General features: G+C 62.4%; 50 protein-coding genes (1 of these 50 running past the window's edge). 26 read left to right on the top strand and 24 right to left on the bottom strand.

From position 1 onward, the window contains the following. The 4 genes from VGL22_RS00350 to VGL22_RS00335 form a co-directional block, all read left to right on the top strand. On the top strand, positions 1-369 hold the 3' end of the coding sequence (locus tag VGL22_RS00350) for a hypothetical protein (protein ID WP_465264881.1). It extends 639 nt beyond the left edge of the window; the window shows 369 of its 1,008 coding nt (coding positions 640-1,008); its start codon lies off the left edge, out of view; the stop codon is at positions 367-369. A gap of 472 nt (positions 370-841) precedes the next feature. Further along, on the top strand, positions 842-1,723 hold the full coding sequence (locus tag VGL22_RS00345; RefSeq protein ID WP_465264880.1) for a purine-nucleoside phosphorylase: 882 nt from the start codon (positions 842-844) through the stop codon (positions 1,721-1,723). After that, positions 1,720-2,394, top strand: coding sequence for a uridine kinase (gene udk, locus VGL22_RS00340; RefSeq protein ID WP_465264879.1), 675 nt, complete (start codon positions 1,720-1,722; stop codon positions 2,392-2,394). The genes VGL22_RS00345 and udk overlap by 4 nt, the downstream gene beginning before the upstream one ends. A gap of 261 nt (positions 2,395-2,655) precedes the next feature. After that, positions 2,656-3,165, top strand: a complete 510-nt coding sequence (locus VGL22_RS00335; protein WP_465264878.1) for a DUF2062 domain-containing protein — start codon at positions 2,656-2,658, stop codon at positions 3,163-3,165. Positions 3,166-3,262: 97 nt separating this feature from the next. On the opposite strand, the gene VGL22_RS00330 is transcribed toward VGL22_RS00335, so the two are convergent. Beyond that, positions 3,263-4,165, bottom strand: coding sequence for a S1/P1 nuclease (locus tag VGL22_RS00330; RefSeq protein ID WP_465264908.1), 903 nt, complete (start codon positions 4,163-4,165; stop codon positions 3,263-3,265). Between the two features lie 387 nt (positions 4,166-4,552). Between VGL22_RS00330 and VGL22_RS00325 the strand changes: the two genes are divergently transcribed. Beyond that, entirely contained in the window at positions 4,553-5,365 is an 813-nt protein-coding gene (locus tag VGL22_RS00325; protein ID WP_465264877.1) for a GvpL/GvpF family gas vesicle protein, read from the top strand. A 199-nt stretch (positions 5,366-5,564) separates the two neighbouring features. After that, complete coding sequence (locus tag VGL22_RS00320) at positions 5,565-6,392, top strand: hypothetical protein (protein ID WP_465264876.1); 828 nt, start codon at positions 5,565-5,567, stop codon at positions 6,390-6,392. Positions 6,393-6,404: 12 nt separating this feature from the next. Here the strand turns inward: VGL22_RS00320 and pgsA are convergent, their stop codons facing one another. Beyond that, positions 6,405-7,052 (bottom strand): CDP-diacylglycerol--glycerol-3-phosphate 3-phosphatidyltransferase, encoded by a 648-nt coding sequence (gene pgsA, locus VGL22_RS00315; protein ID WP_465264875.1) that lies wholly within the window; start codon positions 7,050-7,052, stop codon positions 6,405-6,407. 290 nt (positions 7,053-7,342) lie between these two features. Between pgsA and VGL22_RS00310 the strand changes: the two genes are divergently transcribed. Further along, complete coding sequence (locus VGL22_RS00310) at positions 7,343-8,983, top strand: serine hydrolase domain-containing protein (RefSeq protein ID WP_465264874.1); 1,641 nt, start codon at positions 7,343-7,345, stop codon at positions 8,981-8,983. Positions 8,984-9,165: 182 nt separating this feature from the next. Here the strand turns inward: VGL22_RS00310 and VGL22_RS00305 are convergent, their stop codons facing one another. Then, complete coding sequence (locus VGL22_RS00305; RefSeq protein ID WP_465264873.1) at positions 9,166-10,443, bottom strand: Glu/Leu/Phe/Val family dehydrogenase; 1,278 nt, start codon at positions 10,441-10,443, stop codon at positions 9,166-9,168. A 481-nt stretch (positions 10,444-10,924) separates the two neighbouring features. On the opposite strand from VGL22_RS00305, the gene VGL22_RS00300 reads away from it, so the two are divergent. Both VGL22_RS00300 and trpE read left to right on the top strand, forming a co-directional pair. Further along, complete coding sequence (locus VGL22_RS00300) at positions 10,925-12,952, top strand: serine hydrolase domain-containing protein (protein ID WP_465264872.1); 2,028 nt, start codon at positions 10,925-10,927, stop codon at positions 12,950-12,952. Positions 12,953-13,090: 138 nt separating this feature from the next. Continuing rightward, positions 13,091-14,632 (top strand): anthranilate synthase component I, encoded by a 1,542-nt coding sequence (trpE, locus tag VGL22_RS00295; protein WP_465264871.1) that lies wholly within the window; start codon positions 13,091-13,093, stop codon positions 14,630-14,632. A gap of 66 nt (positions 14,633-14,698) precedes the next feature. On the opposite strand, the gene VGL22_RS00290 is transcribed toward trpE, so the two are convergent. The 3 genes from VGL22_RS00290 to VGL22_RS00280 form a co-directional block, all read right to left on the bottom strand. Continuing rightward, the gene (locus tag VGL22_RS00290) at positions 14,699-16,702 is read right to left on the bottom strand and encodes a M1 family aminopeptidase (RefSeq protein ID WP_465264870.1); all 2,004 of its coding nucleotides are present in this window, start codon (positions 16,700-16,702) and stop codon (positions 14,699-14,701) included. A gap of 100 nt (positions 16,703-16,802) precedes the next feature. Next, positions 16,803-18,038, bottom strand: a complete 1,236-nt coding sequence (gene lpxB / locus VGL22_RS00285; protein WP_465264869.1) for a lipid-A-disaccharide synthase — start codon at positions 18,036-18,038, stop codon at positions 16,803-16,805. A 30-nt stretch (positions 18,039-18,068) separates the two neighbouring features. Next, positions 18,069-18,269: a hypothetical protein gene (locus VGL22_RS00280; protein WP_465264868.1), complete on the bottom strand. Its 201-nt coding sequence runs from the start codon at positions 18,267-18,269 to the stop codon at positions 18,069-18,071. Between the two features lie 131 nt (positions 18,270-18,400). Here VGL22_RS00280 and VGL22_RS00275 point away from each other — a divergent pair, with 131 nt between their 5' ends. Beyond that, positions 18,401-18,877, top strand: a complete 477-nt coding sequence (locus VGL22_RS00275; protein ID WP_465264867.1) for a helix-turn-helix transcriptional regulator — start codon at positions 18,401-18,403, stop codon at positions 18,875-18,877. Between the two features lie 180 nt (positions 18,878-19,057). Continuing rightward, entirely contained in the window at positions 19,058-19,606 is a 549-nt protein-coding gene (locus VGL22_RS00270) for a DUF4199 domain-containing protein (protein ID WP_465264866.1), read from the top strand. A 20-nt stretch (positions 19,607-19,626) separates the two neighbouring features. Here the strand turns inward: VGL22_RS00270 and VGL22_RS00265 are convergent, their stop codons facing one another. Beyond that, positions 19,627-20,415, bottom strand: a complete 789-nt coding sequence (locus tag VGL22_RS00265) for a biopolymer transporter Tol (RefSeq protein ID WP_465264865.1) — start codon at positions 20,413-20,415, stop codon at positions 19,627-19,629. Positions 20,416-20,496: 81 nt separating this feature from the next. Then, positions 20,497-21,555: a 3-deoxy-7-phosphoheptulonate synthase gene (locus VGL22_RS00260; RefSeq protein ID WP_465264864.1), complete on the bottom strand. Its 1,059-nt coding sequence runs from the start codon at positions 21,553-21,555 to the stop codon at positions 20,497-20,499. 173 nt (positions 21,556-21,728) lie between these two features. Here VGL22_RS00260 and VGL22_RS00255 point away from each other — a divergent pair, with 173 nt between their 5' ends. From VGL22_RS00255 to VGL22_RS00220, 8 genes are all read left to right on the top strand, one after another. Further along, on the top strand, positions 21,729-22,913 hold the full coding sequence (locus tag VGL22_RS00255) for a lysostaphin resistance A-like protein (RefSeq protein WP_465264863.1): 1,185 nt from the start codon (positions 21,729-21,731) through the stop codon (positions 22,911-22,913). A gap of 9 nt (positions 22,914-22,922) precedes the next feature. Then, positions 22,923-23,837 carry a GntR family transcriptional regulator gene (locus VGL22_RS00250; RefSeq protein ID WP_465264862.1) on the top strand — a complete coding sequence of 305 codons (915 nt, stop codon included), beginning with the start codon at positions 22,923-22,925 and terminating at the stop codon, positions 23,835-23,837. 109 nt (positions 23,838-23,946) lie between these two features. Next, a complete protein-coding gene (locus tag VGL22_RS00245; protein WP_465264861.1) occupies positions 23,947-24,573 on the top strand; it encodes a hypothetical protein in 627 nt (208 codons plus the stop codon). A 13-nt stretch (positions 24,574-24,586) separates the two neighbouring features. Next, a complete protein-coding gene (locus VGL22_RS00240) occupies positions 24,587-25,219 on the top strand; it encodes a hypothetical protein (protein ID WP_465264860.1) in 633 nt (210 codons plus the stop codon). A gap of 28 nt (positions 25,220-25,247) precedes the next feature. Beyond that, on the top strand, positions 25,248-27,803 hold the full coding sequence (locus VGL22_RS00235; protein ID WP_465264859.1) for a penicillin acylase family protein: 2,556 nt from the start codon (positions 25,248-25,250) through the stop codon (positions 27,801-27,803). Continuing rightward, the gene (locus VGL22_RS00230; RefSeq protein ID WP_465264858.1) at positions 27,800-29,599 is read left to right on the top strand and encodes a 6-pyruvoyl-tetrahydropterin synthase-related protein; all 1,800 of its coding nucleotides are present in this window, start codon (positions 27,800-27,802) and stop codon (positions 29,597-29,599) included. Before VGL22_RS00235 ends, VGL22_RS00230 begins: the two co-directional genes overlap by 4 nt. Before the next feature lie 5 nt (positions 29,600-29,604). Beyond that, positions 29,605-30,495, top strand: coding sequence for a polyprenyl synthetase family protein (locus VGL22_RS00225; RefSeq protein ID WP_465264857.1), 891 nt, complete (start codon positions 29,605-29,607; stop codon positions 30,493-30,495). 6 nt (positions 30,496-30,501) lie between these two features. Further along, the gene (locus VGL22_RS00220; RefSeq protein WP_465264856.1) at positions 30,502-30,828 is read left to right on the top strand and encodes a metal-sulfur cluster assembly factor; all 327 of its coding nucleotides are present in this window, start codon (positions 30,502-30,504) and stop codon (positions 30,826-30,828) included. A 9-nt stretch (positions 30,829-30,837) separates the two neighbouring features. On the opposite strand, the gene VGL22_RS00215 is transcribed toward VGL22_RS00220, so the two are convergent. Both VGL22_RS00215 and VGL22_RS00210 read right to left on the bottom strand, forming a co-directional pair. After that, positions 30,838-31,119 (bottom strand): hypothetical protein, encoded by a 282-nt coding sequence (locus VGL22_RS00215; RefSeq protein WP_465264855.1) that lies wholly within the window; start codon positions 31,117-31,119, stop codon positions 30,838-30,840. A gap of 415 nt (positions 31,120-31,534) precedes the next feature. After that, the gene (locus VGL22_RS00210; RefSeq protein WP_465264854.1) at positions 31,535-31,867 is read right to left on the bottom strand and encodes a hypothetical protein; all 333 of its coding nucleotides are present in this window, start codon (positions 31,865-31,867) and stop codon (positions 31,535-31,537) included. Between the two features lie 146 nt (positions 31,868-32,013). Here VGL22_RS00210 and VGL22_RS00205 point away from each other — a divergent pair, with 146 nt between their 5' ends. Then, the gene (locus VGL22_RS00205) at positions 32,014-32,469 is read left to right on the top strand and encodes a hypothetical protein (protein WP_465264853.1); all 456 of its coding nucleotides are present in this window, start codon (positions 32,014-32,016) and stop codon (positions 32,467-32,469) included. A 77-nt stretch (positions 32,470-32,546) separates the two neighbouring features. Here the strand turns inward: VGL22_RS00205 and atpC are convergent, their stop codons facing one another. The 8 genes from atpC to metG all read right to left on the bottom strand — a co-directional run bounded on the left by atpC (position 32,547) and on the right by metG (position 42,135). Further along, complete coding sequence (gene atpC, locus VGL22_RS00200) at positions 32,547-32,978, bottom strand: ATP synthase F1 subunit epsilon (protein WP_465264852.1); 432 nt, start codon at positions 32,976-32,978, stop codon at positions 32,547-32,549. 84 nt (positions 32,979-33,062) lie between these two features. Beyond that, positions 33,063-34,505 carry a F0F1 ATP synthase subunit beta gene (gene atpD / locus VGL22_RS00195; RefSeq protein ID WP_465264851.1) on the bottom strand — a complete coding sequence of 481 codons (1,443 nt, stop codon included), beginning with the start codon at positions 34,503-34,505 and terminating at the stop codon, positions 33,063-33,065. A gap of 173 nt (positions 34,506-34,678) precedes the next feature. Then, positions 34,679-35,752 (bottom strand): F0F1 ATP synthase subunit gamma, encoded by a 1,074-nt coding sequence (locus VGL22_RS00190; protein ID WP_465264850.1) that lies wholly within the window; start codon positions 35,750-35,752, stop codon positions 34,679-34,681. Between the two features lie 104 nt (positions 35,753-35,856). Then, entirely contained in the window at positions 35,857-37,392 is a 1,536-nt protein-coding gene (gene atpA, locus VGL22_RS00185) for a F0F1 ATP synthase subunit alpha (protein ID WP_465264849.1), read from the bottom strand. 148 nt (positions 37,393-37,540) lie between these two features. After that, positions 37,541-38,080 carry an ATP synthase F1 subunit delta gene (gene atpH, locus VGL22_RS00180; RefSeq protein WP_465264848.1) on the bottom strand — a complete coding sequence of 180 codons (540 nt, stop codon included), beginning with the start codon at positions 38,078-38,080 and terminating at the stop codon, positions 37,541-37,543. Continuing rightward, entirely contained in the window at positions 38,081-38,845 is a 765-nt protein-coding gene (locus tag VGL22_RS00175) for a F0F1 ATP synthase subunit B family protein (RefSeq protein WP_465264847.1), read from the bottom strand. 41 nt (positions 38,846-38,886) lie between these two features. Next, positions 38,887-39,345, bottom strand: a complete 459-nt coding sequence (locus tag VGL22_RS00170; RefSeq protein WP_465264846.1) for an ATP synthase F0 subunit B — start codon at positions 39,343-39,345, stop codon at positions 38,887-38,889. A gap of 456 nt (positions 39,346-39,801) precedes the next feature. After that, the gene (metG, locus tag VGL22_RS00165) at positions 39,802-42,135 is read right to left on the bottom strand and encodes a methionine--tRNA ligase (RefSeq protein ID WP_465264845.1); all 2,334 of its coding nucleotides are present in this window, start codon (positions 42,133-42,135) and stop codon (positions 39,802-39,804) included. 529 nt (positions 42,136-42,664) lie between these two features. Between metG and VGL22_RS00160 the strand changes: the two genes are divergently transcribed. Next, positions 42,665-44,683: an arginine--tRNA ligase gene (locus VGL22_RS00160; protein WP_465264844.1), complete on the top strand. Its 2,019-nt coding sequence runs from the start codon at positions 42,665-42,667 to the stop codon at positions 44,681-44,683. A 70-nt stretch (positions 44,684-44,753) separates the two neighbouring features. Here the strand turns inward: VGL22_RS00160 and VGL22_RS00155 are convergent, their stop codons facing one another. Continuing rightward, the gene (locus tag VGL22_RS00155; RefSeq protein WP_465264843.1) at positions 44,754-46,283 is read right to left on the bottom strand and encodes a leucyl aminopeptidase; all 1,530 of its coding nucleotides are present in this window, start codon (positions 46,281-46,283) and stop codon (positions 44,754-44,756) included. A gap of 78 nt (positions 46,284-46,361) precedes the next feature. Next, positions 46,362-46,916 (bottom strand): SsrA-binding protein SmpB, encoded by a 555-nt coding sequence (gene smpB, locus VGL22_RS00150; protein ID WP_465264842.1) that lies wholly within the window; start codon positions 46,914-46,916, stop codon positions 46,362-46,364. 202 nt (positions 46,917-47,118) lie between these two features. Between smpB and VGL22_RS00145 the strand changes: the two genes are divergently transcribed. From VGL22_RS00145 to VGL22_RS00130, 4 genes are all read left to right on the top strand, one after another. Beyond that, positions 47,119-49,758: a cohesin domain-containing protein gene (locus VGL22_RS00145; RefSeq protein ID WP_465264841.1), complete on the top strand. Its 2,640-nt coding sequence runs from the start codon at positions 47,119-47,121 to the stop codon at positions 49,756-49,758. A 1-nt stretch (position 49,759) separates the two neighbouring features. After that, positions 49,760-50,227, top strand: coding sequence for a prepilin-type N-terminal cleavage/methylation domain-containing protein (locus VGL22_RS00140; RefSeq protein ID WP_465264840.1), 468 nt, complete (start codon positions 49,760-49,762; stop codon positions 50,225-50,227). 37 nt (positions 50,228-50,264) lie between these two features. Beyond that, complete coding sequence (locus VGL22_RS00135) at positions 50,265-50,702, top strand: type II secretion system protein (RefSeq protein WP_465264839.1); 438 nt, start codon at positions 50,265-50,267, stop codon at positions 50,700-50,702. A 241-nt stretch (positions 50,703-50,943) separates the two neighbouring features. Further along, the gene (locus VGL22_RS00130) at positions 50,944-51,588 is read left to right on the top strand and encodes a hypothetical protein (protein WP_465264838.1); all 645 of its coding nucleotides are present in this window, start codon (positions 50,944-50,946) and stop codon (positions 51,586-51,588) included. A 14-nt stretch (positions 51,589-51,602) separates the two neighbouring features. On the opposite strand, the gene yihA is transcribed toward VGL22_RS00130, so the two are convergent. Then, the gene (gene yihA / locus VGL22_RS00125) at positions 51,603-52,193 is read right to left on the bottom strand and encodes a ribosome biogenesis GTP-binding protein YihA/YsxC (RefSeq protein WP_465264837.1); all 591 of its coding nucleotides are present in this window, start codon (positions 52,191-52,193) and stop codon (positions 51,603-51,605) included. A gap of 168 nt (positions 52,194-52,361) precedes the next feature. On the opposite strand from yihA, the gene VGL22_RS00120 reads away from it, so the two are divergent. Then, on the top strand, positions 52,362-53,144 hold the full coding sequence (locus VGL22_RS00120; protein ID WP_465264836.1) for a GlcG/HbpS family heme-binding protein: 783 nt from the start codon (positions 52,362-52,364) through the stop codon (positions 53,142-53,144). A gap of 126 nt (positions 53,145-53,270) precedes the next feature. Here the strand turns inward: VGL22_RS00120 and VGL22_RS00115 are convergent, their stop codons facing one another. From VGL22_RS00115 to VGL22_RS00105, 3 genes are all read right to left on the bottom strand, one after another. Further along, entirely contained in the window at positions 53,271-53,852 is a 582-nt protein-coding gene (locus VGL22_RS00115; protein ID WP_465264835.1) for a M48 family metalloprotease, read from the bottom strand. A gap of 205 nt (positions 53,853-54,057) precedes the next feature. Beyond that, a complete protein-coding gene (gene lon / locus VGL22_RS00110; RefSeq protein WP_465264834.1) occupies positions 54,058-56,469 on the bottom strand; it encodes an endopeptidase La in 2,412 nt (803 codons plus the stop codon). Between the two features lie 138 nt (positions 56,470-56,607). Next, the gene (locus VGL22_RS00105) at positions 56,608-57,453 is read right to left on the bottom strand and encodes a hypothetical protein (RefSeq protein ID WP_465264833.1); all 846 of its coding nucleotides are present in this window, start codon (positions 57,451-57,453) and stop codon (positions 56,608-56,610) included. Positions 57,454-57,671 lie beyond the last annotated feature (218 nt).

Genomic DNA, 57,671 nt, shown 5'->3' with positions numbered 1-57,671 from the left:
GAGGACAGCCAGCGCTACGGCTGCGACTTCGACTGGGAGAAAGACAAGCACCTGCCCGTCGGCGATCCCAACAAAACCACCCTGCAGCCTGAGCGGAATCTCCTCTGCGGCGTCCGCATCATGAAAAACCAGCTCGTCGACCTAAATCGGCCGCTGGTCACGAAAAAGAGCTACTGGGGCACCCTGCGCCCGGGAACCATGAGTTACCGGGTCTTCGCCAGGCAGATGGCCAACGTCCCCCTGGCCTGCGGCGCCAGAACGGCTCCGCGCCACAAGTCCCTCGACAAGGGCATTCGCGAAGCCGCCGTCGCCCGCCCCGCGGCAAATGGGCAGGCAGTCGCAGCAGCCGTCCCCGGCGGGGAGCAGTAACCCCCCTCCCCCCCGCTACAACAAGGGCACGTTGAACCGCGTGCCCCTTTCCCACTGGCCGTCCGAGGTTCAGGAATCACACCAGGCCGTGACGCCCGGCACATCCCTTTCTCCTGAAGAAGCTCACAATCGACACTCCTCATGGCGCTTTCTGCTCAACTCGTATCTCTGCACCCCGGGTTCGGCACGTTTCCACTCGAACTGAAATTCCATCCAATGTTTACCAGAAGATTACGAAGTAGCCTTTTTTTGGGTTTTTGGTCAGCAAACGATTCAACTGCAACATTGCAGGGTAGTTATCCAAATTTAATTTGTGATCTGTATCACTCAAATCACGCCACCCCACCCCCCTCGCTGACCCATAAATCACCCCGGCCGCAAATCGATCAGGTCACCGCGTCGGTTACTTATCTGTAAACACACCCCGCAGCGGCTCTGATGCCCGCCCGCGCCTTTCGCTAAGCTGGAATCCATGGCTTCTTACTTCGATAAGGTCACTCACGCGGCCGCATTCGTCCGCGCTCGCCTCGGCTCCGGGGCGCCGCGCGTTGCAATCGTCCTGGGCTCCGGCCTCGGCGCCGCCGCCGACGCCGTGACCCATCCCATCCATATTCCATACGCGGAGATCCCCGGCTTCCCCCAGTCCACAGTCGAGGGCCACTCCGGTCGGCTGGTCGCCGGCCTGCTCGGCGGCGTTCCCGTCCTCATCCTGCAGGGGCGCGTGCACTACTACGAGGGCTACACGCCCGCGGAAGTCACGTTCCCCATGCGCGTCCTGGGCGCGCTCGGCATCCGCGCCGTCATTCTCACCAATGCCGCCGGCGGCATCGCTGAGGGCCTCCGGATCGGGCAGCTTGTGGCGCTGTCCGACCACATCAACTTCATGGGCTGGAACCCCCTCACCGGTCCCAACGAGCCGCGCTTCGCCTGCATTCCCACCGCCGGCCTGCGCTTCTTCGATATGACCGAGGCTTACTCCAAGCCCCTCCGCGCGTTAGCCCGCCAGGCCGCCGCCGAAGAAGGATTCAACCTGGCCGAAGGCATCTACCTCGCCACTCCCGGCCCCAGCTTCGAGACCCCCGCCGAAATCCGCGCCTTCCGCACCCTCGGCGCCACCCTGGTCGGCATGTCCACCGTCCCCGAAACCATCGTCGCCCGCCACATGGGCATCGAGGTGTTGGGCATCTCCTGCGTCACCAACCTTGCCGCCGGCCTTGGCGCCACCCAGCTAAGCCACCAGGAAGTCTTCGAAGCAGGCCGCAAAGTGGAGCAGCGGCTGGCGCGTCTGCTCACGATTCTGGCCCCTCGCGCTGCCGCCGCCACCGTATCCGCCGCACCGGACACTCAACCGTGAGCATCCAGCCACAATCAGCAGCCCTCATCATCGGAGTGGCCGGTTGCTCCGGCTCCGGCAAGACCACCCTCGCCGCCGAACTGGCACACGTCCTGGGCGGCATCCACTTTCCGCTCGACAACTACTATCGCGACCTCGCGCACCTGCCGCCCGCCGAGCGCGCCGTGCAGAACTTTGACGATCCCGCCACCATCGAGAGCCCGCTTCTCGCCGCCCACGTGGCAGCTCTCGCGCGCGGGGAGGCCATCGAGCGGCCCCTGTATGACTTCACCACCCACACCCGCCTGCGCGATCGCACCGAGCCCATCGGACCCGCGCCGGTCGTCATCGTAGAAGGTATCTTTGCCCTTCACTATGCCGAACTGCTCCCCTTGTACCAACTCAGCGTCTACGTCGACGCGCCGGATCATATCTGTTACCAGCGGCGGCTCGACCGCGACGTCACGCAGCGCGGACGTACACCGGAGTCCGTGCGCGCGCAGTGGGAGGCCACGGTGCGGCCCTCGGGCCGGCGGTGGGTGCAGCCTTCGGCCGCCAACGCCAGCCTGATCATCGACGGCACGCTCGAACTCGACTGGAAAATGGAGCTGGTGATGAGAAGGGCGCGGACAAGCAGCGGCGGAGGAAAGCCGAGGCAGAATGCGACATCAAGGGATCAGCAACAAGTTTGAGGTGCTCAAGTGATCAGGTGGCTCAAGTGATCAGGTGCTCAAGGCATCAGGTGGCTCAAGTGATCAGGTGCTCAAGCGATCAGGTGCGCAACTGACCGAATCACCACCCGACCACCGCCTCACTCCCCCACCTCGCCACCTGACCACCTGTTCCGCCCCAAACCCGGATTGTGGTACGCGGCTACCAGTCTGGTCCTCCTGTCAAAACTTTCACCAGGAATTGAATCCAACGTGCATCTATATGCGTAAAGGTAAACAGAGATGAAGTTCGCGGCATACAGTCTTGGAGGCGTGAAGGAGAAGGCGGCAGCATGGCTGTTGGAGGGCATCTCGCCCCAGCGGCTGGCGCTCACGCTGGCTCTCGGCTTCGTGCTCGGCTGCATTCCGCTGGTCGGCGTACCCACCGGCCTGTGCGTGGTTCTGGCATTCGTCTTCCGGCTGAATCAGCCCGCCATTCAGGCTGCCAACTACCTCGCCATACCCTTCCAGTTGGCATTGGCGCTGCCGCTGCTTCGGCTTGGCGCTAAGCTGGCTCCGGCGAACAAAGCCGCCGTCGATATGTCCGCGCTCATGCAATCGCCGTGGCAGATGATGACGCACTCCTCGGCAGATGTGGCCACCCAACTCGGCGTCATGGCCGGTCAGGCGCTGCTGGCGTGGCTGCTGCTGGCCATTCCCGTCGTGGCCGCGCTGACCTTGGCGCTCACCGGCGTCTTGCGCCGGGTTCCGGCCCTTGCTTCGCCCCTCGTCCGAACTGACCTGCTTCCGTAAACCCTGCCTCAACCTTGCGCGACGCTCGGAATCTAAAATCCGGAATGCCGGGAGTCTTGAACGTCCCGGCATTTCCATGCGCGCCGCACTGCAACCACTAGTACTTGGCCTGCGGGACCGGCTGGCCGCTGTCAATCCATGCCGAGTAGATCATGTCGCGCAGCATGCTGGCCCCGGCCGCGAGGCGCTCGGCGGTAAAGTCGCGCGACTCGGGCGTGCCCGCCCCCGTGAAGCCGCCGGCCTTCTCCAACTGGTAGACCCTCTCAACATAGGTAGAGGTATGGCGCAGGTATGCCATGTAGTCATCAAACATGTCGCCCTCCAGCGCCTGCACCGGCGTCATCTTCGGCTGGGCATGCAGGGCCTGCAGGTTCGCGGCGACAAAAATGCCCTCGAACTCCCAATGAATCTTGTGCTCCGTCGTATAGTTGTTGGGATTCGGTCCCACCCACCCGTTGTATTTCTCCGTGGTGTGAAGGGGCTGAGAGGCGTCGCCGACGTAGTGCCCCAGCCAGCCTGCGTAGAAGATCGCAGCCTGCTCGACATCGTGGGTGTCCCGGCGCGCGCTGGAGAGCTGCCGATACTCGCGGAGGGCGGCCTTGAGGCGCTCCCAGATCTCGTCCGCCTCCCAGGGCTGCAGCCCGATACGGTCCGGCTTCTGGCCCGCGGCGTACGCCTTCTGCATGAAATCGAAGCGCTTGTGGGGCAGCGATCCCAGGGCATCGGCGGGTTCCAGATCGATAAAGTGCTCGGGAGCCTGGGCCGCCACCAGTTCAGGCTCAGCCGGCGAGCGCCAGCGATCAGGCTCGGGGCCCAGGTATTCGATCTCCTGAATAGCGGCAGGCGAGCGCAGGAAAGCGGGAGTGTCCACGGGCAGCGAAGAGGCGGCCAGGCGATTGATCATCCGGTGGCCCTCGTTACCCCAGGCGTGAGCTGGCGGGGACTGCACTGTGAGTATCGACAGGCCCAGCACGGCTGCGGAAATAGCACGCAATGACATCGGCATGAGGCCAGTATATCGGCGGACCCAAGCTGACAAATCCAGCCTGCTTTCGCCCGGATTCTCAGGGGGATTGCACCGCCTCAGGTGCCGGATCGCGCGCCGGGGCAGGCACCCTCAAACTGAACGCGCAGCCCGGAATTTTCCTCAAACTCAAACCTTCTTGCGACAATATCAATATAATTTTAATTTAATGAGCCATCTTTTTTGAACTGTTGTGACGGCCGTGCTTGCCAATCGTGTTTTCCCGGGCCTAGTATTCCAGACAGTTCGACCGGGTAGTGGCGACCAATAAGCCCGGCTGTACGCCAGCATGCAGAGTTTTCCCGGGGTTTCCAAAGTTCCACACAAAGCGACGCTTACCGGCATCGCAGGGAGTGTTCCAACATGGCATGGTATGCCTACTGCATTGGTGAAAAGCAAGCATTTCCAGAGTTGGCCCGTCATCGCAAGCCCGTTCCGCTCCAATCCGTCCATGGCGTAAGTGGAAACCAGGTCTTCCTGTATCCCGCCAGCGACCTAGCCGTCATCGTCAGTGAGCATAATCCAGCAGAAAATCTCAATCAGAAAGCCGGAGTCGACCACGCCCGCGTGATCGCAGACTGCTTTCAGCACTCCACCGTCCTGCCTTTTCGTTTTGGCACGGTTTTCAACGACGACGAATCCCTTCGCAAGTCCATTCGTTCCAACCAACGGCAGTTTCAAAACAACATCGAGAAGCTGCGCGGCAGGACGGAGATGCACCTGAAGATCTTCGTGGAGGATTGCTGCACCAAGGAACAGATTCACCACGGACCCGCCGAGGGCGTAGGACGCGAGTACCTCTCCAACCTTCGCGAGAACGCCGTGCGGCAGCGGGAGCGCCAGACACGGGCACGAGCGGTCAGCTTCCAGATGCACCGGCTCTTCAACCCGCTGGACGAGGAAGTGAGCTGCCGGCTGACGGAAAGCGGCAGGATGGTCCTCGACATCGCGCACCTCATCGACCGCAAGTGCGTGGAGCGGTATCAGAACAAGTTTCACTCGACGAGTGCCGCGCTGAAAGACTGCCACATGCAGCTTTCAGGCCCCTGGCCTCCGTACCACTTTGTCCATCGCCTCACCCGTGGAGCCTCCACCCCAGCCGTAGCAGCTACGGTGAATCCGCCGGTCCCCGTGGTTCGGGTTCCGGAAGCCGCCGTGCAGGTGGCGCTGGCTTAAGAACCGCCCCAATCCTCGGAACGGGACACGCAAAAGCCCCGGCGCAAGCCGGGGCTTTTGCGTGCAAAGCTTGTCGGGACATCGGGAACCTCTGCCTTTCCGAGCCAAGTGTTAGGCACACGGTGCTATACTGCGCTCGATTCCAGCTGCGCTCCCTTGGCAGCTACTCCCATCCAGCTCTTTCAGCCCAGGAGGTGTCATGCGCTTCCGTCCCGGGTTTGTTCTCTCCTGCACATTCGCATTCGTCGCGGCCGCCGCTCTGGCACAGATCCGGCCGCCGCAGGGCTCCCCGCCATCTGATCCGGAACATGGGCCCCCGGTGGTGAGCTTCTCTGACGGAGGCGCCAGCCTCAGCGGCACCGGGCCCATGGAGAGCATCTACATCTCCCCCAAGGCTGGTGCTCCGTTCAGCCTCAAGCTGGCGGCCGAGTGGTCGCATCCGCTTGCCGGCGGCGGCACCTTCACCCTGGCAAACGAGCGTGGCATCGTCCGCGACAGCAAGGGCCGCATCTACCAGGAGCGCTGGATCCTGGTGCCCAAGGGCGGCGACATCAAGTCGGAGATGAACGTCTTCCAGATCACCGATCCCGAACTGCACACCTGGTACAACTGCTGGACCCGTCAGAAGGTCTGCGAACTCATGCAGTATGACGATGTGGTCACTGCCGTCTACCTGCCACGCCTCCGGCCGCCTGGCCCTCTGCCCGACGGCAAAGGCTACGTCCAGTCGGAAGACCTCGGCGCGGGAACTACCCAGGGACTCGAAACGCACGGGTATCGCGAGACCACCACCTTGAATCCGGGGACGTTCGGGAACGACCGCGAGATGAAGGCGGCGCGCGAGTTCTGGTTTTCCTCGCAACTCGGAATCAACCTGTTTTCCATCGTCGATAACCCGCAGACCGGCAAGCAGGTGTTTACGGTCAAGGAATTGTCGACCTCAGAGCCTGATCCGTCGTACTTCCAGGTGCCGGAAGGCTACCGCGTCGTCGATCGCAGGAAAGCAGACGACAAGGATAGACGCTAGCGCTGTTCCGGTTTAGTTCGCCCCCTGCGTGCCGGCGCCCTTGCGACGGCTCAGCACGAAGGAACTGCGGCGGTCGCGGGAGGCGCGATCGATCTGCTTCCAGAACCCGATGAAGTAATCCACAGCCGAGATGATCGAAACGGCGGCGCAGAAGTAAATAGCCGTCACAGCGGTCCACCGGACGGGTATTGTGATCAGCCAGAGGTCCCACTGAAACCAGTGGTGCGCCAGAATGGCCGAGACGACAGCCACGATCTGGATGACAGTCTTCAGCTTGCCCAGATCGCTGGCCTGAATCGTGAATCCTTCTGACGCAGCGATAGACCTCAGCCCGGAAATCAGGAACTCGCGGCCGATGATGATCACGGCAATCCACACTTTGACCACCTGCGGCTCGTAAGCCACCAGCGCAATCAGTGCGGCCGTGACCATAATCTTGTCGGCCAGCGGATCCAGAAGCATGCCCATGGTGGTGATCTGGCCGCGCTTGCGGGCCAGGTACCCATCCACGCCATCGGTGATCGAGGCCAGCACGAAGAGGATCGAAGCCAGAAGCTCCTGCTCGGCTCCGCTCTGCCACGGGAAATGCGGCGAGAGAATCCAGAGCAGCAGGGGGATCATGACGATCCGGCTCATCGTGATGGAATTGGGCAGATTCACTTCATTAACGCCGCGCCCGGAGCAGGCTTCCGGTTCTGTTCATTATCGCACCGTTCCGGTCGCGGGCTTCGCCGGATGAAGGGCGGCACTCGCATCTTTGCATTTGGATGCAGGTGCTCTGCCTTGCCACGTGCCGAAATGAGTTCCCACTGGCGTTACGGCCGCAAGACCGTCTATTCTCGGTCCAACCCATGCCGATGCAATACTTTTCCCGCCGCGCCTTCCTGTCCACTTCGGCCGCAGCCGCCGCTGGGGCCTCGCTCCAGTGGACGCCCGAACTGAGGGCGCAAATGCCCGTGCCCGCCGCCGCAACCCCGCTGGAGCAGAAACTCGATGCCTACATCGCGTCGTATATGGAGGCGATGAACGCCCCCGGCCTCACCCTCGGGCTTACCGGTGCGGACAAAACGCTGCGCACCGCGGGTTTCGGCTACGCCGATGTGGACAAGCGCGCACCCGTCACCACCGATCACCTGTTCCAGATCGGCTCGATTACCAAATCCTTCGTAGCGCTGCTGTTGCTGCAACTGCGCGACGAAGGCAAGCTGGATTTGAGAAAGCCGGTTCTGGACTATCTGCCCGGATTGCCGATTGTCACTGAGTTCGGGCCCGTAACGGTGCACCATCTGCTCACCCATACGTCAGGATTGCCGGATAACCTGACCCTGTTCGCCGCCGATCCATCCGCCCGGCTGATACAAGGGTTCAAGCCGGGCGAGCATTTCCATTACTGCAACGCAGGGTTCGACATTCTCGGCCTGCTGGCCGCGAAGCTCGATGGCCGGCCGTGGCGCATGCTAGTGGAAGAGCGCATCTTCAAGCCGCTGGCCATGAGCCGCACGCGCGGTGTGATCACCACGGCGGACCGGGCGCGAGCCGCAGTGGGATACCAGCCTTACTGGGACGACCAGGTGTATCCCCGGCAGGGCAAACTGGCTCCCGCGCCAAACCTCGTAATGGACGACACCGCCGGCTGCATCCAGTCCACTCCGGACGACATGGCCCGCTATATCCGCATGCTGCTGAACGGCGGCAAGGGGCCAGCCGGGCGCATCGTGTCGGAGGAGGGTTTCGGGCTGTTCACCACACCTTACATCAAGGCGGAAGAGTTCAGCCCCACGGCGAGCTACGGCTATGGCATCGCCGTCGACACCCTTGACGGGCACCGCATCCTCCGCCACACCGGCGGAATGGTGGCATTTGCCTCGTCCATTCACGTCGACCTCGATGGAGGCGCGGCGGCGTTCGCGTCCATTAATGCCATGCAGGGATACCGGCCCACCGCGGTTACCGAGTATGCCGTAAAGCTGATCCGTGCCCAGCGGGAAGGGAAGCCGCTGCCGGCTCCGGCAACCATTGCTGATCCAATGGACGTGGACAATGCCGCAGACTATGCAGGCATCTACACAGCGCCGGATGGCCGCACGCTCGAGTTCGCGGCCAAGGGCAAAGGGCTGTCTCTGCTGGATGGCGAGCGGCCGATCCCTCTGCAGCGCCAGGGCGGCGACGCCTTCGTTTCGACGGCGGCCAGCTCTTACGCCGCCCATGCCTTCGCCTTCGGCCGGAAGGAGGAGGCCAAAGACCCAGACCCGAAGAAGAAGCTGCCGTTGATTGAAGTGTCGTACGGGCCGGATTGGTTTTCGGGTGCGAAGTACGAGGGACCGAAGTCGTTTCATGCTCCGGCGCATTACGGCGGGTTCACCGGCCGGTATTGCTGCGACAGCGCGTGGGGCGGCAGTGCGGAGGTCTACATATTGAAGGATCAGCTCACCGTGGACGGAACGCCACTCGCGCCCATTGGCGGCGCGCTGTTCCGGCTTGGAGAGGAGCCGTGGTCACCAATGACCGCGGAGTTCCTGCACATGTTTGAGGGCAAGGCTCGACTGATGCGGCTAGGCGGAGCGGATTACTGGCGCGTCGAAGTGGGGTAAAAGCAGGATGTAGGGAATCGCGAGTAGGGTCCCGACCCCAGCGACGTGCACAAAAGGCGTCGCTGGGGCGCGGCGCCGGGCTTGGTGGGAAAGAGAACGGGCGGACCGCAGTCCGCCCCTTCTCTTTCCCTCTTTCCCTCTTTCCCTCAGTCCCTCAGTCCCTTGTTCTCTATTCCCTGCCTTTACGCGTAGAGCCCGCGCTGCTTGATGGTGTGGGCTACGCGATCGATGGCCAGCATATAAGCTGCAATCCGGTTGTTCACGTTGTGGGCTTCGGCATAGCGGACCACGTCGTCAAAGCTGTCGCGCAGAATCGTCTCGAGCTGCTCGTTGACAATGGCTTCTTTCCAGAAGTAGCCCTGCCGGTCCTGCACCCACTCGAAGTAGCTGGCGGTGACGCCGCCGGCATTGGCCAGAATATCCGGCACCACGAAGATGCGCTTCTCGGCGAGAATCTCATCGGCTACAGCAGTGGTGGGCCCATTGGCGCCTTCCACCAGGATGCGCGCTTTGATCTTCTCGGCGTTGCGGCTGGTGATCACGTTCTCCATGGCCGCGGGTACCAGGATCTCGCACTCCGAAAGAATCAGCTCCTCGCTCGGCATGGCCTCCGCGCCGCGGAAACCAAGCAACGTGTTGTGGCGGTACTTGTACTCGAGAAGCTGGTGGATGTCGATGCCGTTGGGATTGAACAGGCCGCCATCTTTCTCGGCGATGCCAATGACCTTGTAGCCGTGCTCCATCATCAGGCGGGCGGCGTTGGAACCAACGTTTCCGAATCCCTGAATAATGACGCGGCAGCCCTCGATGGGCATCTTGAGGTAGCGCAGGCTCTCGTCGCAGGCCACCATCACGCCGCGCCCCGTGGCCTCAGTGCGTCCGCGTGATCCGCCCAGGCTCAGCGGCTTGCCGGTGACCACGCTGGTGACGGTCTGGCGCATGTGCATGGAATAGGTGTCCATGATCCACGCCATCGTCTGCTCGTTCGTGTTCATGTCGGGAGCAGGCACGTCCTTCTCAGGACCGATGAACTCAATGATCTCCGCGGTATAGCGGCGCGTCATGCGCTCGAGCTCGGTGATGGTCATCTTCTTGGGGTCGCAGATCACGCCCCCCTTGGCGCCGCCGAAGGGAATGTTCACCACGGCGCACTTCCAGGTCATCCAGCTTGCCAGCGCGCGCACTTCATCAAGTGTGCAATCGGGCGAGTAGCGGATGCCCCCCTTGGCAGGACCGCGCGCCTGCGAGTGCTGCACGCGATAGCCGGTGAACATCTCGATGCGTCCGTCATCCATGGTGACGGGAAAGTGCACGATGACTTCGCGCGAGGGAGAGCTGAGAACCTTCCAGAGACCTTCGTCGAGATTGAGTTTGCGCGCCGCGAACTCAAAGCGGGCGCTTTGGGCCTCCCATGGGTTGATTTCCTGGTCCAGAGTTACGGTTGGGGTTAACACTGCCATACGCGAGTCTCCAAGTGCTTTCTTGCCTGGCCCAGGGGCGGGCGGACCGAACGCGGCCGCCCTCGCAATCAGCGGGTCAGGGGTCGTGTCCGTGGCTAAACGGAGTTATTGGTTTCTTTAAAGTACTTCATTCCTGCCTGCCAGCGCCGCCGGTCCCCAGTTTTCTGTCCCGGCCTTACCGGCGCCAGCCCAAACCAAAAGAGTCTAGGCTCTTGAAAAGAGAACCGTCAAGCGAACATGAACCTGCCTTGGCACAGTTTGTCGTCTCTTTTCCCGAGAAAACGTTGGTTCCCACAACCACGGGAGTCGGACGAACCGGAGCCCGCCCGGCCCGGGTGACGTCATGGGCCCTCTGCTTGGATGCGTCCGACGGCGCCCGAGACACGGCGCGCAGGCGTATGCCCCTTGCCAACATCCCCAATGGGAAGAGACACTTTAGAGCAATCCTGTGGTCTTTATTCCAACTCCGGCAAGAGGCGCAATGCGCACTTCGATGACCCCGCTCCTCACCGCGGCAGCCGCCGCGGTCTTCGGTATGGCCAGTGTGGCCAGCTTCGCGCAGGTCCCAGCGGTACCCGCGGCCCAGCCCCAAACTCCCGTCGCCGCACCACCCGTCCAGCCCCAGAACGGTCCTCCCGCATCCGTGACCCCGGCAACCCCCCCGGGCGGCCATGCCCTGACCCAGCCCGATCTGGAGGCGTTCTTCGACGGCATCTTTCCGCTGCAACTGGAGCGCAGCGATATCGCCGGCACGTCCGTCCTGGTGGTGAAGGATGGGCAGGTGCTGTTCGAGAAGGGCTACGGTTTTGCCAATGCTAAGGACAGAAAGCCCGTGGACCCCGACGCGACCATCTTTCGGCTGGCGTCCATCTCCAAGCTGTTCACCTGGGTGTCAATCATGCAGCTTGCCGAGCAGGGCAAGGTGGATATCGATGCCGATGTGAACCGCTACCTCGATTTTCAGATTCGTCCCGCGTTCAATGCTCCCGTGACGCTCCGCAACCTCATGACGCACACCGGCGGCTTTGAAGAGAAGATCAGCAACATCATCGTTCTCGACCCGAAAAAGCAGCCGACGCTGCGCGATGACCTGATCCACGGCCAGCCCATGCGGCTGTTTCCCCCGGGCACCGTCACGGCATATTCGAATTACGGTGTGGGCCTGGCCAGCTATATTGTGCAGCGCGTGAGCGGCGAGCCGTTTGAGCAGTACGTGCAGAACCACATCTTCGGTCCCCTCAAGATGACGCACTCGTCGTTCTATCAGCCCATCCAAAAGGAACTGGCGCCGTTTGTGTCGGAGGGTTACCGCGGCGACACGACCAAGAAGCCGGTGGGCTTCGAAATGCTGAACCCGGTGGGCGCGGGCGGGCTCTCCTCCACGGCAAAGGATATGGGCCGGTTTGGGCAGGCCCTGCTGCAGGGCGGCGAGCTGGATGGTGCGCGGATTCTGAAGCCGGAAACGCTCGCCCAGATGTGGACGCCGCAGTTTCGGGCCAGCAATGACATGCCGCCCATCTGCATGGGCTTCTATCAAGACTGGCGCAACGGCCTGCGCTGGATCGGGCATGAAGGCGATCTGATCGCTTTTCACAGCCTGTTCTTCATTGAGCCGACCCAGAAGATTGTCCTGTTTGTGAGTTACAACTCGGCCGGTGGAGGAGGCAAGCCTCGGCCGGAGCTGATCAACGCATTCAGCGACCGCTATTTTCCCAGCGCGCAAACGTTGGCCCCGATGAAGAGCTGGCCTGTCGAGATGCGCGACATTGCGGGAACGTATCAGACCACGCGCCGGTCCGACTCAACCAAGCTGCGGCTTACCGCGTTGGGAGGCCAGGCTACGGTTGCCGTGGACAAGGATGGCGCGCTCACGGTGAGCAGCTTCAAAGACCTGCGTGGACACGCGGAGAAGTACAAGGCGATTGGCAAGGATCTGTGGGAGTCAGAGGAGCAGGATCGGATCTCCGCGATCCGTGACAATCACAACCGCGTGGTGCGGTTCGCGGTCACATTCCCCGGCGTGCAGTATGAAAGGGTGCCGTGGTATGCAATCCAGGCGTGGCAGGGCCCCGCGATCGGTGTGTGCCTTGGCATCATGGCCCTGGTGCTCCTGGCCACGCTGATCCGGCTCGGGCGCCGTGTCTTTCTGCGCAAGCGATCGCGGTGGCAACCGCAGCCGGGGACCATTTATCTCACCTTTTCTCCGCGCGCAGCTTCCATCCTGTGGGTGCTGTTCCTGGGTGCCATCATGATCTTTTTTGTGGTGCAGGGCGACGACATGCTGCCCCCCACACCCGCCTGGTATCCATGGTTCACCATCGTCAACTGGGTCACCGGCGTGTGCCTGTTGCTCAGCTTGTTTGCGGTGCTGCGGGCCCTGTTCATATGGCGTCGCGACGATCTGCGCAGGATTACCAAGGTGAAGTTCACGCTGGTGGGGCTGGCATGCGCGTTCATGAGTGCGTGCGCGGTCTTCTACCACCTGATCGGGCCGGCGAGAAGGATATGAGGGGCATGTGGTCAAGTAGTTAGACAAGTGATCAAGGGGTCAGGTGCTCAAGTGATGGCTGACGAGCAATCAGATCACCCGAACACCTGATCACCCGATCACCACAGTTTCCCAAACCCCTTCCGCTAAACTGGCAGGGTGACTTCTGCTGACCAGATACATCCCAGCCGCAAGGAATTCCTCGCTCTCGCGAAGGAACATACGCTCGTTCCTGTCTGCCGCACGCTGACCGCTGACCTCGAGACGCCGGTGTCGGCTTTTCTGCGGGCCGCGTGGGCGGAGAAGGAGTGCTTCCTGCTGGAGTCCGTGGAAGGCGGCGAGCAGGTGGGGCGCTATACCTTCATCGGGCTCAATCCCTACAAGCGCATTGTGGCGCGCGGACGGCAGCTTGCCATCACCCAGGGTCGGAAGACGACGCATCTCGAAGGCGATGTCTTCGCCCTCCTGCGCGACGCTCTGGGCGGACACAAGCCGGCACGGCTGCGCGATCTGCCTCCATTCACCGCCGGTGCGGTAGGGTACTTCGCCTACGATGCCGTGCGGCAAATCGAGCGGCTGCCGGAGACAACCGCGGACGAACTGCAGATCCCCGACGCGTGTTTGCTGTTTTTCGATGAGGTGCTGGCGTTCGATCACGTGCGCAAGCAAATATGGCTCATCGTGACCGCCGACCTGAGTGTCGCCAGGCCCGCGGATGCGTATGACCGGGGCGTCAAGCGGCTCAACCGCCTGGAGAAGCGCTTGAGCCAGCCGCTTCCAAAGCTGCGTGCCGCCAGGCCCGGCAAGCTGAAGGTGAAGGATCGCACCCGCAAACGTGATTATCTAGCCGCCGTCGCGAGCACCAAGGAGTACATTGCCGCCGGCGACGCGTTTCAGGTGGTGCTCTCGCAGCGGTTCGACGTGGAGCCGGGCGTGGATACGTTCCAGGTCTATCGCGCTCTGCGCAACGTGAACCCCAGCCCGTACATGTATTTCCTGCGCTTCGCCACCGATGGCCCGCTGGGCGCCGCGCCAAAGCAGAAGCCGGGCAGAAAACAGCCGAAGGCGAGCACGATTGAAGTGGCAGGCTCATCACCGGAGCTGCTGGTACGCGTGCACAATCGGAATGTGGAGTATCGACCGATTGCCGGCACGCGGCCGCGCGGCGCCAATGACAAGGAAGACCAGGCGCTCGCCGACGAGATGCTGCACGACGAAAAGGAGCGCGCCGAGCACGTGATGCTGGTCGACCTGGGCCGCAACGACGTCGGCCGCGTCAGCGAGTACGGCACCGTAAAGGTGGACCGCCTCATGTTCGTCGAGCGCTACAGCCACGTCATGCACATCGTCAGCAGCATTGAAGGCAAGCTCCGCAAGGAACTCACCGCGGTTGACGCGCTGCGGGCGTGCTTCCCGGCCGGTACGCTATCAGGAGCGCCGAAGGTGCGCGCCATGGAAATCATCGAAGAGCTGGAACCCGCGCGCCGCGGAACCTACGGCGGCGCCATTCTCTACGCGGATTTTTCCGGCAATCTCGACTCCTGCATCGCCATCCGCTCGCTGATGGTGAAGGACGGGAAGGGAAGCGTTCAGGCCGGGGCCGGCATCGTCGCGGACTCAGTCCCGGAGAAAGAGTACGAAGAGTCGATCAATAAGGCCCGCGCCGTGATCCGGGCGGTCGAGCGCGCGCGCGAGATGTAAAAGCCAGTTCGTAGTTCATAGTTCGTCTGCCCTGAACCGTGAACTACGCCGTCTGAACTCCCCCCGCTACTCCTCCGCCTTGCACGCATACGGCTTCGTCAGATCCTGTCGTGCCTCGTTCAGCGCCCCCTGAGTATTGTCGTTCGTCTGCACTGCCAGCCGGTATTCATTCACCGCGCGGTCCCTCTGGCCGGTGCAATCGAAGATCTTGCCCAACTCGATGTGCGCCCAGACCTCGGTCCAGCGCGGTTCGTTATCTCCGCGCAGCGCGTCGCGATAAGAGTTCACCGCGGCCTGGAAGTTGCGCTGCTGGAACAGGACCTCGCCGATCCGGTAGCTGGCAAGCGAGCTTTGCGGGTTGGCCTGAAGCGCCTTCTGATACTCACCCAGCGCACCCACCAGATCGCCCTGCGCCACAAGCTGCTGGCCTTTCAGGATCGCGATGCGCACCTGAAGGTTGGGCGAGGACTTCAGCACCCAGTCGCCGGGGTCGATCGCGATCCGGCGCGGCCGGCCGAACGTGTCCACTACATATTGAGAATCGGTCCCGACCACGTCAACCTTCTGGTCAACCGTCTTGCCGTCCGTTTCCACGCGCAGGTCGACCGGCATGCGGAACAGGTCCAGGTCCTGATTGATCTCGCCAATGGTGCGGAACCCCTTGTTGTTACCGAGGCGATAGACAGCGTACTTGTTGGTGAAGGTCGGAGCGCCCGTGCCGTCCACCCATTGCGCGAAGAACGACGTGAGCTGCGTCTGGCTCTGCGCCTCGGCCACTTTGGTCAGATCCACCGTGCGCACGCCCTGGTCGGTGTACTGGCTGAGCAGCCCCTTAAGCGTGGCCAGGAACGCCTTGTCGCCCACCTCCCAGCGCAGCATGTGGAAGATCATGGCGCCCTTCTCGAGCGTCTGCGACTGGAACTCCGGGGAGAATGGATTTTGCCGGCCTGACGACGACAGCGGCGTGGTGTCATACGCCAGCGCGCCCGCGGCCACATCCTCAAGGGCGCCCTTCATGGCATTTTTGCCGTTCTCTTCTTCCACATACATCAGCTCGCCATAGCGGGCCATGCCGTTGGTGATCCAGGCGTCATTCAGGGTCTTGGGGCTTACCTCAGATCCCCACCATTGATGCGCGATAGTGTTCGCAAGCAGGCGGATGCCGGACTTGTCGCCCACGCGGGCACCCATGATGCCGGCCAGCTCCGGACCCCAGATGGCGGGAAGCGTGTCATCAGGAATCTCCACAACATTCAGGTGGCTGGACTCGGGGACGCCGAAGTTGTCGGTGAAAAAGTCGAATTGCTTGTTGGCAGTCTGCGCCAGGTCGTTGCCGGATTGCTGGTGGCTGATCGTAAGCCAGACCTTGATGTTGCCGGAACCCACATTCGGCGCATCGACGTAGCGGCCGGCAACCACCGTTCCCGGAAACCCAGGCTTCTTCCAGTTGAAGTCATACTGGTCGGCCGGCTTGCCATTGGCCAGCTTGGCCGGACGGGCCGAGCCGGTTGCGCCGCTCGAAAACACGCGCATGCCCTGCGGCACACGCATATGCAGTTCCATGGTGTAGCGGTCCGTCTCGTATCCGTTGGTGGGGAACCAGCGCCCGCCGTACAGCAGATAGGTAATCGGTTCCTGTATGGCCGCCAGCTTCAAGCCTTCCACCGGTCCGTCTTCATTGCCGGTGATAACGCCCTCGTACTCGAAGGTCCAGTGCAAGGGCTGGCCCTTCACAATCGGCGACGCGGGCGTGACGCGGATCGTTCCGTCAGCCGAGCGCTCTCCGGTGAGGGTCTTGCCGGTGCCGTCCGTGATCTTGGATACCTTGAGCGCGGGATGGAACCCGAAGCTGACGATCTCGGCGTTCTCGGGCGCCGTAAAGATCACAGTCGTGTCCGCTTTGAGCTGGTGCGCTTGGGTGTCGATTTCGGCGTTGATGACGTAGCCCGTAATGTCGAGCTGCCCGCGCTCGCTGCGCTGCGCATGTGCGGAGAGGGCCAGCAATAGTGCTGCGGAAACCAGGCCAAGGCCCAAGCTAAACCGGCGAAACGTACTCGAAATATTCATCATCGTCTCTCGTACCCGCGGTGGCTCGCGGCCACTCATTGTAACCTTTGCCCCTGGACGCCGCACCCTGTGGTCGCTGACTGCGCGGCTGGTTCGTATTCGTTTATGCAGACTTCGGCGAGGCCAGCCTAAGCAAGTCGAGCGTCACCTCGGCCACTCGGGCAATCGCGCCACCAACTGCGCTTCGGGCGCGATCGATGTCCCGCCCTCCAGCACCCGTTTGAGCCTGCAGCACCCCGCGGAGTTCCGCGAGTTCTTTCATCATGGACTGTCGAGAAGGGCCGTCGGGTAGCAACGGCGTGAGTTCCTTGACGATATTGGATGCAGTGAAGTCGTTCTGAATCAACTCAGGAATCAGGCGTTTTTGGGCAATCAGGTTCACCATGGCCACGTGCGGGACGGTCACCACGCGTTTGGCGATGGCGTAGGTCAAGGGCGAAACCCGGTAAACCACAACAAAAGGGTTGCCGATGAGGGCGGCTTCCACCGTGGCCGTGCCGGAGGCCACGATGGAGGCGCGGGCGTGCTGGAGCGCTGGGCGCGCATCGTTCACGAGTGTGACGGGCAGGCCGAGGGCGCGGTCCTGCAACATTTGACCCACCCAGGCGCGTTTCTCCGTTGTAAGGGTGGGGGCCAGCGGCAGAATAAATTCGTACTGCCCGGGTTGGCGGCGGACGTGAAGCTCGTCGGCTGCGGCCAGCATCTCCGGCAGGTTGTCGCGGATCTCCTTGGCGCGGCTTCCGGGCAACAGCCCGATCCACGTCTTGCCCGGATCCAATCCCCATCGCTCCCCGAATTCCTCGCGTGAAATCACAGGAAGCTCCAGCTCCGCCAGCGGATGCCCGACGAACTCGGCGTTGACCCCGCGTTCTCGATAGAACGGCTCCTCAAACGGGAAGATCACCAGCATGCGGTCTATGTATTTCTGCACCAGCCGGATGCGGTGCTTCTTCCACGCCCAGAGCTGGGGGCTGACAAAGAATACGACCGGGATACCGAGCGCGTGCAGCTCCTGGGCCAGTTTGAAATGGATATCGGGGAAGTCGATGAGGACGGCGACCGCGGGGCGGCGCTCGCGGATGGCAGCCTTCAGCCTGCGGAATTCGCGATAAATGCGCGGCAGGTGGCGGACCACTTCGGTGATGCCCATGACCGCCATGTCTTCAGCCCGGACGACCTGCTCCAGCCCCGCGGCCACCATCCGCGGTCCACCCATGCCCCAGAACCCCAGGTCGCGTCCCTGCGCGGAAAGCTGCCGCCGCAGTTCTTCAATCAGCAGGGCGCCATAGGCTTCGCCGCTGGCCTCGCCCGCCGAGATGAAGATCCCGCCCGTGGTCATAGGGTGTCGTACTAATGATAGTTGAGCCAGTTATGGTCTTCGGGAACGGACCACCTGCACAACCCCAAGCACTGCCACGCCACACGCCCACGCCAGAGCCACGCAGACAACAAGGTTCCACAGCGTCCCGCTGGCATTCGGGTAGAAGTAGCGAATAAACGCAAGAATGACAACCAGGGCCAAAATGGCCAGCGTGTTGTAGAAGGCGACCGATCGTCTGGCGTTGATCATGCTCGTTACCCGGCTCTTCCATTTTAGTTGGACTGCAGTCAGGGCGTGACCCGCTGACCAGGCCTCCAGCGCCGTAGTAACATCGTTGCACCAGCCTCCCGGCCATATCCCTGCTCGACTCTTCAGAGGCAATGAAGCGGACCATTCTCATCTGCGGCCTCGTCGGCGGACTCCTCATCGCGCTGCTGCGCTGGTCGGAATACCAGTTCCTGGTGATCGACCACTCGGTAGAAATCTACGCCGCCCTCGTCGCGGCCGTGTTCGCCGGATTGGGAATCTGGCTGGGCATCCGGCTGACCCGGTCCTCCCGGGTCGCGGCTGTGCCTGACCAACCCGCAGCCGCCCCTCTCGCTACACCCGTACCCGCCCCGGATCCCATGGCCTTCGTTCCTGACCAGAACAAGCGCGACGATCTGGGAATCACCCGGCGCGAAATGGAAATTTTGGAGTTGGTCGCCGAAGGCCTGTCCAACCGCGAAATCGCCGAAAGGCTCTTCGTCAGCGAGAACACCGTCAAGACCCATTGCAGCCGAGCCTTCGACAAACTCGGGGCTCGACGGCGGACCGAGGCGGTGCTGATGGGAAAGAAGCTCGGGCTGCTGCGGTGAGAAACACCGCGAGCAGGATCAGGGAACAGGCAATAGAAGTAGGGTCACGACTCGATCGTCATGCAAACGTATGATTTTCAACTCTAAACTGCAAAATCACCCGAAAGCATGACGACTCGGACGCTGGGTGTCGCGCTATGGTCAGGTCACATCGCAGCTGATTCACTTCTGAGGAGGCACATGAAAAAGATCATTCTCACCTATGGGTTCATCTCCGGCGCGATTTGTTCGGGGTTGATGGCTCTTTCGCTCGTCTTTGCCCACCGGATTGGGTACGAGCACTCAATGTACGTGGGCTACACCATCATGGTGTTGTCGTTCCTGCTGGTCTACTTCGGGGTCCGGTCGTATCGGAACGACGAACGCGCCGGATACATCACATTCGGGCAGGCGTTCGGAGTAGGCATGTGCATCATGCTCATCACCTGTGCCTGCTACGTGATCTCGTGGCTCATCATGTACTACGCCTTCATGCCCGACTTTTTCGACAAATACGCCGTGTACGTAGTGGAGAAGGCCCGCGCTGCCGGCGCCAGCCCCGCCGTCCTGCAGGCCAAGGCCGCGCAGATGCAGCACGCGAAAGAGATGTACGCCAACCCGCTGTTTAACGCGGCCATGACATTCCTCGAGCCGCTCCCGGTGGGTCTGCTGATGACGCTGCTGTCGGCGGCGATTCTGCGCAGGAAACCGCACACGCAGTCCGCTCCGTCCACGGCAGCGTCCAACTAGCCTCCGGACCCCGGAGCTGTTTAGCGCACCTTGCCTGCCGCGTTCTCCAGCAGCACGTTCGAAGCCACGCCTGTATCCACCGTTGCTGGCAGGTGCGAGCAGAAGCCGATGCCCACATAAAACGGCCCGTCAAAGTGCAGCGTCATGGGCGGGCCGAACTGGTGCATCGGCTCGCCGGTGAGGCTGATGAAGAGCGCAACCTGGTCGCCGTGCTTCTCGATGCCGATGCGTTTGGGCAGCACGCCGGTCAGGCTGCCTCCAAACCGGTACGACATGTCCTTCATCTGCGCGCCTTTGTCTGCGCGCCACGCCAGGTGCGTCATGCCCGTCCCGTGCTCGCCGGTGACTGCTTCCTTGGCATCATCGTCGAGGCTCTGGCGGATCACCAGCACAACTTTGCGATCGTCGTAGCCCTGCTTGTTGGGAAACGAAGCGTCGGCGGCAAGGGAAACGTCGCCCGTCATCTTCTTCCACAGGAAGCGGAACTCATCGCGCTGGTACCAGATGTTGTACCCCGCCGAGCGGATGGTGTACTGCTTAGTGACCGGATCGAAGCTCGCCTCTCCCGGCGCCAGCGGCCCGCCGATGTCGGACTGGTTCTCGAAAATGCCGACGGGCTTGTCCAACGTGACCGTGGGTCGGTGGAAGTCCGCCGGCGGAGCCACCTGCTGGTGTGTGGATGAGCCAGGCTGCGCCCAGTCTGGAACCTGAGGGGCCTGCGAACTTGGCGCCTGCGCGCCGCCCCCTGGTGTGAAGGCGAAAAGCATGAAGACGAAGAACAGAGCGCAGCGAACCTGCGAATTTTTCATACGCACGAACTGTACCAGACCGGATGCCCCGACCTGCCCAGGCCGAGCTTCGATGAGGCACCCACGCCCACGCTCGCGAGATTAGCTGCCGCGCCGCTCCCGCACCGCAGCCGCCAACTGCTCCAGCACCTTGTGCGTTTCCGCCCAGTCGATGCAGGCGTCCGTAATGCTCTGCCCGTAGGTGAGCGGCTTGCCCTCTTCCAGCTTCTGCGCGCCGGCCACCAGGTTGCCCTCGATCATCGCGCCCATGATGTCGCGGTTGCCGCCCGCGATCTGTGCCGCCACGTCTGCTCCCACGACAGCCTGACGCCGATAATCCTTGTTGGAGTTGGCGTGGCTGAAGTCAATCATGATGCGGGGGTCGAGGCCGGCTTTGTGCATTTTTGCCCAGGTCTCGCCCACCGCCTGCGCCGTGTAGTTCACCATGCCGCGCCCGCCGCGCAGGATGATGTGCGTATCCGGATTACCCCGGGTAACGAAAATGGCCGACTGCCCATGCTTGGTGTGGCCCAGGAAAGTGTGTGAATGCGCGGTCGAGAGCAGCGCGTCAATGGCGATATCGACATTGCCTGAGGTCCCGTTCTTGAAACCCACCGGGCAGCTCACTCCGGAAACGAGTTGCCGGTGCACTTGGCTCTCCGTCGTCCGCGCGCCGATAGCGCCCCAGGCCACCAGGCCGGCGATGTACTGCGGCGAAATCATGTCGAGGAACTCCGTGCCGCTGGGAACACCCATCTCCGCCAGGTCCAGCAGCAGGTTGCGCGCCAGGCGCAGCCCGTCGTTGATCTTGTAGGACTGGTCGAGATGCGGATCGTTGATCAGGCCCTTCCACCCCAGCGTAGTACGCGGCTTCTCGAAATAAACCCGCATCACGATGCACAGATCACGGGAGAACTCCGCGATGGCCCCCTTCAACAGGGCAGCATACTCGCGGGCCGCGTGGATGTCGTGAATCGAGCAGGGGCCCACCACCACCAGGACGCGGTCGTCGCGGCGGTGCAGAATGTCAATGATTTCAGTACGCGCGTGGAAGATGGTCTCCGACGCGGTTTCGGTAACGGGGCGTTCCTCTTCGAGGAAAACGGGCGGCAGGACGACCTTCGTCCACTGGATACGGATGTCATCAGTCGTATGGAACATGATCTGTATCCAGTATCCAATATGAGGCGCGGGCGGTTTCAATGGCCGAAACTCGCATTCCGGTGCCGTCAGGATGTCGCAGCCCGTGGCCCGGGTCGCCCCTTGCCGCGCAGTCAAGCCGTTTTCGGGTAACATTCCTCAGATAGCGACAGAACAGTTGCAAGGAGGACCGCATGGAACCGGAGAAGCCGGTGCGTGCGCTGGAAAACGAGGGGCCGCTGGCCGGAGACCTTATGCAGCCGAATCAGGAGCCGCAGGGCAGCGAGTATCAGACCGCGGTCGTAGCGCCCGGAGCAAAGGACCTTCGCTGGGTTTTCCTGGGCCCCCATGGGCTCCGTGCCGGTTGGTCGCTCGCCCTGTTTATTGCGCTTCTTTCGCTCGCCCTCATTGCGTTCGCAGGCATCGCCAACGCCCTGTTTGGGCCCTTCATTCACGCCGGCAGCCGCACAGGAACCATCGATCCTGTTTCCAGCACACTGGAGAAAGCAGTTGAGGTGCTCTCGCTGCTTTCAGCCGTCTTCGTAATGGCGAGGATTGAGCGGCGGCGCGTGGCCGACTATTACCTCAGGAGCGCGCGCCCCATCACCAACTTCCTCGCGGGCGCGTGCGTGGGGTTTTTGACGCTTTCCGTGCTTGTGGGTTCCATGGCCCTGGGCGGCTGGATGCACTTCGGCGCCGTGGCGCTCAGTGGGCGACGCATCCTGCTGTATGGGGCGGTTTGGGCCGTGGGTTTCCTGCTGGTGGCCTGTAGTGAAGAGGGGATCTTCCGCTGCTACCTGCAATACACGCTGACGCGCGGCATCAATTTTTGGTGGGCTCTGGGCGTGAACGCCCTTATCTGCATCGAGCTGTTGCTACGTGCCAAAGGAAATGCGTTGTGGGGCGTTTACCTGATTGCGCTTCTCGGGCTGCCCCCGTGCCTCATCCTCCATGTGAATAAAACGCCACGCAGTGGCTTCTGGCAGGCGGCATGGGTCACGTCGGCGTTGTTCGGATTTGTGCACACCGGCAATAACGGGGAGAACTGGATCGGGATCTTTGCTGCGGGTGCGATCGGGTTCGTGTTTTGCGTGAGCGTTTACGTCACCGGCTCGGCCTGGTGGGCTATTGGGTGCCACGCTTCGTGGGATTGGGCGGAGACCTACTTCTACGGCACAGCGGACTCAGGCCTCATTGCCCGGGGTCATCTGCTCACCGCCACACCGTCGGGCAATCCCCTGTGGAGCGGCGGCACGGATGGGCCGGAAGGCAGCGTCCTTGTCCTGGGCGTCATCCTGCTTTTGCTTCTCGCGGTACTTGCGCTTTATGGCCGGCGCCGGACCAGCGTGGCGGCCGCGGCACAACAGCCAGCGAGCTGAGGAGACGGCGTGCGGCTCTGGCTCAATCGAACCGGCGAGATCAGCCTGCGGGAACAATTGACGACGCAGGTGCGGCTGGGAATCCTGTGCAGCGAGCTGCAGCCCGGCGATCGCCTGCCCAGCACCCGCGAGCTGGCGCGGCGCTTCGGTATTCATGCCAATACGGCCAGCGCAGCCTATCGCGAACTGGAGCAGAATGGCTGGCTGGAATTCCGCCACGGCAGCGGCGTGTATGTACGCGCCAGCCGGCCCACACTGCCGCGAACGCCCCAGCTGGCCGTCGATGAGTTGATCGGCGAGCTGGTGCGGAAGGCGCACAGGGCCGGTGCTCCAGTGGATCTGATCCGCGCCCGCATGCGGCGGTGGATGGAGATGGAGCCGCCCGGCCGATGGCTGGTAATCGAGCCCGACGAGGAACTGCGCCGCATCGTGATCACCGAGATGGAGCAGGCCATGCATCTGCCCGTCGCCGGCTGTGCGCCCGACGATTGCGCCCAGACTCAAACCCTGGACGGGGCCATGGCCGTAGTCCTGCCGAGCAAAGCCTCCACCGTCCGCAAGCTGCTGCCTGCCGGATCGGAATTGACGGTGCTTCAGGTCCATCCCGTGGCCCCTGCGCTGGGCCAATATCTCCCTGCGCCCGCAGGGGTGCTGGTGGGGATCGCCTCGCGCTGGTCGGAGTTCCAGCGAATCGCCCGCACCATGCTGATCGCCGCCGGGATCGCCCCGGAAAGCCTCATCGTGTGCAACGCATCCAAGTCCGGCTGGCAGCGAGGCCTGGCCGAGACCGCCGCCGTCGTCTGCGATGCCGTGACCGCGGCGGACCTGCCAAAGCGCTGCCGCCCCATCGAGTTCCGCCTGCTGGCCGAAGGAGCAATCGCGCAGCTTCAATCATCGGAAGCCGCCTTGACCTCGACTAGCTAACCCGCTGACTCGCTAACTCGCTATCTTCGTCCCCCCGTGACTGTGACAGCCGCGGAACTGTCCCAGTCACGCACTTCACAAGCCATCACCCTCCCTACGATGGCTACGTATGAAACAGCTCGCCTTTACCCTCATGCTCTTCGTCATTGTGCTGTCGCCCTTGGCGGCCGCTTGCCAGAAGGCTCCTGCCACGCCAACGGGACAAGGACAGCGTTCGGTTCAGCCCCCGCCGGCGGATGGTCAATCGCAGCCTCCGCGAGGTCAATCTGTGCCGCCGTCTATCACGCCTCCTGATGGGCAGTGGCAGAAGATTGAGCGCCTTCCCGTGGGCGTGCTGATTGTGGTCTCCAGCACTTATGGGCCACCCATACCCTGCCGCTTTGCCGCGGCTACCAATGATGCGCTGTTCTGCGATGCGCCGGAGAGCCCTGGGGGAACCGGGTGGCAGTTCGAGCGGTCCAGCGTAGTCAGCGTCGAGGCCACGATCCTGAAGAAAAACTGGCACCCCGGACTGGTGGGGGCCATGATCGCGGGCGGCACCCTGGTGGGGCTTGCCGCAACCCACGGCGCAAGTGCAGGCCGCGCGGCCGGAATCGGCGCGATCGGCGCAGTGATCACCGGCGCCGTCGGAGCGCCAATGGCGCTGTCGCAGCCGGATGAGCGGTGGGTAACGGTGGTGTATCGGCCCCGCTTCGCCCGGAGAACACCCTCGGCAGGTCCGCAAAGACTTCCGTAGAAGGAGGCAGCGTATGAAACTGCTCAGGATTGCCTTTATGCTCTCCGTCGTTGCGCTGTCGCCGCTGGCCCCTGTATGCCAGACGATGCCGGCGTTGCAGTTCGAGGGAGGTCCGCCGGCCGAGGGCGGCGTGCCACAGGAACGATGGATTCCGCGGAATATCAGGGTGAAGCTCCGCTTGCTCGACCCGTTGAATACAGCCACTCACCACAGGGGCGATGTGGTCCATCTCGAGCTGGCGTCAGACGCAGTGGCGGACGGAGTCATCGTTCTGCCAGCCGGAACCCCAGCTACCGCGACCATCACGCGTTCACAGGCGGCACGCGGAAAGCAACCGGGTGTGATCGACTTTTCCGACCCGGAACTGGTGGTAGCCGGGGAGAAGATTCGTCTTGTGCCGTATAACCCGAACGAGGAATGGGAGGACGGACCGGGGATAGTCTTGGCCGTGGCCATTGCCGCCCCGGTTCTCGCAGCGATGTTCGTGGCGGTGCTTCCCGTTGCGGGTGTGGTTCATCTCGTCCGGAGACATCACAAGAAGCCTCCTGAGCATGACGTCGGCATCGATCCGGGCATGACGCTGACTTACTACACACGTCAGAGAACCCTCCTGAAAATCGCCGCGCCTGTCGCCTCAACGCCGTAAGCCTCCGGCGGTATCCTGTTGTTGACCCATGGCACGCATCAGCGCGTTTGAAAGTTCGCCTGTAGACGATTCCTCTGTCCCACCGCGCTCCAGCCGGCGGTGGCTGCGTACTTTGCTTGGCGCCCTTGCCGTGTTGGTGCTGCTGGTTGCGGTGCTCGCCATTGGCGGCATTTTCTGGCTGCGCGCCTCCGCCAGGGCCGCGCTCCCGCAGCTTGATGGCAAAATCCAAGTATCCGGCCTGTCCGCGCCGGTACTCGTGCGGCGCGATGCGCATGGCGTTCCCCACATCGAGGCGGCGACGCAGGACGATCTCTTCTTCGCGCAGGGCTACATCGTCGCCCAGGACCGCCTGTGGCAAATGGACATGTACCGCCGCAACGCCTATGGCGAACTGGCTGAGGTGCTGGGCTCCTCAATGGTCGCGCATGACCGCGCGCAGCGCGTGCTGCGGTTTCGGAAGGTGGCGGAGCGCATGTGCGCCGGCCTCGACGCACAGGACAAGCGCTGGCTCGACGACTATTCCAAAGGCGTGAACGCCTTCATCGCGCAGCACCCCAACGATCTGCCTGCCGAGTTCAAGCTGTTGATGTACAAGCCCTCACCATGGTCGGGTGTGGACTCGATGAGCGTGGGAACCATGATGATGGACATGCTCGACACCCACTGGGATACCAAGCTGGTGAGGGAACAAATCGCCGCCAAGCTGAACAGCTTGCCGAACGGGGCGCAGCTCGAATCGCAGTTGTACCCCGTGGGATCGTGGAGGGATCATCCGCCCACAGGGGAAGTCATTGACCTGACGCAGCCCGAAGTCAACCCGCCGCCAGTGACGGATGAAGACGAGGACAACACGACTGCAGGCATCAGGGACCAGCGACCGGGGACGAGAACCGCAGGGAACAAGGCCACGAGGGAACAACGGAACGAGATAGAGCCGGTCGATATCCGCGCCCTTCGCACCATGCTCGGCCTGCCCGACTGCTCCGGCTGCGTCTCGGGCTCCAACAACTGGGTGGTCAGCGGCAAGCACACGGCAAGCGGAAAGCCCCTGCTCGCGAACGACATGCACCTCATGCTCACCGAGCCGAACATCTGGTACATGGCTGACCTCAAGGCGCCGGGCTACCATGCGGCGGGCGTAGCGCTGCCCGGCGTGCCCTGGATTATCGCCGGACACAACGAGCATGTGGCTTGGGGATTCACCGCGCTGATGGCCGATGTGCAGGACCTCTATCATGAGCACCTCGACGGCAAAGGCAATTACCAGGCCGCCGACGGCTCCTGGAAACCTCTCGCCGTGGATCACGAAACCATTCACGTGCGCGGCGGCAAAGACGTCACCGTCGATGTGCAGTCCACGGCACACGGCCCGCTGCTGAATCCCATGTTCGCCAAGCCGCTGAACGAGCCCGTGGCGCTGAAGTGGACCATCTACGACGCCGCGCTGAACGGCCTGCCCATCTATGCAATGAACACCGCGCAAAATTGGGCGGAGTTTTCGGCCGCCATCGGGCAGTGGTGCTGGCCCACGCAGAACGTCGTCTACGCCGACGATCAGGGCCACATTGCTTATCATGCTGTGGGCCGGGTGCCCATGCGCCCGGCGGGACTGCAGGCCAAGCCGGTTGCGGCCGGCGACAGCGGGCGCGAGTGGCAGGGCTACATTCCGTTTGAAGGCATGCCCAACGCCTTCGATCCTCCCTCGGGTTTCCTGGCCACAGCCAACTCGCGCGTGACAACGGAGAAGTCGCCGTATCCGCTCTCGCTGGAGTGGATCGAACCCTACCGCGCAGAGCGCATTTACAAGTCGCTGCAGGGCCGGGACGGGCTCACGCCAAAGGACATGATCGCCGTGCAGACCGATATCTACAGCGAAGTGGACCAGGAACTGGCGCACCGGTTTGCCTATGCCATAGATCACGCCAGCAAGGCGGATGACCGCCTCAAGAAGGCCGCGGACCTGATGCGCAGCTGGGACGGCAAGCTGGCCACCGATTCGGCCGCGGCTTCCCTCGTCGATCAGACGCGCCACGCCCTTTGGCCGTTGGTCCTGGAGCCGAAGCTCGGCGAGCTGACCGACGATTATCGCTGGCAGGAATCCAACTTCGCACAGGAAGAGATCATCATGCACGGCTCCAGTGAGTGGCTGCCGCATGAATACAAGAGCTGGGACGACCTGCTCACTGAAGCCGTGCGCCGCGGCATGGCCAAAGGGAAAGCGCCCAGCGACGTGAGCCAGTGGGCCTACGGGAGCTGGCACGTCATGGACATCGAGCATCCGCTCTCCGGCATGCTGCCGTTCCTCAGGAAATTCGCCGGCACCGGTCCGCAGCCCATGAGCGGCGATGGCACCACCGTCAAACAGGTGGGGCGAACGCTGGGCCCCTCGCAGCGCTTCACCATGGACTGGAGCAACGTCGACGGCTCGACTGAAAACATCGTGCTCGGACAGAGCAGCAATCCCTACAGTCCGCACTTCCGCGACCAGTGGAACGACTGGTACAACGGCACTACGTTTGCGCTGCCCTTCAGCGATACGGCGGTGGCGGCAAACACGCGGAACACGCTCCGATTGAATCCATGAGCGGCATGGACCAAGGCCACAAGGGAAATGGCGGACAAGAAATTCCGCGCACGCGGCGGTGGATGGGACCACTATACATTGCGCTCACCGCGGCCCTCGCCGTCCTCCCTCAGATCATCCGCGGAACCTCCTGCGGCCACGACTTCGACTTTCATCTCGTCTCATGGATCGACGCCCTCGCTAGCTGGCGGCACGGCATCTTCTATCCGCACTGGGCCACCACGCCCAACTACAACGCCGGGGAGCCCCGCTTCGTCTTCTATCCGCCGCTGACGTGGATGCTGGGGGCGGCGTTAGGTGCCGTGCTGCCTTGGATCTGGGTTCCGCCCGCCATGACGTTTCTGCTGCTGACGGGCACTGGCCTGGCCACACGTGCGCTGGCGCGGCAGGCACTGCCCTTAGGCGCCGCGACCCTCGCCGGATGCATTGCGATCTTCTCCGGATACACCCTCTATTCGGTCTACGAACGGTCCGCATTCGCCGAGCTCGCGGGCGGCATCTGGATTCCGCTGCTCCTCCTGCTGGTTCTGCGCCAGGGAGAGCAGGGGAATTTCTGGGCTCGGATTTTCGACTCGTCGGCCGCAGGCCTGACGCTCGTCATCGCCGCGTCCTGGCTGTCGAATGCACCTCTAGGCGTGATGGCGTGCTATCTGCTGGCTGCCTTTGCTGTCGCTGTTTCCGCGACCCGGCGGACCTGCGTTCCCGTGCTCCGCGCCTTTTTCGGCGCAACCGTCGGACTGGCCCTCGCCGCGTTCTATCTGCTGCCGGCCGCCGCCGAACAGAAATGGGTCGACATCCGCCAGGCCACGGAAGATCCCGGCGAGAAGATTCAGAACAGCTTCCTCTTCGGCCATCACGCCGATCCGCAACTCGCCCTGCATGATGCCGAGCTGCACCGTGTTTCATGGATTGCAACCGGCATGCTGTTGGCAATCGCAGTTGCGCTGCTCCTGGCCTGGCGCCGACGCGCGTTGCCCGGCGGCCGGACTTGGTGGCTGCCGCTGGCGCTGATCCCCGCGGCTGTGCTGGTGCTGCAGCTCCCGCTCAGCTTGCCGCTATGGGATCTGCTGCCGAAGATGCGCTTTCTGCAGTTTCCGTGGCGCTGGCTCGTGGTGCTGACGGCGCCCCTGGGCATCTTCCTGGCTGCGGCGATGTGGCCCGCTGAGCGCGCACGTCGCAATCTCGTCATCGGGGTAAGCGCGCTTGGGTTTGTGGGACTCGCGGTCTTCGCCGGCCGCACCTTTTTCGAGGCCTGCGATCAGTACGACGCCATCCCCGGCATGCTGGAGGACTATCACGCCGGCGACGGGTTCCAGGGAACCGACGAGTACGCTCCTGCACGCGCCGACAATTCCCTGGTCGCCTCCAATCTGCCCGCAGGCTGCTTGGTCCACGATCCAAAGCAGCAACTAGGCAAGTCCTCGCCCGACGATGCGCAGCCTTCATGGGCCGCGAAGCAGGGCAGTTGCGTCACGGCGATCGCCGAACCGGCTCGCGCCGACGCCCGCCACTGGAGCGCGCGCGGCCAGATGCCCGCCCCTGGATATCTTGTGCTGCGTCTGCGTCGGTATCCGGCGTGGGATGTGACCCTGAACGGCCGCCACGCTACCGACTTGGGTAGCCGCGAGGACGGCCTGATCGTCCTCCCGGTCTCCGCGGGCCCGGTAGCTATCGATGCAGACTGGCAATCCACGCCGGATGCGACGCGGGGCCGCTGGATCAGCCTCGGTGCCGCGGCACTGTTGCTGGCCCTTTGTGCGCTGACGCGCCGGCGTTCCCGCGCTCGGATAAAATGAAACAAATGCCAGTCGATGTAAAGACGCTGATTCACGAGGGCGCAGAGCTTACCGACCGCGCGCTTGAGGCCCTGATTCCAAGTTCGGATACCGTGCCGAACTCAATTCACGGCGCCATGCGGCATTCCACCTTCGCGGGTGGCAAGCGGCTGCGGCCGGTGCTCGCCATGCAGGCCGCGGCGACGATTGCCGGCAAGGTGCCGGCCGGAATTGAGAATCTGGGCGCAGCGCTCGAGATGCTGCACACTTACTCGCTGATTCACGACGATCTGCCCGCCCTCGACAATGACGACCTGCGCCGCGGCAAGCCCACCTGCCACGTGGCCTTCGGCGAGGCCATTGCCATCCTGGCCGGCGACGCCCTGCAGACCCGCGCCTTTGAAGTGCTGGCCGGCCTGCAGTGTCCTCCCCCGGCTGCGGTCAAGATCATCGGGCTCATCGCCAACGCGGTGGGCACGGTCGACGGCATGATCGGCGGGCAGGTGCTCGACATTGAAAGCGAGCACCAGAAGCCCACGCCCGAACTCGTCGAAGCCATCCATCGCGCCAAGACCGGCGCTTTAATCCGCGTCAGCGTGGTCGCAGGCGGCATTTACGCCGGCGCTACCGATGAGGATGTGGCGCGCCTCGACACCTTCGGCCGCAAGGCGGGGCTGGCCTTCCAGATTGTGGATGACGTGCTGGACATGACCGTCGATTCCGAACAGCTAGGCAAGACCGCCGGAAAGGACCTCGCTACCGAGAAGGCGACTTGGCCGGCGGTCTTCGGCATCGAGCAGAGCGAACGCGACGCCGCCTCGCTGATTGATGAGGCCTTCGCGGCAATTGCCACCTACGGCACCCGGGCTGACGGGCTCAAATCCGTCGCGCAGTACCTGGTGGAGCGAAAGAACTAGAGCACGATGCTCTCAGAGACCGAAATCCTGACCGCCCTCCGCGACTGCTTTGACCCCGAGGTCAAGCTGAACCTTGTCGACCTCGGCCTGGTCTACGCCGTCGAGACCGGGCCCGATCCCGACTCCACCCCGAAGTGGCCGCGCCAATGGGTCAAGGTAACCATGACCCTGACCACCCCCCAATGCCCGGCCAGCGGCCTCATCTTTGAACAGGTCCACAACCGGCTGGCGAGCATCCCCGACATCTCCAAGGTCGACGTCAACCTGGTCTGGGAGCCGAAGTGGACGCCGCACCGCATCAGCGAGGCAGGGCGGCGCCAACTCGGAATCTAACGTGGCTGACTACTTCCCGAACATCGAGAAGATCTTGTCCCGCTTTTGAGTCAGGTCGTCGATGGTGTGCTGCGTCTGCTCCAGCATGGTCTGCGCTTTTTCAAGGTGCTGCGGCAGCGCCTCCCACCACTCTGCGACCACTTCCTTGTGCTCAAGCATCGCCAATGCCGTTCCGGCCACCGTCACCAGCAGGCCAGCTTTGCGGTTGCCGGTGAGCAGAAGCAGAGATCCGGTAAGAAGGCTTGCGCCCACTCCGATGCGCAACCAATCCGGGTTCTTCAAACTTTCCATGGCTGATTCCGTATGCTGCTGAATAGAACTCCTGGTGGGTAGCGCTACAGCACTCATGTTCTCTCCTTATGGCTGACGTCCCGCGATCCCAACGGCTTCGGCGGAACCAGAATGTGGCCCGGACTGAATCCGGCCTCTGAAAAACTCCTGTGGCACTTGCTTGTGCAAGGACACGACTTCAGTCGTGCCGATAAGCTGCTTAAAATGAGAGGGTCTTTAGCCCCTGTGGGATGCTTTCCGAGCCTTTGACACGTCCTGGCGCTCCTTTTTCATAGCTTCTGAAGCCTCAGCTGAACCTTCGAATACTTCTACGCCCGCCACCGACCAGAAAAGATGCGCGGCTGGTGCCGCCCGTGGTCCTCCGCCCTGCAGTCCGGCCCCAATCTCAGCGGCTCAGCCCAGGCTCAGTCCCCGGTTAATCCAGATCGAACTCGCGCAGCGGCTTGCCCTCGGGGGCGTCCTTGGCCTTCTTCAGCGCCTCGGCAAACTTCTTTTCGAGCAGATCGGCCTTGTTCTTCTCGGCGTCTACGCTCTGGCGGAAGATCGATTCGGCTCTCTCGTCCCGTTCGCGCATGGCTTTGGCCGCGGTCTCCAGGTCCTCAAACATGCGTTTGCGCGGCGCCGGGGTGTGGGTGATCACCAGACCTGTGGCCGCATCGATCTTGAGCATCGCCCCGCAGTCGGGACATGCCACTTCAAACGTCTGCACAACGGATTGTTTGCTCTGCTTGGCCATTTCATTCAGCATTTTAGGCGCTGCCAGGTCAGGTTGCACAGTGGCGTGAGCGGCTCATTGAACCAAAGTGGGCAGCGGTGCGTAATTCTCCCTGAATCCTGAGGGATTTCATCTACAGGTGCAGCCGGCCAGAACGGTCTGCGGGAAAGGAAAGAATCATGGGTAAACTCGGGCGCTTGAGTATCGGCTTCTGCCTGCTGGCCGCGCTGGCTTTTGCAGCACAATGCTTCGGCCAGTCGAGCCTGGTGGGTGAGTGGGAGGGCACATTGAATGCCGGCGGCAACGAAGTGCATATCGCCTGGCATGTCACCGCGGGTGCCGCAGGCGTGGTCACCTCCACCTTCGACAACAAGGACGAAGGCGTCTACGGAATCAAGGTCAAGGATTTAGTGCTCACCGGGTCAAAGCTGACCTTGGCGATAGACGATCAGGTAGAAGTCAACGGCTCCGCAGCGAACATCCGCGGCACGTTCGACGGCACCGTGAGCGCCGACGGAAATGAGGTCACCGGCACCTGGACGCAGACCGATCCCCAGGAAGAGCCGCCGGCGGAAATCCACTTCAAGCGAAGCGCGCCGCAAGCCCCGTCTACGCCTGCCACTCCCAAAAACTGATCGCCGGCGTATCCCAGGCAACGGCAAACGGCCCTGCCGGAGCACGAAGCAGGGCCGTGCTTGGAATTAGTAGCCCGCTACTTCTCCTGAGCCGTGGCCAGCTTGGCTTCCGCTTCGTTGATGACGTGGAGAGCGTGATCGTACGCCTCTTCGCTTTCCCCGGCCTCGTTCCAAAGCTTCGTGCCTCGATCGAGTTGCTGCTGGGCGCGATTGACGTCAATCTCCTGCGGCTTGAGAGCGTCGTTGGCCAGGATCGTGACGCGGTCGGGAAGCACTTCCACAAAGCCCCAGCTCACATTGAAGATCTGTTCGGGCTGGACCTGCTCGCCCGTGGCTCCGTGGAGGCGCACGTCGCCGGCTCCCAGCTCGGCCAGCAGCGGCGCGTGGCCGTAAAGCACTTCCATGTAGCCGTTCTTCGCCGGAAGCTCGACGGCATCCGCGGTCGCCTCAAACAGGATGCGCTCAGGGGTCACGAGCCGTACGCGGAGTCCGTTGGATGTATCTGCCATAAACCTTAGCTCCTAGCTCCTAGCTTCTAGCTTGAGCCGCGCATTGGGAAGAGCGACCTGAAAGCTAGGAGCTAGAGGCTGTCTTTAGACCGATGCCTTCAGCTTCTCCGCCTGGGCGAGGACTTCTTCAATGGCGCCCTGCATGTAGAACGCCTGTTCGGGGACATCGTCGTGCTTGCCCTCGAGGATCTCCTTGAAGCTGCGCACCGTGTCGGCTACCTTCACATAGCGTCCCGATATACCCGTGAACTGCTCGGCCACGTGGAACGGTTGCGAGAGGAACTTCTGCACCTTGCGGGCGCGCGCCACGGTGAGCTTGTCCTCTTCTGAAAGCTCGTCGATGCCAAGGATGGCGATGATGTCCTGCAGGTCCTTGTAGCGCTGCAGAATGCGCTTGACGCCCTGGGCCACGTCGTAATGCTCCTGGCCCACAACCCGCACCGAGAGAATGCGTGAGGTAGACCCCAGCGGATCGACGGCCGGGTAGATGCCGAGCTCCGAAAGCGGACGGCTCAACACGGTGGTGGCGTCGAGGTGCGCAAACGTCGTGGCCGGCGCCGGATCCGTCAAGTCGTCGGCAGGTACGTAGACGGCCTGCACCGAGGTGACAGATCCCTTGCTGGTCGAAGTGATACGCTCCTGCAGTTCACCCATTTCCGTTGCCAGGTTGGGCTGGTAACCCACCGCGGAGGGCATGCGGCCCAGCAACGTGGATACCTCCGAACCGGCCTGCGTGAAGCGGAAAATGTTATCGATGAAGAGCAGGGTGTCGGCGCCTTCCACGTCGCGGAAGTACTCGGCCACGGTGAGCCCGGTCAGAGCCACGCGCAGACGGGCTCCAGGCGGCTCGGTCATCTGGCCATAGACCAGCGCGCACTTCGACTCTTCCCACTTGCCGGGCTTGATGACGCCGGACTCGGACATTTCGAGCCAAAGATCATTGCCCTCGCGGGTGCGCTCGCCTACGCCGGCGAACACGGAGAAGCCACCGTGGTTCTTGGCGACGTTGTTGATGAGCTCCATGATGACGACGGTTTTGCCCACGCCGGCGCCGCCGAACAGACCGATCTTGCCGCCCTTCAGGAACGGCTGGATCAGATCGATGACCTTGATGCCGGTCTCGAACATCTCCTCGCGGGTGGACTGCTCATCGAATGCCGGAGCAGGGCGATGAATGGGCATGCGGATCGTTTCGCCCACCGGGCCCAGCTCGTCGACAGGATCGCCGATCACGTTGAGCACGCGGCCCAGCGTCTGCTTGCCCACTGGAACCCGGATCGGGCCGCCGAGGTCGATGGCGTTCATGCCGCGCACCATGCCGTTGGTGTCTTCCATTGCGACGGTGCGGACGCGGCCCTCGCCGAGATGCTGCTGGACCTCAAGAATCACGTTGATGGGCACAGGCGTGTTGAAGCCTTCGCTGGTGACGCGCAGCGCCTGGTAAATAGGCGGCATCGTGGCTTCTTCAAACTGTACGTCCACCGCGGGACCGGAAATCTGGATGACCTTGCCGATGTTTTGTGCCATTTTTTGCCTTTTCGTTGCGAGAACTCGAACTGCGGTTGTTCCAGATCGAATGCTCTGAGGGGCTAACGCCCAGTCAAGTCTTTGAAGCCTCTTCGGCACGAGATTACTCGTGCCCGTTACAAAACTCTCATTGGCTCGGTCCCTTGTTCCCTTGGTCCCCTAGCCCCTGCTTCTTAAACCGCGGCCGCGCCGCTGACGATTTCGATGATCTCCTTGGTGATGGCAGCCTGGCGCACGCGGTTCATCTGCAGCGTGTAGGCGTCGATCATGTCGGAGGCGTTGTTGGTTGCTGAATCCATTGCCGTCATGCGCGCCGCCTGCTCTGCGGCCACTGACTCCGTCATGGCGTGGTAGAGCAGGGAAGCGATGTACTGCGGAAGCAGGCCGTTGAATAACTCCTCCGGTGGCTGCTCATAGATGTAGTCCACGTTCGGGGTGCCAAACTTCTTGGCCTCTTCGTCGGCCTCGTGCGTGTCGGCTTCCTCCAGCGGAATGCCCGCGGAACGTGCTGCCTCGGCTGCGCGCTCGCGCTCCTCCACCGTCGGCTCCACGGCACCCGCCAGTTGCTGGCTGCCAATCCTGATCAGAGGTAGCAGCTTCTCCACCACAACCCGCTGCGCGATGACGGACTTGAACTCGTTGTAGACGATATAGGCGGCGTCGATCTCCTCGTGCACGTAAAGGGAGACGATGTTCTCCGCCATTTCGAACACCTTGTCCGCTTCCAGCTTCAGCAGCATGCCCGGATGATCCGGCATCAGCTCAATGCGGCCGCTGCGCTCCTGGCGGACATTATGAGTCGCGCCTTCTTCGTTTGTGGCATCCGCAAACTGGGCTGAAGGATAGCGGCGGCGCAACAGGTCGCGCCCCTTGCGGCCCACGGTTTCGATGTCGATCTGCTTGTCGCCGGAGGCATCGATGAATTGCAGACCGGCCTTGAGGATGTTGGCGTTGAACGCGCCCGCAAACCCCTTGTCGCCGCTCACCACAACCAGCAGCACGCGCTTCTCCGGCCGCGTGAGGAACAACGGATGCCGGACATTGCCGGTCTCGGGATCGAAGATTTCAATGCGGCGCGTCAGCGATTCCAGCACGCTCGCGATCATCTTGGCGTAGGGCCGGGCAGCCAGCGCGCGCTCCTGGGCGCGGCGCAGCTTGGCAGCCGAGACCATCTTCATGGCCTTGGTGATCTGGCGCGTGTTCTTCACGCTGCGAATGCGCCGCCGTAAGTCGAGGACGTTTGCCATTTTTAAGCTGCTAGCTCCTAGCTTCTAGCTCCTATCGTTTCCGTGCCGCTTCCGCTTCCAACACACCAGCTAGAAGCTAGCGGCCAGCAGCTAGAAGCTTGCTTTTACGCCGTTACCGCTTCCGCAGTCTGCGCCTTGAACGTTTCCTTGTATTCCTTCAAGGCCGCGTGCAGACGGTTGCGCACGTCGTCGTCAAGCTGCTTCTTCTGCGTCAGGTCGTTGATCAGCCCCGACTGCTGCGACTCAAAGAACTTGTACAGCCCATCTTCAAAGGCGCGAATTTCCGCGACCTTCACATCGTCGAGATAACCCTGCGTACCGGCAAACAGAACCACCGCCTGCTGCTGCCATGTGAGCGGATGGAACTGCGGCTGCTTCAGCAATTCCGTGAGGCGTTGCCCGCGGTTCAACTGCTTCTGCGTGAGAGGGTCGAGGTCCGAGCCGAACTGCGCAAAGGCCGCCAGCTCGCGGTACTGCGCCAAATCAAGCTTCAGCGTGGAGCCGACCTGCTTGACTGCCTTGATGGCAGCCGAGAAGCCGACGCGCGAGACCGACAAGCCCACGTTCACGGCCGGACGAACGCCCGAGTTGAACAAGTCGGTTTCAAGGAAGATCTGCCCGTCGGTGATGGAAATGACGTTGGTCGGAATGTAAGCCGAAACATCGCCCGCCTGGGTTTCGATGACCGGCAGCGCCGTCAGCGAACCGCCGCCGCGCTCGTTGCTCATCTTCGACGAGCGCTCCAGCAGGCGCGAGTGCAGATAGAACACGTCGCCGGGGTAGGCTTCGCGGCCCGGGGGACGGCGCAGCAGCAGCGAAATCTCGCGGTACGCCATCGCGTGCTTTGAAAGATCGTCGTACATCACCAGGGCGTGCTTGCCGTTGTCGCGGAAGTACTCGCCCATGGCCGTTGCGGCGTAGGGGGCCAGGTACAGCATCGGCGCGGGCTCGGAGGCAGATGCGGCCACGATGATGGTGTGGCCCATCGCGCCGGCTTCGGTCAGCGTCTGCACAACCGTCGCAATCGAGGAACGCTTCTGCCCGATCGCGCAGTAGATGCAGATCAGATCGTTCTTCGCGTTGTTGATGATCGTGTCGAGCAGGACGGCGGTCTTGCCGGTCTGGCGGTCGCCAATGATCAGCTCGCGCTGGCCGCGTCCGATGGGAATCATGGCATCGATAGCTTTGAGTCCGGTCGCCATGGGCTCGCGCACCGGCTGGCGGTCGATGATGCCGGGAGCGAGACGCTCGACGGGAAGGCTCTCGGTGGTGGCGATGGGGCCCTTGTCGTCAATGGGCTGACCGAGGGTGTTGACGACGCGCCCGATCATGGCCGGCCCAACCGGCACGCTCAGAATCTTGCCGGTGCGCTTGACCTCGTCGCCTTCTTTCAGCTCCGTGTATTCGCCCATGATGACGGCGCCCACGTGGTCCTCTTCAAGCGAGAGCGCCAGCCCGGCAATGCCGTGCGGGAAGGCGAGCAACTCGCCGGCCATGACCTTGTCGAGACCGTGGATGCGGGCGATGCCGTCGCCGAGCGAAGTGATGGTGCCGACTTCGTCAACCTGCACCTTGGAGTCGTAGTTCGCGATCTGCTCGCGAAGTATCTGCGTAATCTCGTCTGCTTTGATCTGAGCCATGTGCGTTCCCTTTAGTGGGCAGTGATCAGAGGTCAGTGTTCAGCGAACCCGTCGTGGTGCCGCCATGTCTGACCCGATTCCTCACTGCCTCCTGCTGATTCGAAAACCTGTCCGGAGTTCTGATCACTGGTCACTGACCACTGATCACTTAACCCGCCATCAATTCTTCTCTCAAACGTTCCAGGCGCCCCTTCACGGAGCCGTCGTAGACAGTGGAGCCGATGCGCACCACTGTGCCGCCCACCAGCGAGGGATCGAGCTTGAAGTTGGCCTGAATCCGCGCGCCCGCAAGCTGGCCGACGCCGGCCAGCAGGAAGTTGCGCTCCTGATCGCTCAATTCACGCGCCGTGATGATCTCAGCCTGGCGGATGCCCTGGCGCTCCTGCAGTTCGGTTCGATACGCCTCGACCACTTCATGCACGTGCGCGGCCCGGCCGTTGCGCGTGAGCACAGCGATGAAGTTGCGCACCGGCTGCGCCATGCCCAGCTTGGCATTCATCTTGTCGAGCACCGCAACCTTCTGCGTCTCTCCGATAGCCGGATTCTCGAACACCCCGCGCAGCGCCGCGCTCGAGTCCCACGCGGCCAGAAAATCATTAAGCTGCCGGTCAATCGCGGCCGTGTCGAGCTTCGCCTTCAGAACCACATCGGCAAGAGCACGCGCGTAATGGGAGACAAAGACTGCCATTTAGCGTTTCCCTCCCTTGGCCGCGCCGTTGGAAGTAGCGTCGGTTACAAATTCCGAGATGAGGGCGCGGTCAGCTTCGGGCGTCAGCGTCATCTGCTTCATGGCCGTGTCGATTGCCAGCTCCGCGGCAAAGTGCCGCAATCCGCGCTGTGCCTGCGCCGCGGCCGCCGCAATCTCCTGCTCGGCTGAAGCCACAATGCGCGCGCTCTCTTCCTCAATGCTGGCCTTGATGCGCACCTCGTCCTGCTTGCTCTCCTGCTCCACATTGGAACGGATCTGCGCAATCTCTTCATCCAGCCGCGCTAGTTGCGCTTCCACAGCGCTCAGGCGCGTATTGGCGTCGGCGGTGGTTTTGCGGGCTTCGTCCAGATTGTGTTTCAAAGTCTGGGAACGCTGACGGATGATCCGCGGCAACACCCTCGCCAGCGGGATCACGATGGCGAGAATCAGAATGAGCGAATTGATCCACTCAAACGTGCGCGCCGTCTTCTCAATGTGCTCGTTGCGCAGCGCCTGCTTTTCAGGATCGGTGGCGTTCTTGTCGTCCTTGAAGACAGCATCAGAAACCGCGGCCACCAGGGCCGTGTGACGAAACAGGTTGTGCTCCTCCTGTTCCTCCCTCTGTTCCTGTCCGGGCTGGGCGGGAAGTCCCTCCTGCCCGTGAGAATCGGCCTGCGACTTCACTGGCGCTGAAGGGTTGGCTTCCTGCGCGAATGCGCGCACCGGAGCAAGCCACGGACCAACCGCCAGTCCAGACAGCAGCAAGACAGCGGAAAAACGTGCCGAAGTTAAGTTCTGCAAATGCTTCAACGGGTACCCCCGGCAGCCAGCGGCAACACCGCGCGAACCACCCGGCTGGCCAGCTCGCCGGCGGATGCCTGGATGGTCTGCCGTGCCTGCACAGCTTCGGCCTCCAGCTGGGCCTTGGCCTGGCCGACCTTCTGTCCGGCGGACCTGCGAGCGACATCAAGAGCCGCATCGCGTTCCGCGTTCCACTGCTTGATGCGCTGCTCGCGCAGTTTATAAACATCGGCCCGTGCCTGCCGGAGCTTGGCAGCATATTCCTGCGCGCGCTCCTCGGCCTGGGCAATCGCCTTCTGTGCGTCCTCAATGGCGCCCTGTGTCCGCGCGCGCCGCTCCTTGAGCGTGCGGGTCAGCGGATTTTGCACCAGAAACTGGTAGGCAATCACCAGCACGATGAAGAGCACTGCCGTGGGTATGGCTCCGAGCAGAAGGGTCCCGACTTGTTGGAGAATCTCATCCATGCTGATTTCAGTAATTCGTTCAGGCGGTTAGTACTACCGGTTAGGACAAAAACTCAATGGAATAGAACACCCATTTCTATCAGGCCAAAGCCTTGCAGGTCAACGCGCCGGAGCCGCCAAAACGGTGGATTTCCGGCCCTGTCACACGCATGCATGATGGCGGTCACGCATGATGGGTGCGGATGAATGCGTCGCAGCCTGCGCGGCGCATCTTCGTGCGGCGTTCGCCCCTAAGAATAATCCTTGCAATTTAGAGCCGATGGAGCCACACTAGAAAGTACCACCTAGACCCGGTTCAGGGTCCAGCGGGCTGGCCGGTTACGGGATTCCTTCCACTCCCGTTTCCGGCAGCCCGCTTCTTAATTTCCAGCGCAATCCGAGAATGCCGCATGGGAGTCATGCAGCCATGAAAAGGCCCGCGGCGTGCGCGGGCCTACTCGCAGTTATGCCAGAGCATCACTTCAACCGCGCCCCCAGCGGCACATCCTCCAGAAATCCCGCCAGCACCGGCGAACCATCCGGAGGCAGCGACGCCGCCAGCAGCATCCCGTTCGACTCCAGCCCACGCATCTTGCGCGGCGCCAGATTCGCCACAATCACGATCTTGCGGCCAACAAGCTTTTCGGGCTCGTAGTACATCGCGATGCCCGCCAGGATCTGCCGCTTTTCATAGCCGAGATCCACTTCCAGCCGCAGCAACTTGTCGGCCTTCGGAATGCGCTCCGCCACCAGCACCTGCGCCACGCGCAGATCGACTTTGGCGAAGTCGTCAATCGTAATGATGGGAGAAGATGCGGAGGTATAGTCCGCTGATGCGGAGTGCTCCGCAGCCGCTGCGGGACCGCTTGCTGTCGTACCAGTCGCTGCAGCCTCGTGCTGCGGAGCCATACTAGGGTTTGGCTTGCTCTCCGCCGTGGGCAACGGCGCGCCCTTGGGCGCCTCGCCCGCTTCGCTCTTCAGGCGTGCCGAGGCAATATCCTCCGGCACCCCGTGCACCTTGGCCGTGGCGACAGGCTGTGTGCTGTCGTGGGGCACGTGCGTTGACGGCGTCTCCGGTTCGTGCGACCTCTGGTTTCCGGTGGGCGGAGCCGAGGACGACTCCACCGATGTCGCAGCCGGCGCATTGTCCGGGGTTACGGCGTCGCCCTGCTTGCCCGCCGCCGCGTCCACGGCGCTCGCGTTGTTCTGGTTCTCAAGATTCTGCATACGTTCGATCGCGTCCTTTTCTGCGCGCGGAAACAACGGCGCAGGTTCGTTGAACTTCGTCCCGGGCTTCAACCCGCCCCATGCGAGATCGCCGAGAAACGCACTCTGCGCCGCGGCGCGAAGATCGCCCAGGCCTAACTGCTGCCATACCTTCGATGCCGAGGCCGGAAGAATGGGATAGACCAGCGCCGTAATCACCCGGATCGCCTCCCCGGCCGTCGCCAGTACCCGCGCCTGCAGCGCCCTGTGATCTTCCTCTGAACGGCCCTCGGGGCGCTTCCACGGCGCATTCGCCGTAAGATACCCATCGGTCTCCGCGACCAACCCCCACAGCGATTTCAGCGCCTCTGAGAACTGCAACTCGTCAAACAGTGGCCCGAACTCGGCAATGGTGCGTTCCGCCACCGTGCGCAGATTCGTCTCGGCGGCTGTGAGGACGCCGGGCTCCGGCACCGTACCGCTGAAGAACTTGTGCATCATGTTGACCACGCGGCTCACAAGGTTGCCGTAGCCGTTGGCCAGATCGCCGTTGTAGCGCCGCACCAGCGCCTCGAACGTAAAGCTGCCATCCTGCCCGAACGGAATCTCGCGCAGTAAGAAGTACCGCAGAGCATCCGCGCCCAGCACCTGATCCACGGTCTCCGCGCGCACAATGTTGCCCAGCGACTTCGACATCTTGGTGTCGTCAAAGAGCAGCCAGCCGTTGGCGCGCACCGACTTGGGCGTTGCAATCCCCGCAGCCATCAGGAACGCCGGCCAGTAAACGCAGTGGAACCGGCTGATTTCCTTGCCGATCAGATGCATGTCCGCCGGCCAGAACTTCTCGAAGCGCGCCTTGTCCTCCGGGTCCTCAGAGCCGTAGCCCAGCGCCGTGATGTAGTTGGCCAGCGCATCCAGCCACACGTACACCACGTGCTTGTCGTCGTCTGGAACCGGAATTCCCCACTTGAAGCTGGTGCGGCTCACCGAGAGGTCCTTCAGCCCGCTGCGCACAAATGAGATGACTTCCTTGCGCGTGGATTCGGGCTGCATAAACTCTGGATTCGCCTCGTAGAACTCCAGCAGCCTGCGCTCAAACGACGACAGCTTGAAGAAATAGTTTTCTTCACTCACGGTCTCGGTGATGCGTCCGCAGGTGGGGCAGGGCGCGCCCGGCCCCACGTCCATCCACGCTTCATCGCTCACGCAATACTGGCCCGTGTACGTGCTCTTGTAGATGAAGCCGCGCTCCCGCAGCGTGGCAAACAGCTTCTGCACACCGCGCTTGTGCCGCTCTTCCGTCGTGCAGATAAAGTCGTCGTACGTAAGCCCCAATCGGTCCCACAGCGCCCGGAATTCGCCCGAGATGTGCGTCGCAAACTCCATCGGCGTCCGCCCCGCCAGCTTCGCTGAGCGCTCAATCTTCTGCCCGTGCTCATCGGTGCCGGTGAGGAACCACGTATCGATCCCAAGCGCCCGTTTGCGCCGTGCAATGGCATCGCACACGATCGTCGAATAGGCGTGCCCCAGGTGCGGCCGCGCATTCACGTAGTAAATGGGCGTGGTCAGGTAAAAATGCGACGTGCTGGATTCAAGAATGGTCATGAGCTGGCTAATGCGCCTCACTGGATGCGAAAACGGGTGCTGAGCGCAATCTCTATCTTAGGACATCAAAGGTGAGGGGACGCCCGTGAAGCTCGACCGGGTTCACCATACTTTCAGCCAGTGGAGAAGCAGAATCCCTGGAAACACCGCGACGGAAACGGCCCCGACTCTCCAGATAGCCGGCCATATGACTTAGCGGAGAAGGAGGGGTATTTCTTTCCTGTAGTCCTTGATTTTGAGGTCGGGGCAAGCGGAAATGATTGCCAGTGTTCCTTCAATCGCTTTTGCACTTGCATGCTATCCAGGACCGGAGAACTTCCCTCGCACAAGAGTCCCATCACGAAATGGGGCGTGCAGATGAAGGGTGATGCCCTGCGGCCACCATCGTAACGGGCAAAAAAGACAACGCGCCGGGCTTGTTCTGTGTACCTCTCGAACACTCGCCCTGACTTTAGCACGTGTTTTCTGACGTCAGGCGCCATCCTGATAAACTGACCCTTGTAAATCAGGGATTTCCGAGGCTTTCGACGTGTATCTGGAACTGCAGAAGCGGCTCGCCTGGCATCTTCGCGATGCTCTACAACGCAAGTACGATCTCACCATCGAGAACATTCCGGTGGAGATCCCGCCCGACCTGAAGTTCGGCGAGCTGGCCACACCCATCGCGCTGCAGCTCGCGCGTACGCTCCGCAAAGCTCCCAAGATCATCGCCCAGGAAATCGTCACCGAGCTCGGCGCCCTCGAAGGTTTCGCCGGCTTTGAAGTCGCCGGCGCCGGCTACATCAACGCACGCCTCGACCGCGCCGCCTGCATCCAGTCGACCATTGGCGGCGAAGCCGCAGTTGGCCGCACCGCAGGTGCCGCAGGTGCTCATGTGCTCGTCGAGCACACCAGCATCAATCCCAACAAGGCTGCGCACATCGGCCATCTGCGCAACGCCATCCTTGGCGACAGCTTCGTGCGCCTCCTCCGCGCCGCCGGGAACAAAGTCGACGTGCAGAACTACATCGACAACACCGGCGTTCAGGTGGCTGACGTCGTCGTCGGCTTCCTCCACATCGAGAGCAAAACCTCCGCCGAAGTCCGCGAACTCATCGCCACGTGCGAAGAACGGGCCGCCGCCGCCGAGGGCCACACCGCAGGTGTTGATTACTACTGCTGGGACCTCTACACCCGCGTCGGCCAGTGGTACACCTCCGGCACCGACGACGAAAACGCCCAGCGCAAAAAACTACGTTACGAAACCCTGCACCAGATCGAGCACGGCGGCAACGAGACCGCCGAAGTAGCCGAACTGATCTCCGCGGCCGTTCTGCGCCGCCACTTGGAAACCATGCTGCGCCTCGGCATCGAATACGACTTCCTGCCCCGCGAAAGCGAAATCTTGCACCTCAACTTCTGGGCGCTCGCCTTCGAGCAGCTCAAGCAAACGGGCGTGCTCTACTTCGAAACCGAGGGCAAGAACAAGGGCTGCTGGGTCATGCGGCGCCCCGGCGCGGATGTCGCCGAGGGCGAGCTGGACGAGGACGCCAAGGTCATCGTGCGCTCCAACGGCACCGTCACCTACGTCGGCAAAGATATCGCGTATCACCTCTGGAAATTCGGCCTCCTCGGCCGCGACTTCGGCTACAAGCCTTTCTTCACTTATCCCGACCACGAGTGCTGGATCTCAACCGAGCACGGCATCGAACCGCATCCGCACTTCGGCGGCGCGACGGCGATTTACAACGTGATCGACTCGCGCCAGTCCGATCCCCAGGCCAACGTAATCCAGGCGCTTCGCGGCATGGGCCACACCGCCCAAGCCGACCGCTACACACACTTCGGCTACGAGATGGTCGCCCTGACGCCGGCTTATGCAGAGAAGCTCGGGTATCGGCTCACCGACGAAGACCGCGCCCGCCCATACATCGAGATCAGCGGCCGCAAGGGCTTCGGCGTCAAGGCCGACGACCTGATGGACCTGATGATCGACGCCGCCAAGGCCGAGGTCGTCAAGCGCCACGCCGACTGGACCGAGGAGCACACCACCTCCATCGCCTCCAAGATCGCCTATGGCGCGCTGCGCTATTACATGCTGCGCTTCAGCCGCAATTCCGTCATCGCCTTCGATCAGGACATGGCTCTGTCCCCCGAGGGCGAGACGGGTCCCTATCTGATGTACGCCGCCGCCCGCATTCGCAGCATATTCCGCAAAGGCGGCGCTACCCCCGAAACGGTTTTGAGCGACTTCGCCATGTTCGACCCCCAGGGGCTCGCTTCATTCCTCGATGGCGAAGAGAACGAGGACATCTGGGCACTATGGCTGCGCGCCGGCCAGCACACCCTGGTGCTCGAGCAGGGCATTGCGACCTCGGAGCCCATGCACCTGGCCAAGCATGCCTTCCAGCTCGCGCAGGACTTCTCCAACTTCTACCACCATCACCACATCCTCACGGAAGAAGACCCCACGCGAAAGTCTTTCCTGCTGGCCACCGCCGCAGTCACTCTGCGCGAACTGGTCACAGTGCTGAGTTGGTTGGGCATCGAAAGCCCCGAAGCGATGTAAAAGCAGTTTCAACCGTCCACCCACTAACTCCTGGCTGCTGCTGAGCAAGCTAGAAGCTGGCAGCTGGAAGCTATCCGCCGTAACTCCTCACCCACTCCAGAATCGACCGCACCGCCACCCCGCTCGGTCCCCTGGCGACATACGACCGGTTCTCATCGATCCACGCCATCCCCGCAATATCAAGGTGAATCCACGGCGTGTCTTCGGCAAACACATGCAGAAACTCAGCCGCGGTAATTGCCCCGCCGTAGCGGCTCCCGCCGGTGTTCTTGATATCGCCGATATCGCTCTTGATCATCTCCGCATACTCGTCGCCCAGCGGCATGCGCCAGAACTTCTCGCCGGAAGTTTCGAGCGCACCCTGGAACTTCGCATACGTCTCATCGTCGTTTGAAAAGGCGCCCGCGTTATGCGTGCCCAGCGCCACCCCAATCGCGCCCGTCAGCGTGGCTGCATTGATCAGATGCGTCGCTCCAAGCTGTCTCGCATAGGTCAGGCCATCGGCCAGAACCAGCCTTCCCTCCGCGTCCGTATTGATGATCTCGATCGTCTTGCCCGGCTTGTCCGCGGAGAGCGGCATGGCGGTCTGCACATCGCCCGGCTTCTGCGCCTTGCCGTCCGGCATGTTTTCGGTCGCGCACACAATCGAGACAACGCGCACCTTCGGCTTGAGCAGCGCGATGGCGCGCATCGCGCCAATCATCGCCGCACCTCCAGCCATGTCGTACTTCATCTTCTCCATGTTGTCTGAGGGCTTGATCGAAATGCCGCCCGTATCGAACGTGATCCCCTTGCCGACGAGGCCCAAAATGGGCCCATCCTGCACGCCCTCCGGCTCATAGCGCAGCACAATCAGCGCCGGCGGCTCCTCCGATCCCTGCGCCACGCTCCAGAAGGCGCCCATCTTCAGCTCTTTGATCTTCTCGGTGGAGTGCACCTCGCACTGCAGGCCCGCTTCCTTCGCCATCGCGGCAGCGCGGCGGCCAAACTCCGCCGGAGTCAGCTTGTTCCCCGGCTCGTTCACCAGCGTTCGCGCAAAGTTCTGGCTCTCGCCCACAATCACGCCCTCGCGGAAGCCGGAATCCACGGCCGACGTGTTCGCTCCCGGAGCCGCCACGGTGAACGTCTGCACGCTCAGGTCCTGGCGGTCGCTGCGATAAGTGTCGGGATCGAAGTCGCCCACAAACGCGCCCTCCACCGTGGCCCGCGAACACGGACCCGGCGGCAGGAATTCCGCTTCCGGCAACGCAAACACCAGTTCGCGGATCCCGCGGGGCTTGGTGAAGCGCACCGCCGTGCCCGCCGCATTGCGCACTGAATGCATGGTGGCCCTGGCCTGTTTTCCCAGCCCCACAATCAGAAGGCGCCTGGCTCTGATACCGGCTGGCGCATGGAGAAGCAGCGTCTCATTGGCCCCGGCCTTGAATTCGCCGCTGGCCAGAACCTGGGCGGCCGCCGACTTCAGCGCCCCATCCCCGGTGAGCAGCTCCGGTGCGGGCCGGGCGTCCGGGCCGGTGCCGGTCTGCGTGTCCACGGCCGTAACAGCCAGCAGTTCAGTTTCAATTCGCGATAAAGGAGAGTAAGAGAGTTCCGTGCGCATAGCGCGATTATTTCATTCGCCGCACGGCAAGTGTCACCCCGCAAGAACAACAGCACGACAACCAGGTGGCGTCGGCCGTCAGACCTTGTGCCGATGCTTGCTCGCGTTGATGGCGGAGCGCGCCTCGCGGTCGGCCTCCCGCTTCCTCTCCGTCTCCCGCTTATCCCAGTCCTGCTTGCCTTTCGCCAGCGCAAGCTCGCACTTCACGCGGCCGTTTTTGAAGTACAGCCGGGTGGGGATGAGCGTGTGCCCCTTTACCTGCGTCTTTGACATGAGCTTGCGCACCTCTTCGCTATGCAGGAGGAGTTTGCGCGTGCGAGTCTCATCGTGATTGGCGATATTACCGTGGGAGTAAGGCCCAATATGAGCATTGAGCAGAAACGCCTCGCCGTCCTTCACCAGGCCGTAGGCGTCCTTGAGGTTGGCTTTGCCTTCGCGGATGGACTTGACCTCCGTGCCCCGCAGGGCGACGCCCGCCTCGTAGCGCTCCAGCAGGAAATAGTCGTGGCTGGCGCGCCGGTTCTGCGCGGCATCGCGCTCTCCGCTGGCCACCGGGTCGCGGGAACGCGCCGGCTTGGGAGCCGTGCCGGTGCGGGCGGCCGGATTAATGGTATGGCTGGACTGCCGGGGCATGGTCAAACTTCCTTGAATCTTCATCGTAGCACCGCGGTGAATGACGGCCGCCGTGCCGCGGAGCTTTGCTAAAATGAGGCCAGGTTGGATGGGTGAACCACCCCACAACACACGCGTACAGGGCCGCCAAATCAGCCAGCCCGCAGCCGGGCACCTGGGGGCTGCGGATCGCCGATCGACCCCACAGACGCCAGGGAGTTTGATGAACCGCGCTGGTTTTCCGGCTGCCCTCAGGCACGCCCTATGCATCGCCCTCTTCTCCCCTTTGATTCTTGCCGGCGTGCCTTCGATGCGCGCATTCGCTCAGACCGCCGAGCCCGCCAGCAATCTCGCGGCCCCCACCGCCTCGTCGAGCAAGCTCTACAAGGAAGGCCAGATAGCCGAGCAGCGCGAAGACTGGGACGCCGCCTACAACGCTTACGTGGCCGCCGCTAACAAGAATCCCAGAGACCTCCGCATCCGCGAAGCGATGTATCGCGTGCGCGGCCAGGCCTCCGCCGTGCACATGCTCAAAGGCCGCCAGTTCCTGAATGCCGGCGATCTGCAGGGCGCCCTCACTGAGTTCCTTCACGCCGCCGAAATCGATCCCGGCAATGAAGCCGCCGGCCAGGAGATCGCGGCCATCCGCGAACGCGAAAATCAGGCCGCCGCCCAGCCCAATGCTCTTACGCCCGAGCAAATCCAGCAGCAGCAACTCGCCTCCATCGGCTCGCCAGTTGAGCTGAAGCCCGTCACCAATGAGCCGCTCACCCTGCACATGACAGAGGACTCAAAGACCGTCTACCAGGCCATCGGCCGCGCCGCCGGCATCAACGTCCTCTTCGATCCCGACTACAACTCCAAGCGCATCCAGGTCGACCTGACCAACTCCACGCTGATGGACGGCCTTCGCATCGTCGGTGTGCTCTCCAGCACCTTCTGGCGCCCCATCACACCCAACACCATCTTCGTCGCCCAGAACACGCGCTCCAAGCGCACGGAACTCGACGAGCAGGCGGTCCAGACGTTCTACCTGACCAACGCCTGGCAGCAGAACGACCTCAACGATGTCCAGACGGCACTGCGCAATGTGCTCACCAACATCAAGGTCTACGGCCTCGCCAGCCAGAACGCTTTGGTCGTCCGCGGCACGCCCGACGAACTCCTGCTGGCGCAAAAGCTCATCAGCGATCTGGACAAGGCCCGGCCTGAAGTGGTGGTCGACGTCGCCGTGATGGAAGTGAGCAAAAACTGGGAGCGCAACCTCGGCATCCAGTGGCCGGCCAGCGCCAGCGTCACCATCCAGAGCAGTACTGCAAGCACTTCATCCACCTGCGCCACCGGCAGCACCGACTGCACCAGCACCGGCACCACCACCGGCACCACGCTCTACGATTTCGCTCACCTCAATTCGAACAACTTCGCTGTCTCCGTCGGCACCGCCACCGCCAACCTGCTGCTGAGCGATTCGAACACTCGCATCCTGCAAAATCCGCGCCTGCGAGCTACTGACATGCAGAAGGCGAACCTCAAGATCGGCGAACGCATTCCCATTGCCACCGGTTCTTACCAGACCGGCGCCGCCACCGCCCTGGTCAGTTCACTGGTCAACACGCAATTCCAGTACATCGACATCGGCGTCGAGATTGAGATAACTCCCACGGTGCACGCCGACCGAGACATCACACTCAAAACCAAGATGTCCGTCACCGCCCAGGCAGGTTCGGTCACCATCAGCGGCGTCACGGAGCCCATCATCGCGCAGAAAACCTCCGAAGAGGTCGTGCGCCTCAAAGAGGGCGAAGCCAACATCCTCTCCGGCATCCTCAATCAACAGGACCAGGTGAGCTGGAGCGGTATCCCGGGACTGAGTTCCATCCCGATTCTGAAATACCTGTTCGGAGCCAAGGACCACACCATCTCCAACGACGAGGTTGTGTTCCTGATGGTGCCGCACATCGTGCGCGGACCAGACATCAACGCCACCAACCTGCGCGCTATTGATACCGGTTCCGGCCAGAACGTCGAACTGCGCCGCATTGCCGCCGAAGGCCCCGGCGCCAATAACCCGGCACGGGTGCAGCCGGTCGCAACCCAGTCCATCGCTCCCCATTCGCCCACAGTGCCGGTGCAGCCGGGGCTTGCTACCGTTCCCGGTGCGGGGAGCGCCTCCGCGGCCGCGCCGCAGGCGCTTGAGCAGCTCAGAGAAGCTGCCGGAGGGGCCAATCAAGTTCCGCAGACCAACCTCCAGGTCAAGCAGCCGGCCACCACAGCCTCGGGCGAGGCTCCGCCCACACCGCCTCCCGGACCGCCGCCTGGGACCAACGAACCACCAGCCATCCCGGGCCAGCCGGCGAATCCTGCTGCGAATCCAGCCCCACCCAATCCCGCCCAGCCCAATGGGACTGCGCCCAATGCGGCCTCCAATGCGGCTCCAGCCGCGGACAATCCCGCCAATGTCAAGTTCATGATGAACTCGCCGGGCCCCGTGACCATCGGATCCTCGTTCCAGGTGCCGGTTGTGATCAGCAACGCGAACGACATCGTCTCCGTTCCCCTGCAGATCCAGTACGATCCCGCCCAGCTTTCGCTGGTGAACGTGGGCCCTGGCGATTTTCTTAACCGTGATGGTCAGGCAGTTGCGCTAGTGCATAGAGACGACGGCCCCGGAACCATTACAGTGAATGCGTCACGCCCGCCGGGTGCGCCTGGCGTGGGCGGTGCCGGCGTGGTTTGTATGCTCACTTTCCAGGCCAAGGCGCAGGGCTCAACCTCGATTGTGATCTCCCGGCCGGGAGCCATGTCCAGCGGCCAAAAGCCCGTGCAGGCGCGCGGTTCGCAGGTCGACATCACGGTGAAGTGACATGAATTGCGCATCGGCAATCCGCAAAGGCGAGCGAGGGCTCACACTGGTCGAGTTGATCGTGGCGGCGGCCATCCTGGCCATCCTCGCCTCCGCGGCCATTCCCATCGCGCGCTTTCAAATCAAACGCGAAAAGGAACGCGAACTCCACTACGACCTGTGGATGATGCGCGACGCCATCGACAAGTACAAAGACGCCGCCGATAAAGGCGCCATTCAGACCAAAGTCGATAGCCAGAACTACCCGCCCGACCTCGAAACACTGGTCAATGGCGTCGACATTCAGGGCAAGAAAGTGAAGTTCCTGCGCCACATCCCCGTAGATCCCGTCACAGGAAAGGCCGAGTGGGGCCTCCGCTCCATGCAGGACGACCCCAAATCCGACTCATACGGCGGGCAGAGCGTGTTCGACGTGTATTCCAAATCGCAGGGCACCGCCCTGGATGGAACCAAGTACTCCGACTGGTAAGCCGAGTTTGCTCTTCGAGAGAAAGCTCTCGGAGGGTATGCTCGTTCGAGGTAAGCATTTGATGGTGGCGCGCACAAACCGAAAGATCCGCCGCAGCGCAGGCTTCACGCTGGTGGAGTTGATGATCGTGATGGCGATCATCATGATCCTCGCCGTGGTGGCCGTCCCTGCCTATCAGGCGGCGATCCGCGCGGCCCGCGAAGCCGTGCTTCGCGAGGACCTCCACGTCATGCGCAACGCCATCGACTCCTACACCGCCGACAAGCAGAAGGCCCCGCAGTCGCTCGACGATCTCGTGCAGGAAGGCTATCTCAAAGCCATCCCGGACGACCCCATGACCCACAGCAAAGAAACCTGGGTCGTCGACACCGGCACCGACCTGCACAGCACCGACCAGACCGACCCCGGCGTCGACAACGTCCACTCCGGCAGCCAGGAGCAAGGCAGCGACGGCCAGCCCTACTCCGCCTGGTGACCCTCAGCCGCACATAGGCCTTGTAACTCGCACGACTTTGCAGTTCGCTGAGCAAGGTCTCAAGACAAAGGTTTGCAACAAGGGCACGACTTTAGTCGGGCCGATACGTGCCTCTTTTTGTTGGTTCGGCTTTAGCCCCTGCAAAAGATGGTCGACCGAAACTGCATTTTTGTGGCTTCTTCAACAAGATGTTCAGTCGAGCCCGCAAGCGTCTTCAACAAGAATCGAGCTTGAACCCCGCATGAGCCCCACCCCGCCCATCGACGCCACCCTTCTCGCCGAACTCGAAGCCGTCTACGCCTCCTACTTGTCCCTCCATCCCGAGACCGGCCTCGGCGGAAAACTGCTCTACGCCGGCCAACTCGACCAAACCGGCTCCCGCCTCGTCCGCGCCGCCAACATCGCCGGAGCCGCATCCCTCAGCGCCGCTCCTGACTCCGCTTTGCAACGCTCCGCCATCCGCGACGGCGTCGTCGACTTCCTCGTCACATCCGTCGACGAAGCCCTGCGCATCCTCAAAAACGAGATCCGCAAAAGCAATGCCGTCTCGGTCGGAGTCTCCTGCTCCCCCCCGCAACTCGTCCGCGAAATGCGTGACCGCGGCGTACTTCCCGATCTGCTTCCGGCAAATCTCGCTGCGGAATTACCCGACCTCATTGCCCAGGGAGCGCAGCCGATCGCGTCGGCCACACCCGGCAATCGCTTGTTCACCTATCCGTCGCCAGCCCCCGACCTCGATCGCCGCGCCCTCGAACTGATCCCGGAATCCGACCACGCTGCTCGCCGCTGGCTGCGCCTGTCTCACCGCTATCTAGGCCCCGCCGCACGCCGCATCCGCTCCGTACCCGCGGATGCCGCAATAGCCGCGGCCCTGACCAAGCCCTGATCCCGCCGGACACCCTACGACTCCGCCCTTACCGCCTCGATCCGCGCCCACAGTTCTTTAATCCCCGCGCCGGTCTTCGCCGACACGGGCACAATGGCGTCCGTCTCCAGCCCCTTCTTCAGCGCCGCCATATTCCGCGTGCGCTCATTCCCGCTCAACCGGTCCGCCTTCGTCGCCACCACCACATACTCCCGTTCCGCGTGCTGCAGCCATTCCACCAGCTGCTTGTCCCGCGGCTGCGGCGGAATATTCGAGTCCACCAGGCACACGCACAAACCCAGCACCTCGCGTTCCGCCAGATACGGCTCAATGAACTTCGGCCACTCCGCTGAAATCGACTTTGAAATCTTCGCGTAGCCATACCCCGGCAAATCGGCAAACACCAGCCGCCGCCGCTCGCTCTCATCCAGCAGCGCAAAAAAATTAATGGCCCGCGTCCGCCCCGGCGTCGACGACACCTTGGCCGCCTTCTCTCCCGCAAGCGCGTTCAGCAGACTGGACTTGCCCACGTTCGATCGCCCCAGAAACGCGATCTCCGGCACCGAAGGGGCAGGGAACTGCTCCGGTGCCATGGCCGACAAAAGAAACTGAGTGGTATAGCGCATCGCTTCTGAGCATATCCTGCCGCATGGCTCTCACCCCTCACTGACCATCTTTCCGATTGCGCCGCGCGCAGGCCTGTGCTACGTTTTCGCCGGCCTTCAGAGAGTCCGCGGGCTCCTCCCAAATCCATCGCCGGAGTCTCTCTGTCTGCCTTGAGAGGGCTTCCCCACATGAAAAAACTCAGCTTTCTGTCACTTGCGCTGGCATTGTGTCTCACCGTGCCGGTGCGCGCGCAGGGCGACCGCGATCACGACCGCGACGCCTGCAAAGACCTGCCCTCCTGGAGCCAGCTCAAGTCGGCTCTCATGGCAGCACGCAACCAGACCAACGGCGGCTTCAACCTCGACATGTGGGGCACCGTGGTAAATCGCGACGGCGTCGTCTGCGCCGTGGCTTTCACAGGCTCCGATCGCGGCTCGCAGTGGCCAGGCAGCCGCGCGATCTCCGCGCAGAAGGCGAACACCGCCAACGCCTTCAGCCTTCCGCAACTCTCCCTGTCCACCGCCGACCTCTACAGCGCCGTCCAGCCCGGCGGCAGCCTCTACGGCCTGCAACACAGCAACCCCGTCGATACTGCCGTAGCCTATGGCGGCAGTTCCTCCAACTACGGCCAGTCCAACGACCCCATGGTAGGCGGAAAAATCGGCGGCGTGAACGTCTTCGGCGGCGGCCTCGCCCTCTACAACGCGCAGCACAAGCTCATCGGTGCGCTGGGGGTAAGCGGCGATTCCTCCTGCGCCGATCACAACATCTCCTGGCGCACCCGCCACTCGCTGAACCTCGACTTTGTGCCCGGCGGTGTCGGCCCTGACTCCAGCCGCCCCGACAACATCGTCTATGACATCACCACCGCCACCGGCGTGATGATCGGCACCAGCCCCACCGGATGGGGCCACCCCGTATGCAGCGCGGCCGCCCAGTCCATCGCCGGATCCCTGCCGCCCGTGCAGTAGTGCCGCCCGAGTCTACCTTCACATCAGGCCCATGGCTGCTTGAAGGGTCAGTACAAGCAAACGGCGCTTTCCGGTTGGACGGAGAGCGCCGTTTGCTTGTGTGGCCACGCCGCTGCTTGGCGTTTGTTACTGGGTTACCGCTTGCGGCATGGCAGCCAGTACCTCCTTGACCGCTTCAATCGGATCCACCTTGTCATCCAGCTTCTTGAACAACTGGGCAATGTAAGCCGCCCGGTCCTTTCGCGCTGGATGAGTGCCGATTTCGCGATCGTCCATGATCCACGTACCTTTGTCGGGACCTACCGCATCTTTAATATCGTCCTGGGAAATCCCCGCGTTCAGCATCAGTACGGCGCCAATCAGGTCAGCCGCTACTTCGTGCTTGTTGGACGACAGATCGAGTCCGGCCGTACCGATCTGTTCACCGATATTTCCTGCACAAACATGGGCGAATTCGTGCGCGATTGCGAACTTGACCACAATCGGCATCTGAGCTCCCACATCGGCGAGAAGTTTAGAGATCTGAACTTGGACTTGATCCTTACTGTTGATGTGCTGTTGACCGTCCAGGCCGCCGCCAGAGTCAACGTGAATGTCATCGATAACCGGCATACCTAACGCCGAAGGTTCTTCGCCTGCGAAGAAGAGCTTCTTCGCCACAGGTAGCAGGCTCGCCATGAATTTCTTACGGTCCGAATCGTTTTGCATGGGCTTCAACCTCCTGCCAGATGGTATCCGACACCCAGGCTACCCGAGTCAACGCGGAAATCGCTTGGCCACGAACATTTCATAAACAGCATTTCGTTGCCACCTGCCCGGCGTGCAGGCGAACCGAATGCTAAAACAGCATTCACTCAAAAACAGCGGGCGCGCGTTCCAAAGAACGCGCGCCCGCCATGCTGCTTGCGTCGGCCTACTGACGCGAAGACAGGTTTCCCGTCATTTCTGCCTGCGGCACTGCCGTCAGCACCTCTGCTTCCGGCGGAACCGGCGTCGGCAGCGGACTCTCCAGCGCCAGCGCCAGCACCTCATCCATCTGATCCACAAAGTGCAGCTTCATGTGTTTCTTGATGTTGTCCGGCATCTCCTGCAGGTCCTTCTCATTGGCCCGCGGCAGAATCGCCTCAAACAGACCCGCGCGCAGCGCCGCCAGCAGCTTCTCCTTCAATCCGCCGATGGGCAGCACCTTGCCGCGCAGCGTAATCTCGCCGGTCATGGCGATATCGCGCCGCACCGGAATCTTCGCCAGCGCGCTCGCCAAAGCCGTTGCCATCGTAATGCCGGCACTCGGCCCGTCCTTCGGGATCGCTCCCTCCGGCACATGCAGGTGGATGTCCACGTTGCGATAAAACTCCCGTGAGAGTCCCAGCGCCTGCGCCTTGCCGCGAATATAGCTGAGCGCCGCCTGCGCCGACTCCTGCATCACATCGCCGAGCTGCCCCGTGATGGTCAGCTTGCCCTTGCCGTCCAGCACCTGCACTTCGGTGGTGAGAATCGATCCGCCCACCTCCGTCCATGCCAGCCCGGTCACAAGGCCCACTTCGCTCTTCTCGTGCACTTCCGATTCGCGATAGCGCGGCACGCCCAGGAACTCCGCCACATTCGCGCCCGTGATCTCTTCCTTGTGCTTGGCGCCGTTCTTCACCACCTTGCGCGCCACCTTGCGGCACAGGTTGCCAAGCTCGCGCTCCAGGTTGCGCACGCCCGCTTCACGCGTGTAGTTGCGGATGATCTCGAGAATGGCATCGTCCTTGATCACCACGTTCTTCTCGGTCAAACCCGTCTGATCCCGCTGCTTCTTCACCAGGTACTGCCGCGCAATCTCCAGCTTCTCCTGCTCCGTATACCCCTGCAGCCGCAGAATCTCCATGCGGTCCTGCAGCGGCGCGGGAATCGTGTGCAGCACATTCGCCGTCGCCACAAACAACACCTGTGACAGGTCGTAATCCACGTCCAGATAGTGATCCTGGAACGTCGTGTTCTGCTCCGGGTCCAGAACTTCCAGCAGCGCCGATGCCGGATCCCCCCGGAAGTCCGAAGCCATCTTGTCTACTTCGTCCAGCAGGAACACCGGGTTCTTGGTCCCCGCCTTCTTCATGTGCTGAATAATCTGCCCCGGCAGCGCGCCGATATACGTGCGCCGATGCCCGCGAATCTCCGCCTCATCCCTCACGCCGCCCAGCGACAACCGCACAAACTTGCGCCCCGTCGCCTTCGCAATCGACATCCCTAGCGAAGTCTTGCCAACGCCCGGAGGCCCGACAAAACATAAAATCGATCCCTTCGGATTCTTCACCAGTTGCCGCACAGCCAGAAATTCAAGAATGCGCTCCTTGATCTTCTCGAGCCCGTAGTGATCCTCGTTCAGCACCTTCTCGGCGTAATCAATCGAGCGCGTTTCCTTCGACTTCTTCTTCCACGGCACCGCCAGCAGCCAGTCAATATAGTTGCGGCTCACCGTCGACTCAGCCGACATGGGCGGCATCGCTTCCAGCTTCTTCAGCTCCTGAATCGCCTTGTCCAGCACATCCTTCGGCATGCCCGCCGCTTCAATCTTCTTGCGCAGCTCGTCGTACTCGCTCTTCTCGCCGCGGCCCAGCTCCTTCTGGATCGCCTTGATCTTCTCGTTGAGGTAGTACTCCTTTTGTGCCCGCTCCATCTGCCGCTTCACGCGCGACTGGATGTTGCGATCAAGGTCCAGCTTCTCAATTTCGATATCGAGCACATCCGCAATGCGCGCTAGCCGCGCCGCCGGATCGAAGATGCTCAGCAACTCCTGCTTCTCTTCAATGCCCAGTTGCAGATTGGCCGCGATCACGTCCGACAAACGTGATGCCTCGTCCATCTTCACGCTGGCGATGATCGTCTCGTAGTTCAGCGACTGCTGCAGCTTCACATACTGCTCGAACAGTGACGTGACGCGCTGCATCAACTGCTCCACCGCCGGCGTCATCTCAAAGTTCGATTTGCCCATGCGCACCGTGGCCACAAAAAAGCCATCGCGGTCCGTCACGTCCATGGACTTGGCGCGCTCCACGCCTTCCACCAGAACCTTGATATTGCCATCAGGCATCTTCACGCTCTGCACAATGTTGCAGACCGATCCCACCTGGTAAATCTCTTTCGCCTTCGGCTCGTCGATGGAGGCATCGTGCTGCGTGGCCAGAAAAATCTTGCGATCGCCGTTCAGAGCTTCTTCAAGCGCGCGCACGCTCGACTCGCGGCCCACCACGAAGGGCGTCATCATGTAAGGGAAGATCACCATGTCCCGTATGGGCATCATGGGCAATTTGCGCGGCTCGTTCTTTTCTCGGGAAGAAGTCATATTTACCTAACCATTCGACGCGCCAGAACTGCTATGGATGCGCGACTTTCAGGAACAGCCCGAGGGCCTTGTTGGGATTGTACAGCGGATTGGAAATGGGCAGTCTCAAAGAGTGTCGAGGCATCGGCTAATTTGGGCCTACTGATTTTCGCCACGCACATAGAGCACAGGACCGCCGGGACGCATGCCCTGCGCAAGGCGCGCCGCGGTGCGCGGATCGACAGGGTACACCGCGATCGGCGAGGCCAGTGTGAACTCCATTTCCGACTCGGCAGGAATCACCGCGATCGATGGCGGCGTGCTTGCCGCAATCGCCAATCCCACACCCGCCCCTACGCCGGCGAAGACGGCGTCTCCTTCAGCCCGCTGTTTTGCGGTAATGCGTTCGACTTGCCGGTAAGGGTGCGTGCTCCCATCCTCCCAGGTGATTGTTCTGGGAGGCGGCATCGACGCTTCACCCAGCAGCGCTCCCACCGCCGCCCCTGTCGCAGCCTTGTGAACCGTCGGCCGCGTCTTGCTCTGTCCCACCACCTTGAACGGCGGCGTATACAGCGGATAGCTCCTGCCGTCCAGGCTCAAAGCGGTCAGTTGCAGCGTCAGATTCGATGCGCCCACGAGCCGCCCCGCCTGTTTCGCAGAAACTACGGTTCCAAACACGGTTGCGCCGCAGGGAATAATCAGGACGCCGCCGACCACCACATCCCGCGTCACGGTGAACGAGAGCCGCGCGCCCTCCCTGCTGCTCCGGGAACTGATGGGCATGTCGTTCATGACCTGCAGCGGCGTGTCCTCAAGCACCGTGACGGCTCTGCCGGTCGCGAAGCGAACTTGATCGGGCGTGTCGGAGGAAGAGCGGTGAAGGGCGCCGCCTGCGGAAGCATCCGGCGAGGACGAAATGCTTCCCTCTGACGCCGTCACGGGCAGCGCGGCCTGCGAACACTGGGCAGCCGCAGCCGTCCAGCTCAAAGCAAACATCGCAATCAAAAAACAAACTCCCCGGCAGCATGCGCTGAGCCGGGGAGTCACAATCATCGCCATTACGAACCTCTTTCAAATACGGCTCGAAACAGGCAGTCTTATCCCGCCTTCTCCAGCAGACACAGCGACAGATCCCGCCGCTCCACCATGTCGCTCGTGATCTCCAGATCGCGCACCCGCTTGTTATTCGGCAGGTGGTACATCAGGTCGAGCATCAGTTCTTC

Source organism: Occallatibacter sp. (assembly GCF_036502485.1).
Classification (GTDB): Bacteria; Acidobacteriota; Terriglobia; order Terriglobales; family Acidobacteriaceae; genus Telmatobacter.
This window is presented reverse-complemented; position numbering and strand designations above follow the sequence as displayed.

Coding starts and splice junctions, on each gene's coding strand:
- VGL22_RS00240 (WP_465264860.1), top strand. CDS start 24,587: ATGAAACTGCTCAGGATTGCCTTTATGCTCTCCGTCGTTGCGCTGTCG.
- atpD (WP_465264851.1), bottom strand. CDS start 34,505: ATGGCACAAAACATCGGCAAGGTCATCCAGATTTCCGGTCCCGCGGTG.
- VGL22_RS00320 (WP_465264876.1), top strand. CDS start 5,565: ATGCGCTTCCGTCCCGGGTTTGTTCTCTCCTGCACATTCGCATTCGTC.
- VGL22_RS00265 (WP_465264865.1), bottom strand. CDS start 20,415: ATGAAAAATTCGCAGGTTCGCTGCGCTCTGTTCTTCGTCTTCATGCTT.
- VGL22_RS00120 (WP_465264836.1), top strand. CDS start 52,362: ATGAAAAAACTCAGCTTTCTGTCACTTGCGCTGGCATTGTGTCTCACC.
- metG (WP_465264845.1), bottom strand. CDS start 42,135: ATGACCATTCTTGAATCCAGCACGTCGCATTTTTACCTGACCACGCCC.
- VGL22_RS00190 (WP_465264850.1), bottom strand. CDS start 35,752: ATGGCAAACGTCCTCGACTTACGGCGGCGCATTCGCAGCGTGAAGAAC.
- VGL22_RS00280 (WP_465264868.1), bottom strand. CDS start 18,269: ATGATCAACGCCAGACGATCGGTCGCCTTCTACAACACGCTGGCCATT.
- yihA (WP_465264837.1), bottom strand. CDS start 52,193: ATGCGCTATACCACTCAGTTTCTTTTGTCGGCCATGGCACCGGAGCAG.
- VGL22_RS00235 (WP_465264859.1), top strand. CDS start 25,248: ATGGCACGCATCAGCGCGTTTGAAAGTTCGCCTGTAGACGATTCCTCT.
- VGL22_RS00335 (WP_465264878.1), top strand. CDS start 2,656: ATGAAGTTCGCGGCATACAGTCTTGGAGGCGTGAAGGAGAAGGCGGCA.
- lon (WP_465264834.1), bottom strand. CDS start 56,469: ATGACTTCTTCCCGAGAAAAGAACGAGCCGCGCAAATTGCCCATGATG.
- VGL22_RS00275 (WP_465264867.1), top strand. CDS start 18,401: ATGAAGCGGACCATTCTCATCTGCGGCCTCGTCGGCGGACTCCTCATC.
- VGL22_RS00220 (WP_465264856.1), top strand. CDS start 30,502: ATGCTCTCAGAGACCGAAATCCTGACCGCCCTCCGCGACTGCTTTGAC.
- VGL22_RS00135 (WP_465264839.1), top strand. CDS start 50,265: ATGCTCGTTCGAGGTAAGCATTTGATGGTGGCGCGCACAAACCGAAAG.
- VGL22_RS00210 (WP_465264854.1), bottom strand. CDS start 31,867: ATGCTGAATGAAATGGCCAAGCAGAGCAAACAATCCGTTGTGCAGACG.
- VGL22_RS00310 (WP_465264874.1), top strand. CDS start 7,343: ATGCCCGTGCCCGCCGCCGCAACCCCGCTGGAGCAGAAACTCGATGCC.
- VGL22_RS00270 (WP_465264866.1), top strand. CDS start 19,058: ATGAAAAAGATCATTCTCACCTATGGGTTCATCTCCGGCGCGATTTGT.
- VGL22_RS00205 (WP_465264853.1), top strand. CDS start 32,014: ATGGGTAAACTCGGGCGCTTGAGTATCGGCTTCTGCCTGCTGGCCGCG.
- VGL22_RS00330 (WP_465264908.1), bottom strand. CDS start 4,165: ATGTCATTGCGTGCTATTTCCGCAGCCGTGCTGGGCCTGTCGATACTC.
- VGL22_RS00245 (WP_465264861.1), top strand. CDS start 23,947: ATGAAACAGCTCGCCTTTACCCTCATGCTCTTCGTCATTGTGCTGTCG.
- VGL22_RS00130 (WP_465264838.1), top strand. CDS start 50,944: ATGAGCCCCACCCCGCCCATCGACGCCACCCTTCTCGCCGAACTCGAA.
- VGL22_RS00300 (WP_465264872.1), top strand. CDS start 10,925: ATGCGCACTTCGATGACCCCGCTCCTCACCGCGGCAGCCGCCGCGGTC.
- VGL22_RS00215 (WP_465264855.1), bottom strand. CDS start 31,119: ATGGAAAGTTTGAAGAACCCGGATTGGTTGCGCATCGGAGTGGGCGCA.
- atpA (WP_465264849.1), bottom strand. CDS start 37,392: ATGGCTCAGATCAAAGCAGACGAGATTACGCAGATACTTCGCGAGCAG.
- VGL22_RS00115 (WP_465264835.1), bottom strand. CDS start 53,852: ATGCAAAACGATTCGGACCGTAAGAAATTCATGGCGAGCCTGCTACCT.
- atpH (WP_465264848.1), bottom strand. CDS start 38,080: ATGGCAGTCTTTGTCTCCCATTACGCGCGTGCTCTTGCCGATGTGGTT.
- VGL22_RS00170 (WP_465264846.1), bottom strand. CDS start 39,345: ATGGATGAGATTCTCCAACAAGTCGGGACCCTTCTGCTCGGAGCCATA.
- VGL22_RS00255 (WP_465264863.1), top strand. CDS start 21,729: ATGGAACCGGAGAAGCCGGTGCGTGCGCTGGAAAACGAGGGGCCGCTG.
- smpB (WP_465264842.1), bottom strand. CDS start 46,916: ATGCCCCGGCAGTCCAGCCATACCATTAATCCGGCCGCCCGCACCGGC.
- VGL22_RS00225 (WP_465264857.1), top strand. CDS start 29,605: ATGCCAGTCGATGTAAAGACGCTGATTCACGAGGGCGCAGAGCTTACC.
- lpxB (WP_465264869.1), bottom strand. CDS start 18,038: ATGACCACGGGCGGGATCTTCATCTCGGCGGGCGAGGCCAGCGGCGAA.
- VGL22_RS00260 (WP_465264864.1), bottom strand. CDS start 21,555: ATGTTCCATACGACTGATGACATCCGTATCCAGTGGACGAAGGTCGTC.
- atpC (WP_465264852.1), bottom strand. CDS start 32,978: ATGGCAGATACATCCAACGGACTCCGCGTACGGCTCGTGACCCCTGAG.
- VGL22_RS00140 (WP_465264840.1), top strand. CDS start 49,760: ATGAATTGCGCATCGGCAATCCGCAAAGGCGAGCGAGGGCTCACACTG.
- VGL22_RS00145 (WP_465264841.1), top strand. CDS start 47,119: ATGAACCGCGCTGGTTTTCCGGCTGCCCTCAGGCACGCCCTATGCATC.
- VGL22_RS00155 (WP_465264843.1), bottom strand. CDS start 46,283: ATGCGCACGGAACTCTCTTACTCTCCTTTATCGCGAATTGAAACTGAA.
- VGL22_RS00290 (WP_465264870.1), bottom strand. CDS start 16,702: ATGATGAATATTTCGAGTACGTTTCGCCGGTTTAGCTTGGGCCTTGGC.
- VGL22_RS00230 (WP_465264858.1), top strand. CDS start 27,800: ATGAGCGGCATGGACCAAGGCCACAAGGGAAATGGCGGACAAGAAATT.
- VGL22_RS00305 (WP_465264873.1), bottom strand. CDS start 10,443: ATGGCAGTGTTAACCCCAACCGTAACTCTGGACCAGGAAATCAACCCA.
- VGL22_RS00325 (WP_465264877.1), top strand. CDS start 4,553: ATGGCATGGTATGCCTACTGCATTGGTGAAAAGCAAGCATTTCCAGAG.
- VGL22_RS00345 (WP_465264880.1), top strand. CDS start 842: ATGGCTTCTTACTTCGATAAGGTCACTCACGCGGCCGCATTCGTCCGC.